The sequence below is a fragment of the Stenotrophomonas sp. 10N36 genome (assembly GCF_056395005.1).
The window spans coordinates 1-55,755 of the sequence record NZ_JBFTIS010000009.1 but is presented as its reverse complement, the minus strand read 5'-3'; the positions used below and the strand labels follow the sequence as shown (position 1 = coordinate 55,755).

51 protein-coding genes and 1 tRNA gene (1 of these 52 only partly in view) are annotated in these 55,755 nt (G+C 67.9%); 31 read left to right on the top strand and 21 right to left on the bottom strand.

The genetic code is table 11. The annotated features are described in order from the left end of the window. The 3 genes in view from AC1DCJ_RS10810 to AC1DCJ_RS10800 are tightly spaced (at most 57 nt apart) and all read right to left on the bottom strand, a layout consistent with a single transcriptional unit that may run on beyond the window. On the bottom strand, positions 1–2,134 hold the 5' portion of the coding sequence (locus AC1DCJ_RS10810) for a secretin and TonB N-terminal domain-containing protein (RefSeq protein WP_478070921.1). 659 nt of this gene lie to the left of the window's left edge; the window shows 2,134 of its 2,793 coding nt (coding positions 1–2,134); the start codon lies at positions 2,132–2,134; the stop codon falls past the left edge of the window. A gap of 57 nt (positions 2,135–2,191) precedes the next feature. Continuing rightward, on the bottom strand, positions 2,192–3,169 hold the full coding sequence (locus AC1DCJ_RS10805; RefSeq protein WP_478070920.1) for a FecR domain-containing protein: 978 nt from the start codon (positions 3,167–3,169) through the stop codon (positions 2,192–2,194). Next, positions 3,159–3,653, bottom strand: coding sequence for a sigma-70 family RNA polymerase sigma factor (locus AC1DCJ_RS10800; RefSeq protein ID WP_478070919.1), 495 nt, complete (start codon positions 3,651–3,653; stop codon positions 3,159–3,161). The genes AC1DCJ_RS10805 and AC1DCJ_RS10800 overlap by 11 nt, the downstream gene beginning before the upstream one ends. A 183-nt stretch (positions 3,654–3,836) precedes the next feature. On the opposite strand from AC1DCJ_RS10800, the gene clpB reads away from it, so the two are divergent. From clpB to AC1DCJ_RS10785, 3 genes are all read left to right on the top strand, one after another. Then, positions 3,837–6,422: an ATP-dependent chaperone ClpB gene (gene clpB, locus AC1DCJ_RS10795; RefSeq protein WP_313423078.1), complete on the top strand. Its 2,586-nt coding sequence runs from the start codon at positions 3,837–3,839 to the stop codon at positions 6,420–6,422. A gap of 119 nt (positions 6,423–6,541) precedes the next feature. Then, positions 6,542–7,837: an O-acetylhomoserine aminocarboxypropyltransferase/cysteine synthase family protein gene (locus tag AC1DCJ_RS10790; RefSeq protein ID WP_478070918.1), complete on the top strand. Its 1,296-nt coding sequence runs from the start codon at positions 6,542–6,544 to the stop codon at positions 7,835–7,837. A gap of 239 nt (positions 7,838–8,076) precedes the next feature. Then, complete coding sequence (locus AC1DCJ_RS10785) at positions 8,077–8,958, top strand: AraC family transcriptional regulator (RefSeq protein WP_448136368.1); 882 nt, start codon at positions 8,077–8,079, stop codon at positions 8,956–8,958. A 77-nt stretch (positions 8,959–9,035) separates the two neighbouring features. On the opposite strand, the gene ybaL is transcribed toward AC1DCJ_RS10785, so the two are convergent. Beyond that, positions 9,036–10,736, bottom strand: coding sequence for a YbaL family putative K(+) efflux transporter (gene ybaL, locus AC1DCJ_RS10780; protein ID WP_137190130.1), 1,701 nt, complete (start codon positions 10,734–10,736; stop codon positions 9,036–9,038). Positions 10,737–11,097: 361 nt separating this feature from the next. After that, a complete protein-coding gene (locus tag AC1DCJ_RS10775; RefSeq protein ID WP_478070917.1) occupies positions 11,098–13,491 on the bottom strand; it encodes a TonB-dependent receptor plug domain-containing protein in 2,394 nt (797 codons plus the stop codon). A gap of 345 nt (positions 13,492–13,836) precedes the next feature. Here AC1DCJ_RS10775 and AC1DCJ_RS10770 point away from each other — a divergent pair, with 345 nt between their 5' ends. After that, positions 13,837–15,693, top strand: coding sequence for an ABC-F family ATP-binding cassette domain-containing protein (locus AC1DCJ_RS10770; protein ID WP_478070916.1), 1,857 nt, complete (start codon positions 13,837–13,839; stop codon positions 15,691–15,693). Positions 15,694–16,026: 333 nt separating this feature from the next. Here the strand turns inward: AC1DCJ_RS10770 and AC1DCJ_RS10765 are convergent, their stop codons facing one another. Further along, the gene (locus AC1DCJ_RS10765; RefSeq protein ID WP_320489802.1) at positions 16,027–16,899 is read right to left on the bottom strand and encodes a LysR family transcriptional regulator; all 873 of its coding nucleotides are present in this window, start codon (positions 16,897–16,899) and stop codon (positions 16,027–16,029) included. Positions 16,900–17,108: 209 nt separating this feature from the next. On the opposite strand from AC1DCJ_RS10765, the gene blaL2 reads away from it, so the two are divergent. Beyond that, positions 17,109–18,005: a L2 family extended-spectrum class A beta-lactamase gene (blaL2, locus tag AC1DCJ_RS10760; RefSeq protein ID WP_478070915.1), complete on the top strand. Its 897-nt coding sequence runs from the start codon at positions 17,109–17,111 to the stop codon at positions 18,003–18,005. A 138-nt stretch (positions 18,006–18,143) separates the two neighbouring features. Here the strand turns inward: blaL2 and ggpS are convergent, their stop codons facing one another. Both ggpS and AC1DCJ_RS10750 read right to left on the bottom strand, forming a co-directional pair. Next, on the bottom strand, positions 18,144–20,375 hold the full coding sequence (ggpS, locus tag AC1DCJ_RS10755; RefSeq protein ID WP_478070981.1) for a glucosylglycerol-phosphate synthase: 2,232 nt from the start codon (positions 20,373–20,375) through the stop codon (positions 18,144–18,146). A 62-nt stretch (positions 20,376–20,437) separates the two neighbouring features. Next, positions 20,438–21,703, bottom strand: a complete 1,266-nt coding sequence (locus tag AC1DCJ_RS10750) for an MFS transporter (RefSeq protein WP_137190126.1) — start codon at positions 21,701–21,703, stop codon at positions 20,438–20,440. Positions 21,704–21,829: 126 nt separating this feature from the next. Here AC1DCJ_RS10750 and AC1DCJ_RS10745 point away from each other — a divergent pair, with 126 nt between their 5' ends. Further along, positions 21,830–22,462: a hypothetical protein gene (locus tag AC1DCJ_RS10745; RefSeq protein ID WP_137190125.1), complete on the top strand. Its 633-nt coding sequence runs from the start codon at positions 21,830–21,832 to the stop codon at positions 22,460–22,462. Between the two features lie 186 nt (positions 22,463–22,648). On the opposite strand, the gene AC1DCJ_RS10740 is transcribed toward AC1DCJ_RS10745, so the two are convergent. Continuing rightward, positions 22,649–23,338 carry a DUF3011 domain-containing protein gene (locus AC1DCJ_RS10740; protein ID WP_478070980.1) on the bottom strand — a complete coding sequence of 230 codons (690 nt, stop codon included), beginning with the start codon at positions 23,336–23,338 and terminating at the stop codon, positions 22,649–22,651. A 445-nt stretch (positions 23,339–23,783) separates the two neighbouring features. Between AC1DCJ_RS10740 and aspS the strand changes: the two genes are divergently transcribed. The 20 genes from aspS (at position 23,784) to AC1DCJ_RS10640 (ending at position 40,673) form a co-directional block, all read left to right on the top strand. Continuing rightward, complete coding sequence (gene aspS / locus AC1DCJ_RS10735; protein WP_038686697.1) at positions 23,784–25,535, top strand: aspartate--tRNA ligase; 1,752 nt, start codon at positions 23,784–23,786, stop codon at positions 25,533–25,535. A gap of 60 nt (positions 25,536–25,595) precedes the next feature. Then, positions 25,596–25,940 (top strand): DNA primase, encoded by a 345-nt coding sequence (locus AC1DCJ_RS10730; protein ID WP_478070914.1) that lies wholly within the window; start codon positions 25,596–25,598, stop codon positions 25,938–25,940. A gap of 20 nt (positions 25,941–25,960) precedes the next feature. Continuing rightward, positions 25,961–26,485 carry a GNAT family N-acetyltransferase gene (locus AC1DCJ_RS10725; RefSeq protein ID WP_141057538.1) on the top strand — a complete coding sequence of 175 codons (525 nt, stop codon included), beginning with the start codon at positions 25,961–25,963 and terminating at the stop codon, positions 26,483–26,485. A 126-nt stretch (positions 26,486–26,611) separates the two neighbouring features. After that, on the top strand, positions 26,612–27,244 hold the full coding sequence (locus AC1DCJ_RS10720; RefSeq protein ID WP_038686702.1) for an esterase/lipase family protein: 633 nt from the start codon (positions 26,612–26,614) through the stop codon (positions 27,242–27,244). Between the two features lie 93 nt (positions 27,245–27,337). After that, on the top strand, positions 27,338–28,069 hold the full coding sequence (locus AC1DCJ_RS10715) for a YebC/PmpR family DNA-binding transcriptional regulator (RefSeq protein ID WP_038686704.1): 732 nt from the start codon (positions 27,338–27,340) through the stop codon (positions 28,067–28,069). A 129-nt stretch (positions 28,070–28,198) separates the two neighbouring features. Beyond that, positions 28,199–28,720, top strand: a complete 522-nt coding sequence (ruvC, locus tag AC1DCJ_RS10710; RefSeq protein ID WP_038686707.1) for a crossover junction endodeoxyribonuclease RuvC — start codon at positions 28,199–28,201, stop codon at positions 28,718–28,720. Between the two features lie 10 nt (positions 28,721–28,730). Beyond that, positions 28,731–29,321, top strand: a complete 591-nt coding sequence (gene ruvA / locus AC1DCJ_RS10705) for a Holliday junction branch migration protein RuvA (protein ID WP_038686709.1) — start codon at positions 28,731–28,733, stop codon at positions 29,319–29,321. A gap of 49 nt (positions 29,322–29,370) precedes the next feature. Then, positions 29,371–31,290: a potassium transporter Kup gene (locus tag AC1DCJ_RS10700; protein ID WP_038686710.1), complete on the top strand. Its 1,920-nt coding sequence runs from the start codon at positions 29,371–29,373 to the stop codon at positions 31,288–31,290. Between the two features lie 570 nt (positions 31,291–31,860). Continuing rightward, positions 31,861–32,901 (top strand): Holliday junction branch migration DNA helicase RuvB, encoded by a 1,041-nt coding sequence (gene ruvB / locus AC1DCJ_RS10695; RefSeq protein WP_038686712.1) that lies wholly within the window; start codon positions 31,861–31,863, stop codon positions 32,899–32,901. Then, a complete protein-coding gene (ybgC, locus tag AC1DCJ_RS10690; protein ID WP_314404912.1) occupies positions 32,891–33,322 on the top strand; it encodes a tol-pal system-associated acyl-CoA thioesterase in 432 nt (143 codons plus the stop codon). Before ruvB ends, ybgC begins: the two co-directional genes overlap by 11 nt. A gap of 10 nt (positions 33,323–33,332) precedes the next feature. Further along, on the top strand, positions 33,333–34,112 hold the full coding sequence (gene tolQ, locus AC1DCJ_RS10685; RefSeq protein WP_137190120.1) for a protein TolQ: 780 nt from the start codon (positions 33,333–33,335) through the stop codon (positions 34,110–34,112). A 24-nt stretch (positions 34,113–34,136) separates the two neighbouring features. Then, the gene (gene tolR / locus AC1DCJ_RS10680; RefSeq protein ID WP_478070913.1) at positions 34,137–34,565 is read left to right on the top strand and encodes a protein TolR; all 429 of its coding nucleotides are present in this window, start codon (positions 34,137–34,139) and stop codon (positions 34,563–34,565) included. Beyond that, a complete protein-coding gene (tolA, locus tag AC1DCJ_RS10675) occupies positions 34,555–35,613 on the top strand; it encodes a cell envelope integrity protein TolA (protein ID WP_313245222.1) in 1,059 nt (352 codons plus the stop codon). The genes tolR and tolA overlap by 11 nt, the downstream gene beginning before the upstream one ends. Before the next feature lie 43 nt (positions 35,614–35,656). Then, positions 35,657–36,025 (top strand): TonB C-terminal domain-containing protein, encoded by a 369-nt coding sequence (locus AC1DCJ_RS10670; protein WP_313245223.1) that lies wholly within the window; start codon positions 35,657–35,659, stop codon positions 36,023–36,025. 156 nt (positions 36,026–36,181) lie between these two features. After that, positions 36,182–37,501 (top strand): Tol-Pal system beta propeller repeat protein TolB, encoded by a 1,320-nt coding sequence (gene tolB, locus AC1DCJ_RS10665; protein WP_313245224.1) that lies wholly within the window; start codon positions 36,182–36,184, stop codon positions 37,499–37,501. 65 nt (positions 37,502–37,566) lie between these two features. Then, a complete protein-coding gene (gene pal / locus AC1DCJ_RS10660) occupies positions 37,567–38,085 on the top strand; it encodes a peptidoglycan-associated lipoprotein Pal (protein WP_038686727.1) in 519 nt (172 codons plus the stop codon). 3 nt (positions 38,086–38,088) lie between these two features. Further along, positions 38,089–38,898 (top strand): tol-pal system protein YbgF, encoded by an 810-nt coding sequence (gene ybgF, locus AC1DCJ_RS10655; RefSeq protein WP_181394053.1) that lies wholly within the window; start codon positions 38,089–38,091, stop codon positions 38,896–38,898. 135 nt (positions 38,899–39,033) lie between these two features. Then, positions 39,034–39,732 carry a 7-carboxy-7-deazaguanine synthase QueE gene (queE, locus tag AC1DCJ_RS10650; protein WP_478070912.1) on the top strand — a complete coding sequence of 233 codons (699 nt, stop codon included), beginning with the start codon at positions 39,034–39,036 and terminating at the stop codon, positions 39,730–39,732. A 125-nt stretch (positions 39,733–39,857) separates the two neighbouring features. Beyond that, complete coding sequence (gene queC / locus AC1DCJ_RS10645; protein ID WP_137190115.1) at positions 39,858–40,523, top strand: 7-cyano-7-deazaguanine synthase QueC; 666 nt, start codon at positions 39,858–39,860, stop codon at positions 40,521–40,523. Between the two features lie 74 nt (positions 40,524–40,597). Beyond that, positions 40,598–40,673, top strand: a tRNA-Lys gene (locus AC1DCJ_RS10640). A gap of 99 nt (positions 40,674–40,772) precedes the next feature. Here the strand turns inward: AC1DCJ_RS10640 and AC1DCJ_RS10635 are convergent. Both AC1DCJ_RS10635 and AC1DCJ_RS10630 read right to left on the bottom strand, forming a co-directional pair. Then, positions 40,773–41,096, bottom strand: a complete 324-nt coding sequence (locus AC1DCJ_RS10635) for a 3-hydroxydecyl-ACP dehydratase (RefSeq protein WP_141057546.1) — start codon at positions 41,094–41,096, stop codon at positions 40,773–40,775. A gap of 55 nt (positions 41,097–41,151) precedes the next feature. Then, the gene (locus AC1DCJ_RS10630; protein WP_478070911.1) at positions 41,152–41,997 is read right to left on the bottom strand and encodes a hypothetical protein; all 846 of its coding nucleotides are present in this window, start codon (positions 41,995–41,997) and stop codon (positions 41,152–41,154) included. A gap of 167 nt (positions 41,998–42,164) precedes the next feature. On the opposite strand from AC1DCJ_RS10630, the gene AC1DCJ_RS10625 reads away from it, so the two are divergent. Together AC1DCJ_RS10625 and AC1DCJ_RS10620 are read left to right on the top strand one after the other, a co-directional pair. Then, positions 42,165–42,689 (top strand): hypothetical protein, encoded by a 525-nt coding sequence (locus AC1DCJ_RS10625; RefSeq protein ID WP_478070910.1) that lies wholly within the window; start codon positions 42,165–42,167, stop codon positions 42,687–42,689. A gap of 121 nt (positions 42,690–42,810) precedes the next feature. Then, the gene (locus AC1DCJ_RS10620; RefSeq protein WP_141057549.1) at positions 42,811–43,701 is read left to right on the top strand and encodes an NAD-dependent epimerase/dehydratase family protein; all 891 of its coding nucleotides are present in this window, start codon (positions 42,811–42,813) and stop codon (positions 43,699–43,701) included. Between the two features lie 10 nt (positions 43,702–43,711). On the opposite strand, the gene AC1DCJ_RS10615 is transcribed toward AC1DCJ_RS10620, so the two are convergent. Then, positions 43,712–45,190: a S41 family peptidase gene (locus tag AC1DCJ_RS10615; RefSeq protein ID WP_478070909.1), complete on the bottom strand. Its 1,479-nt coding sequence runs from the start codon at positions 45,188–45,190 to the stop codon at positions 43,712–43,714. Positions 45,191–45,370: 180 nt separating this feature from the next. On the opposite strand from AC1DCJ_RS10615, the gene AC1DCJ_RS10610 reads away from it, so the two are divergent. Continuing rightward, positions 45,371–45,847, top strand: coding sequence for a ferritin family protein (locus tag AC1DCJ_RS10610; protein WP_478070908.1), 477 nt, complete (start codon positions 45,371–45,373; stop codon positions 45,845–45,847). Between the two features lie 83 nt (positions 45,848–45,930). On the opposite strand, the gene AC1DCJ_RS10605 is transcribed toward AC1DCJ_RS10610, so the two are convergent. After that, the gene (locus AC1DCJ_RS10605; RefSeq protein ID WP_478070907.1) at positions 45,931–46,086 is read right to left on the bottom strand and encodes a hypothetical protein; all 156 of its coding nucleotides are present in this window, start codon (positions 46,084–46,086) and stop codon (positions 45,931–45,933) included. A gap of 225 nt (positions 46,087–46,311) precedes the next feature. Between AC1DCJ_RS10605 and AC1DCJ_RS10600 the strand changes: the two genes are divergently transcribed. Then, positions 46,312–46,980, top strand: coding sequence for an MliC family protein (locus AC1DCJ_RS10600; protein ID WP_141057552.1), 669 nt, complete (start codon positions 46,312–46,314; stop codon positions 46,978–46,980). A gap of 10 nt (positions 46,981–46,990) precedes the next feature. On the opposite strand, the gene AC1DCJ_RS10595 is transcribed toward AC1DCJ_RS10600, so the two are convergent. The 3 genes from AC1DCJ_RS10595 to AC1DCJ_RS10585 form a co-directional block, all read right to left on the bottom strand. Continuing rightward, positions 46,991–47,653 (bottom strand): DUF3011 domain-containing protein, encoded by a 663-nt coding sequence (locus AC1DCJ_RS10595; RefSeq protein ID WP_478070906.1) that lies wholly within the window; start codon positions 47,651–47,653, stop codon positions 46,991–46,993. 114 nt (positions 47,654–47,767) lie between these two features. Next, positions 47,768–48,169 (bottom strand): response regulator, encoded by a 402-nt coding sequence (locus AC1DCJ_RS10590; protein WP_038686749.1) that lies wholly within the window; start codon positions 48,167–48,169, stop codon positions 47,768–47,770. A 75-nt stretch (positions 48,170–48,244) separates the two neighbouring features. Next, positions 48,245–49,015: a lysostaphin resistance A-like protein gene (locus AC1DCJ_RS10585; RefSeq protein WP_478070905.1), complete on the bottom strand. Its 771-nt coding sequence runs from the start codon at positions 49,013–49,015 to the stop codon at positions 48,245–48,247. A 154-nt stretch (positions 49,016–49,169) separates the two neighbouring features. Here AC1DCJ_RS10585 and AC1DCJ_RS10580 point away from each other — a divergent pair, with 154 nt between their 5' ends. Then, positions 49,170–49,463: a TFIIB-type zinc ribbon-containing protein gene (locus AC1DCJ_RS10580; RefSeq protein WP_038686751.1), complete on the top strand. Its 294-nt coding sequence runs from the start codon at positions 49,170–49,172 to the stop codon at positions 49,461–49,463. Between the two features lie 22 nt (positions 49,464–49,485). Here AC1DCJ_RS10580 and AC1DCJ_RS10575 read toward each other — a convergent pair whose 3' ends face one another. The 5 genes from AC1DCJ_RS10575 to recQ form a co-directional block, all read right to left on the bottom strand. Next, entirely contained in the window at positions 49,486–49,998 is a 513-nt protein-coding gene (locus AC1DCJ_RS10575) for a GNAT family N-acetyltransferase (RefSeq protein WP_141057555.1), read from the bottom strand. A gap of 274 nt (positions 49,999–50,272) precedes the next feature. Continuing rightward, the gene (locus tag AC1DCJ_RS10570; RefSeq protein WP_478070904.1) at positions 50,273–51,319 is read right to left on the bottom strand and encodes a copper resistance protein B; all 1,047 of its coding nucleotides are present in this window, start codon (positions 51,317–51,319) and stop codon (positions 50,273–50,275) included. Then, positions 51,316–53,115 (bottom strand): copper resistance system multicopper oxidase, encoded by a 1,800-nt coding sequence (locus AC1DCJ_RS10565; RefSeq protein ID WP_478070903.1) that lies wholly within the window; start codon positions 53,113–53,115, stop codon positions 51,316–51,318. Before AC1DCJ_RS10565 ends, AC1DCJ_RS10570 begins: the two co-directional genes overlap by 4 nt. 104 nt (positions 53,116–53,219) lie before the next feature. Continuing rightward, positions 53,220–53,615 carry a CopL family metal-binding regulatory protein gene (locus tag AC1DCJ_RS10560; RefSeq protein WP_478070902.1) on the bottom strand — a complete coding sequence of 132 codons (396 nt, stop codon included), beginning with the start codon at positions 53,613–53,615 and terminating at the stop codon, positions 53,220–53,222. A gap of 94 nt (positions 53,616–53,709) precedes the next feature. Next, positions 53,710–55,512 carry a DNA helicase RecQ gene (recQ, locus tag AC1DCJ_RS10555; protein ID WP_141057559.1) on the bottom strand — a complete coding sequence of 601 codons (1,803 nt, stop codon included), beginning with the start codon at positions 55,510–55,512 and terminating at the stop codon, positions 53,710–53,712. Between the last annotated feature and the right edge of the window lie 243 nt (positions 55,513–55,755).

The following is a 55,755-nucleotide window of genomic DNA, read 5'->3' as shown; positions in this document are numbered from 1 at the left end:
CCTGAATCACCTGGTCGCGACCGGTGCGGTTGACGTACTTGAACAGCACGTCGAAACCGCCCCACTGCTGCTGCGCACCGAGCATCCATTCGTCGTCGTAAGCCACCTTCAGTTCGTTGAAGCGCACCTGGTTGGTGGCCTGGGTGCCCAGCGTCCATTCGGCGTCCAGGCTGCTGCGCCGCTCGCTGTTGTAGCGCAGGCGGTTGACGCCATCGCGCAGCTGCCAGGTAGCCGCGTTGCGACCGTAATAGCGGTTGGCGCCGGCCAGCAGGCGGGTGTTGCCGGCATCGTGCAGCTGGTAGGCGGCGGCCAGGCGCGGGGCAACGGTGGTCTGGTCCATGTAGCTGTCCGCGTCCACGCGCAGGCCCGGGCGCAGCTGCAGCGCGCCGATCTGGATGTCGTCTTCCAGGTAAGCAGCGCCACTGTCCACGTTGAAGCCGATGTGGCCGGCGGCAAAGCGGGTGCGCTGGCTGAAGTACTGGCCCGGCCACCCGGTAGTGCGGGCCGCACCGGTGTCGGTGAGGCCCAGCGAGCAGGTGGCGGTGTCGGTGACACCGGCGCGGTTGGTGCAGGTGTCGGTGCGGACCGGCACCACATAGGAGCTTGCGTCCTCGAGGCGCTCGAAGGACACGCGCTCGTGCGCCACCTGCAGGCCGGCCGACAGCCGATGGGTCATGCCCAGCCATTGAAACGCATCGGCGTTGGCGTCCACCTTGTACTGCAGCCGCGAACTCTGCTGCTCGATGCTGCCGTACTCGCCCTGCGTGGACGACGCCGTGGTGCCCCACGGTTTGGAAGCCGAGTGCAGCCAGGTATAGAAGTCGTTGGCGTCCGCCTTCCGCGACTGCTCGGTGTCGCTCCAGCTCAGCTGGTGCTGCACGCGGCCCCAGTTGGCCTGCCAGTTTGCCTTTACCTGCGCCTGCAGACCGCCGCTGTCGATGTCCAGCGCGCCGTCGGCGCTATTGGAGCGGAAGTAGTGATTCTCACTGGGCGCGTAGGTCACGCTCGCGTCCAGGTCGAGCCGGTCGCTGGCCTCCCAGACGGCCTTGACGAAGACGTTGTCGCTGGCGCGACGCTGGGTTTCCTTCTGCGCGCCGTAGGTATCGACCAGGTGCGAGGAATAGAAATAGCTGGGAATGGTGGAGCGCTTGCGGGTCACGCTGGCCAACAGGCCGACGGTGTCGGTGACGTAGCCTTCCAGGGTGGCGCGGGTGATTTCCTTCTTGAACTCCGGCTGGCCATCGTTGTAGCTGGAGGCCTTGTTGTAGCTGTCGGCGATGTCGCCGTTGAGGTGGTAACGCGTCCATTCCGAACGGGCCATCTGGGTGGAGACGCTGCCGGACAGCGTGCGGCTCGGGCGGCGCGTGGTGGCATCGACCACGCCGCCGTTGAAGCCGCCATAGGCCGCCGAGATGTTGCTGTCGAGCACCGTGATGTCCTCCAGCAGGCTGGTGTCCAGCGCCAGGGCCTGTGCGCCGCCGGGGACGCTGTCCAACCGGTAGGGCGAAGCGTCGGCGGCCGGGTCGATGTCGTTGTTGAAGCTCACGCCATCCACCAGGAACGCGTTCTGGTAGAACTTGGCGCCGTTGATGCTGATCTCGGCGGGGCTGATCTCGCCCGGGTTGAAACTGCCCAGCTGCGCGTTGTCGAACTGCACCGCCGGGTTGATCTTCAACAGGCTGGTGATGTCGCCATTGCCGGCCGGTTGGGCCTGCACGTAATCCTGGCCGAGCGTCATGCCTTCGCCGAACAGGGATGCGCCCGTGCTCCCCACCCTCAGCGCGGGCATGGTGCCGCCGCGGCTGGTCTGGGCGGGCTGTTCCAGGGTGTAGCTGCCATCGTCGCGCCGCACGGCGCGCAGTCCGGTGCCGGCCAGTAGTGCCGCCAGGCCGTCTTCCAGCGGCAGGTTGGCCGGCACCGAGGGCGCGCGCCGGCCGGCGGTCAGCGCCGGATCGAACGCAAGTGCCACGCCGTGCTGGCTGGCGAAGCTGGACAGCGCCCGGCCCAGGGGCACCACGCGTTGCAGGGCGGGGGAGGTGGACGGCGCATCGGCGGCAGCGGCGTGCAGCATGGGCGTGGACAGCACGGCCAGCGACAGGGCGCTCAGGGTCAGCAGGCGGGAAGATCGGGTCATGGTGGGGGTCTGGAATGCAGGGGTTCTCTGTGTTGCCCCGTGAGATCGAAAAAAGTGTCAGCGTGCCGCCACCAGCACCCACCAGCCGCCCGGGCTGCGCTGCACACGCACGGGGTAGGTTGCCTCCAGCAGGGCCAGGCTGCGTTCGCTGTCATCCAGTGGAAAGGCGCCGGATACCGGCAGCAGCGCTACCTGCGGGTCGCAGCGCAGCACGCCGCGGCGGTGGCGGGCGAGTGCGGCCACCACCTCCGCCAGCGGTCGGGCGTCGGCCACCAGCATGCCCTCGACCCACGCGCTGGCGCTGTCATCCAGAGCGTCGACGGCATGCGCGCCGGCGGCATCGAACCAGGCCTGCTCACCGGCATGCAGTCGCCACGCGTCGCTGGTGCCTGCGTGGATGTCCAGGCTGCCCGCATACAGGGACAGGTGGGTGCGCTGGTCATCAAGGCGGACGTTGAAACGCGTGCCCAGGGCGCGTATATGCCCGTGCGCGGTGAGTACCTGGAAGGGGCGCGCGGGCGACTGCGGATCCGGCGCGGTTTCGACCAGGATCTGGCCGCGTACCAGCTGCAGCTGGCGCTGCAGCGGATCGAACTGCACCTGCAGTCGGGTATCGGTGTCCAGGTGCACGGTGCTGCCATCGGGAAGGATCCGCAGGCGCCGCTGGCCAACCGCGGTGCGTTCGCGCTGCCCGGGTGCGACTGGCATGGCCAGCTGCCAGCCGGCCCAGCCGGCCGGAACCAGGGTCAGCCACAAGCCGATGCGTTTGATCGCCGCACGGCGGCTGCCGGCGCCGCCGCGCGAACGGCCCAGCACCGGCAGCGCCCAACCGGAGGGCACCTGCGCCACCAACGCCTGCAACCGCTGCGCGCGCTGCCACGCGCGCGCATGGTCGGGGTGCTCCGCGCACCACTGCGCGCAGGCATCGCGGGTGTGGGTGCTGTCGTCGTCGTGCAGCCGTAGCAGCCACTCGGCGGCCTGCTCCAGCACGGCGGCCGGTAAAGGCGGGTCGGCCGCGGCCGGGTCAGCCGGCATGCGCAAGGCATCCCACCAGCGCCCGCTTCATGTGCCGCTTCACGGTACTCAGCGACAGCTGCAGGCGCTGCGCGATGGCCTCGTAGCGCAGGCCTTCGAACTGGGCCAGCAGGAACACCTGGCGGGCCGCGGCGGGCAGGGCGTCGAGCATCGCGTCGACCTGCTGAAGCGCTTCGCGCACCAGCGCCTGGTCTTCCAGCGAAGGCAGGACGGGCTCGGGAAACTGCGCCAGATACTCCAGGTACGCCCGCTCCAGCGCCTGCCGCCGGAACCAGTTGGCCGCCAGCCCGCGCGCCACCGTGGTCAGGAACGCGCGCGGCTCGCGCAGGGACGACAGGTCGCGGTCCTGCAGCAGGCGCGCGAAGGTGTCCTGGGTGAGATCGGCCGCGGTTTCCCGGCAGCCCACGCGACCGCCCAGCCAGCCCTGCAGCCAGCGGCGATGGTCCCGGTACAGGGCGCCGACGATCTCGCGTTGTGGGTGCATGGGAATCGCCCGGAAGACCAGGCACGGCGATGCCGGCCACTGGATAAGAATGAGAATGATTCGCAAGTATGGCAATACGGAGGCTGTATTGCCAGCCCGGATTGTCTTGAATCACTGCGCGACAACCGCATATCCGTTACATCTGCCAGCCACGCTGGCCATGACATGAAAGAGGAATTCCCCATGCGGATGGACAAGCTCACCTCGCGTTTCCAGCAGGCGCTGGCAGACGCCCAGTCGCTGGCCGTGGGCCGCGACCACAACATCATCGAACCGGTGCACGTGTTCACCGCGCTGCTGGACCAGCAGGGCGGCAGCACGCGCCCGCTGCTGTCCCAGGCCGGGGTCAACGTGCCGGTGCTGCGCGAGCGCCTCAACGAGGCGATGGATGCGCTGCCCAAGGTGTCCGGGCAGGAAGGCAACCTGTCGATCGGCAATGACCTCAACCGGTTGCTCAACAACACCGACAAGCTGGCCCAGCAGCACGGCGATGCCTTCATCGCCAGCGAGTGGTTCGTGCTGGCGGCGCTGGACGACGGCGGTACGCTGGGCATGGCGCTGCGCGCCGCCGGTGCCGACAAGACCCGCATTGACGCGGCGATCGACAAGATCCGCGGTGGCGAAAGCGTGCAGTCGGAGAATGCCGAAGACCAGCGCCAGGCGCTGGAGAAGTACACCATCGACCTGACCGCGCGTGCCGAGAGCGGCAAGCTGGACCCGGTGATCGGGCGCGACGAGGAAATCCGCCGCACCATCCAGGTGCTGCAGCGCCGGACCAAGAACAACCCGGTGCTGATCGGCGAACCCGGCGTGGGCAAGACCGCGATCGTGGAAGGCCTGGCCCAGCGCATCATCAACGACGAAGTGCCCGAAGGCCTGCGTGGCAAGCGCGTGCTGTCGCTGGACATGGGCGCGTTGATCGCCGGCGCCAAGTTCCGCGGTGAGTTCGAAGAACGCCTCAAGGGCGTGCTCAACGACCTGGCCAAGAGCGAAGGGCAGGTGATCCTGTTCATCGACGAGCTGCACACCATGGTCGGCGCGGGCAAGGCCGATGGCGCGATGGATGCCGGCAACATGCTCAAGCCGGCGCTCGCGCGCGGTGAGCTGCATTGCGTGGGCGCCACCACGCTGGACGAGTACCGCAAGTACATCGAAAAGGACGCCGCGCTGGAGCGCCGCTTCCAGAAGGTGCTGGTGGGCGAGCCCAGCGTGGAAGACACCATCGCCATCCTGCGCGGGCTGAAGGAAAAGTACGCCGTGCACCATGGCGTGGAAATCACCGACCCGGCGATCGTGGCGGCCGCCACGCTGTCGCACCGCTACATCGCCGACCGCCAGCTGCCGGACAAGGCCATCGACCTGATGGACGAGGCCGCCTCGCGCATCCGCATGGAGATCGACTCCAAGCCTGAAGAGCTGGACCGCCTGGAGCGGCGCCTGATCCAGCTGAAGATCCAGCGCGAAATGCTCAAGAAGGAAAAGGACGAGGCCTCGCGCCAGCGCCTGGCCGACCTGGAAAGCGACATCGACGCGCTGGAGCGCGAGTTCTCCGACCTCAATGAAATCTGGAAGTCGGAAAAGGCCACGCTGCAGGGTGCCACCAAGATCAAGGAGCAGATCGAGAACGCCAAGCTGGAGCTGGAGTCTGCCCAGCGCCGCCAGGATTTCGGCCGCATGAGCGAGATCCAGTACGGCCAGTTGCCGCAGCTGGAAAAGCAGCTGGCCGCGGCGCAGGAAGTGGAGACCACCGAGTTCAAGCTGGTGCAGGACCGGGTCACCGCCGAGGAAATCGCCGAAGTGGTGTCGCGCTGGACCGGCATCCCGGTCAACCGGATGCTGGAAGGCGAGCGCGACAAGCTGCTGCGCATGGAGCAGATGCTGCATGAGCGGGTGGTGGGCCAGGAGGAGGCGATCAAGGTCGTGTCCGACGCGGTGCGGCGTTCGCGTGCCGGCTTGTCCGACCCGGATCGCCCCAGCGGTTCGTTCCTGTTCCTTGGCCCCACCGGCGTGGGCAAGACCGAGCTGTGCAAGGCGCTGGCCGAGTTCCTGTTCGACAGCACCGACGCGATGATCCGCATCGACATGAGCGAGTTCATGGAGAAGCACAGCGTGGCCCGCCTGATCGGTGCGCCGCCGGGGTATGTGGGCTACGAAGAAGGCGGCTACCTCACCGAGGCCGTGCGTCGCCGTCCGTATTCGCTGATCCTGCTGGATGAGGTGGAGAAGGCGCACCCGGATGTGTTCAACATCCTGTTGCAGGTGCTCGACGACGGCCGCCTCACCGACGGCCAGGGCCGCACGGTGGACTTCCGCAACACGGTCATCGTGATGACCTCCAACCTGGGCTCGCACCAGATCCAGGACATGAGTGGCGACGACACGCCGGAGGCCTACACGCAGATGAAGGCCGCGGTGATGGGCGTGGTGCAGGCGCATTTCCGCCCGGAGTTCATCAACCGGCTGGACGACATCGTGGTGTTCCATCCGCTGGACAAGGTGCAGATCAAGCAGATCGCCCGCATCCAGATGCAGGGCCTGGAGAAGCGCCTGAGCGAACGCGGGCTGCGCATCGAGGTCAGCGACGCCGCCTTCCAGCTGCTGGGCAACGTCGGCTTCGATCCGGTCTACGGGGCCCGGCCGCTCAAGCGCGCGATCCAGTCGCAGCTGGAGAATCCACTGGCGCAGAAGATCCTGTCCGGCGAGTTCGCCAGTGGCGAGGTGATCCAGGTCGATGCGGCCGAGGGCAAGCTGGTCTTCAACAAAGGCTGAGCCCCGTCCTTGGCCTGCTGATAACCGTTCGTGCTCAGGCCATGCTGCATGACCATCAACCCCCGCTCCGGCGGGGGTTTTTTGTTCGGTATCGTCGGCATTCAACCGGAGGAGGCGCGATGTCTGAGCACGGCAGTCCCGAATGGAAAGCGGAAACCATCGCCGTGCACGGCGGCTACAAACCCGACCCGACGACGCGCGCGGTGGCGGTGCCGATCTACCAGACCGTGGCCTACGCCTTCGATGACACCCAGCACGGTGCGGACCTGTTCGACCTGAAGGTGCCGGGGAACATCTACACCCGCATCATGAACCCCACCACCGACGTGCTGGAGCAGCGCATCGCCGCGCTCGAAGGCGGGATCGGCGCGCTGGCGCTGGCCTCCGGGCAGGCCGCCATCACCTACGCCATCCAGACCATCGCCGAAGCCGGCGACAACATCGTTTCCTCCAGTGCGCTGTATGGCGGCACCTACAACCTGTTCGCGCATACCCTGCCGCAGTTCGGCATCCAGACCCGGTTTGCCGACTACAACGATCCCGAGGCGTTCGCGGCCCTGATCGACGATCGCACCAAGGCCGTCTTCGTCGAGTCGATCGGCAACCCGCGCGGCAACATCACCGATATCGAAGCGGTGGCGAAGATCGCCCACGCGCACGGCGTACCGCTGATCGTGGACAACACCGTGGCCACCCCTTACCTGCAGCGCTCGTTCGACTTCGGCGCGGACATCGTGGTGCACTCGCTGACCAAGTATCTCGGCGGCCATGGCACCAGCCTGGGCGGCGCCATCGTCGATTCGGGCCGCTTCCCCTGGGCCGAGCACAAGGAGCGCTTCCGCCGGCTCAACGAGCCGGACGTGAGCTACCACGGCGTGGTCTACACCGAGGCGCTGGGCCCGGCCGCCTACATCGGGCGCGCACGCGTGGTGCCCCTGCGCAACACCGGTGCGGCGATCTCGCCGTTCAACTCGTTCCTGATCCTGCAGGGCATCGAGACACTGGCGCTGCGCCTGGACCGGATCAACGCCAACGCGCTGACGGTGGCCACGTTCCTGCGCGACCACGCCAAGGTGGACTGGGTGAACTATGCCGCGCTGCCGGACCACCCCGAGCATGCGCGGGTGCAGAAGTACCTGCGCGGCCACGGCTCGGGCGTGCTCACCTTCGGCCTGCCCGGTGGCCGCGCGGCCGGCGCGCGCTTCCTGGACGCGTTGCAGTTGTTCACCCGGCTGGTGAACCTGGGCGATGCGAAGTCGCTGGCCACCCACCCGGCCTCGACCACCCATCGGCAGCTGGATGCGGCCGAACTGGAAAAGGCCGGGGTCAGCGAGGACACCGTGCGGCTGTCCATCGGCATCGAACATATCGACGACCTGCTGGCCGACCTGCAGCAGGCGTTGGCGAAGGCGTAGAGGTGGGGCCCACGGCGGCCGGTGCGGGCCGGCCGCCGTGGGGTTTTTGACGCTGCCGAAGCTGCGTTATAGGCTTGGGGCATGTGCCGGCCTCGCGGGGCGGCGGCGCGGGCTAGACGCGTTGCGCGTGCCGACCAACGGTCGACACCGACGATGACGGGCCTCCAACTGCGCAAGATCGGCCACGCGCCGTGGCGGGCACCGACGCATGCTGGACGTCACCCGACACGGAGCCCGTCATGAGCCGCATTGCCCAGCTACGCCAACGCCACGGCATCGACCGTGTGATCGCCCACCTGCAGCAGTGCCTGCGGAGCGGCGAGCCCTTGCCCGATCTGGATGCGCTGGCCGCCATCGCGCACCAGTCGCCGTTCCATTTCCATCGCCTGTACCGCGCGCTGACCGGCGAAACCCCGGGGCGCACCGTGGCCCGGCTTCGCCTGCTGCGCGCGCTGCAGTTGTTGGCCCACGCCGACAGCCGGGTGACCGAGGTGGCGCTGGAGGTGGGTTTTGAAAGCCCGCAGGCATTGGCCCGGGCCTGCCGGCAGGCCGTGGATGCCACCCCCAGCGCGCTGCGCGAGGATGCGGCGCTGCGCGCGCACTGGCAGCAACGGCTGTCGCTGCCGGCCGGTGACGGCAACGACGACAGTGCCCCGCTGCAGGTGCAGGTGACCGCGCTGGCGCCGTTCGACGTGGTGGTGTTGCGCACGCGCGGCGCCTTCGACGACCTCGACCAGGCGTTCGGGCAGGTGTATGCCTGGGCCGCGGAACAGGGTCTGGCCGAGCACCTGCAGGCGCTGGTGGGCATCGCGCTGAACGACCATCGCGATGTGCCGGCCGATGCGTGCGAGTTCGAGTGCGGCATGGGCTTTGGCCGCGCTTTGGCCGACGTCCCCGCGCCATTGCGCGCGCTGACCCTGGGCGGTGGTGAGTATGCCGTGCTGCGCCATGTGGGCAGCTACGCCGGGTTGGATGCGGCCACCGACGCACTGCTGCGCCAGTGGCTGCCCGACAGCGGGCGCGCACTGCGCGATGCGCCGCTGTACTACCACTACCTGGACGATCCCGAAGACGTGCCCGAGGCGATTTTGCGGGCGGACATCTGCGTGCCGGTGCGCTGATCGGACACACGGCCGGTACGCGCGGCCGGAATGAGCAGCCACCCATGGGGTGGCTCTACCTCCCGCATGGCAGGGCGTTACACCACCGGGATGCTGTGCTTGCCCATGGTCCGGTACGGCGGGGTGGCCATGACCATTTCAGCCAGCGAATAGGCCAGTTCGCGCTCGGCCATCACCGTGCCGTCGGCGCCGTGCTCCAGCAGGTGCTTCACTTCGGCATCGCTGTGCGCGCGGGCCAGCAGGGTCAGGCCCGGGTTGAGCGCGCGCAGCTTGGCCAGGGTTTCACCGGCTTCCAGCGGCTGCGGGATTGCCAGCACCGCGATCTTCGCGCGGTCGGGGTGGGCTTCGGCCAGCACCTTGTCCGAGGCAGCGCTGCCGCGGATGCCGGGCAGGCCGGCCGCGTGGGCTTCGGCCACGTGCTCCTTGTTGTCGTCGATCACCAGCACCGGCACGCCGCGGTCACGCAGTACCTGGGCCAGCGCACTGCCCACGCGGCCGTAGCCGATCACGATGGCATGGTCGTGCAGGTCCAGCGACGGGCCGGGCGGCAAATCGATTTCCACCGCGGTCGGGGTGGTCTCCTGGTGCTTGAGCAGCCAGCGGTCGAGCAGGCCGAACACCACCGGGTTGAGCATGATCGAGATCAGCGCGCCGGCCAGCACCAGCGCCTGGCCGGTGGGCGGCAGGATCTTCAGGGTCACGCCGAGGCCGGCGATGATGAAGGCGAACTCACCGATCTGCGCCAGGCTGGCCGAGATGGTCAGCGCGGTGCCGGTCGGGTGGCCGAACGCGCGTACGATCACGAACGCAGCGGCGGACTTGCCGAACATGATGATCGCCGCGGTGGCCAGCACCTGCCACGGGTGTTCGATCAGGATGGCCGGGTTGAACAACATGCCCACCGAGACGAAGAACAGCACCGCGAACGCATCGCGCAGCGGCAGCGAGTCGTTGGCGGCCTTGTGGCTCAACTCCGATTCGTTGAGCAGCATGCCGGCGAAGAACGCGCCCAGCGCGAAGGACACGCCGAACAGCATCGCCGAGCCGAACGCCACGCCCAGCGCGATGGCCAGCACCGCCAGGGTGAACAGCTCGCGCGAGCCGGTGCTGGCGATGCGCTCCAGGATCCACGGAATCACCCGGCGGCCGACCACCAGCATGACCGCCACGAACAGCCCCAGCTGCACGAACGTCCAGCCGATGCTGGCCAGCACGCTGCCGAGGGTATGGGTTTCATTGGCCGAGTCCGGCCCGAACACACCGGCCAGGACCGGCATCATCACCAGTGCCAGGACGCAGGCCAGGTCCTCGACGATCAGCCAGCCCACCGCGATCTTGCCGCGCTGGGTTTCCAGCAGGCGACGTTCTTCCATCGCGCGCAGCAGCACCACGGTACTGGCGGTGGCCAACGCGAAGCCGAACACCACGCCATGGATGACCGGCCAGCCCATCAGGGCCGCCAACCCCCAGCCGAGCAGGGTGGCCACCAGGATCTGCCCGATCGCGCCGGGAATGGCGATCGCCTTGACCGCCATCAGGTCTTTCAGCGAGAAATGCAGGCCCACCCCGAACATCAGCAGCATCACGCCGATTTCGGCCAGCTGGTTGGCCAGTGCCTGGTCGGCAACGAAGCCGGGGGTGAACGGTCCTACGCAGATGCCCGCAACCAGATAACCGACCAGGGGAGACAAACGCAGCTTGTTGGCCAGCGCGCCGAAGATGAAGGCGAGCCCAAGGCCAACGGCAACGATGTTGATCAGGTCGGTGTCATGGTGCATCGGGGCTCGCAGAAATAGGGGATGTCCCGATTTTCACCGATGCGGTGGTATCGAGCAAACATCGGCGACCGCAATGCTGCTATGTCCCCGTGGTCAGGTGATGTGCTGTCCGGGACAGGCGCGCATGACAGGCATGAATGCGCGGAATCGCCCGGTTGCAGGCCGAAAACGCACATGCCCCGGAAGACCGGGGCATGGCGTATGTGGAAAGGCGTTTGACAGTGCCCCCTGAGTCAGGGGGCGGCCGCGAAGCGGCGGGGGTATGGGGCCGGTGAGCGGGGCCCGCGGTTTGCGCAGCAAACCGTGGGGCGACAGCGCGAATGCGTTGTCGCGTCCACGGCCAGCGGCCGGCACTACCCTGTTACCACTTGTAGCTGATGCGACCGTACACGTAGGCGCCATTGAACCCGTACGGCGAGTAGTTGCTGTACGGCAGCATGCCCCAGGTGGAGTTCTGCAGGTCCACGGTGCGGTCGGGGTACTCGTCCAGCAGGTTGTCCGCGCCCAGGGTGAGGGCCCAGTTCTCGCTCGGCTTGTAGCTCACCGAGGCATCCAGCACCCACGAACCGTCGTAGGTCTGGTCACGCAGCGCGGTGGCCGAGTTGCGCACGGTGAAGCTGCCGTAGCGCGTGGCGGCCAGGTTCAGGTCCCAATGGTCGCTGCGCCAGGTACCGCTCAGGATGGTCTTGTTGCGCGGGTAGCTGTCTTCGATGCGGCCAATTTCGTCGCGGCCGATCAGCGGCTGGGTGATGCCCAGCGTGCCGAACACCGGCGGCGAGGCGATGAACTGCTTCACCTCGGTGTCGTTGTAGCTGTAGGCCGCGGTCAGCTCCAGCGTGCTGGCGCTGAACGGGATCGAGTAGCTGGACACCGCGTCGATACCGCGGGTGCGCGTATCCACGCCGTTGGTGAAGTACGAGAACGCGGTGACCCCGGGCAGCCCCAGCCCGGCCAGCAGCGAATTGGCAGCGGTATTGGTGGTGATGTTGGTGGACAACACGATGCGGTCGTCGATGTCGATCTGGTACGCATCCACCGTCAGGTACAGGCGATCGATCGGCTGCAGTACCAGGCCCACGCTGTAGGAGGTGGAGCTTTCGGCCTTCAGCGGGCTGGCGCCCAACGCCTGTGCGGCGGCACTGGTGGTGGGGAAGGTGCCGCGCTCGACGAAGGAGCCGTTGATGATCGTGCTGGTGACCGCCTGGTAGCTCTGCTGGGCCAGCGACGGGGCGCGGAAGCCGGACGAGGCGGTGGCGCGCAGCGCGATCTTGTCGGTGAACGCATAGCGTGCCGACAGCTTGCCGGAGAACTTGTCGCCGAAGTCCGAGTAATCCTCATAGCGGCCGGTGACGCCCGCCGAGAACTTGTCGGTGAGATCGGCTTCCAGCCCGGCATACACCGCGTAGTTGTGGCGGTCGGCGTCCACCGCGTTGAGCGGGGTGAAGCCGCCGAAGCCCTGCGCGCCGCTGCCGAAATAGGAATTGGCTTCACCGGCCGACTGCTCCCAGTTCTCGCGGCGGTACTCACCGCCGAAGGACAGCGTGACCGGGTAGGCCAGTCCCCAGTCCAGCGACTTGGTCAGGTCGGCGTTGAAGATGTCCTGGGTGTACTTCAGCGCACCGTCGTAGAACGAACGCGGGCTGGTCAGGCCGAGGCTGTAGTTGATGCTGTTGCGGGTGTGGAAATCGATGGTGTTCTCGCCGTGGTTGGCGCTTACATCCCAGGTCCAGCCGCTGTCGGTGTTGCCCTTGACCCCGGCCACCAGCGAGCGGTCCTTGGAGTACTGGTTGATCTGCGGCACGAAGCCGTCCGGGTAGGTCTGGGCCAGCAACGGGCCCTGGCCGCTGTTGGTGCGCGAGCGATAGAACGCGAACGAGGTGATGTCGCGGTTGCTGGCCATCGCCGTGGCGTAGGCCGAGACGTGGTCGCTGAACTGGAAGCTGGCGTTGACCGAGGCGGCGGTGGCGTCCACCCGCGGGTCGCCGACCACGAAGGTGGTCTGGCCGATGTTGGGGAAATTGCCGGTGTTCGGCGCGGTGCCCTGGTAGGGGCCGGCACGGTTGCTCTCGTCCTGCTGCAGGATCTGCCCGGCCACGTGCACGCTGCCGCGGCCGTCGGCAAAGCCGATCCCGGCATCGCCGGAGAGCTGGTACTTGTTGCCGTCGCCGGCCGAGTACTGGCCCGCGTCCAGGGCCAGGCTGCCGCCGGACGACGACCCCTTCAGCACGATGTTGACCACGCCGGCGATCGCGTCCGAGCCGTACTGGGCCGAAGCGCCATCACGCAGCACTTCCACCCGCTCGATCGCCGAGATCGGAATCGCGTTGATGTCCACCGCCGACGAGCCCCGGCCGATGCTTCCGTTGACGTTGATCTGCGCCGAGGTATGCCGGCGCTTGCCGTTCACCAACACCAGCACCTGGTCCGGCGACAGCCCGCGCAGCTGCGCCGGGCGGATGCCGCTGGTGCCGTCGGTAAGGGCCGGGCGCGGGAAGTTCAGTGAGGGCAGGGCTCGCGACAGGGCGGTGGCCAGCTCGGTGGTGCCGGTGGACTGCAGCGCTTCGGGGGTGATGATGTCGATCGGCGACTGCGATTCGGCCACGGTGCGGTCGGCGACCCGGGTGCCGGTGACGATGATGGTGTCCAGCGTGTTGGCGGCGGTGCGCGCAGGGGCATCCTGGGCGCTGGCGGCGAAGCTGGAGACACCGAGCACGACAGCGACGGCGGCGGCGAGCGTACTGGTCTTGCGGTTCATCAGGGCGTGGCTCCGGTAGGGACGATGCGGCACCGGAACGACATCTCGACGGAAGGAAGCGGGTCGGCGAAGGCGGGTGTTGCGGTGCGCAATAAAGGAATTAACGGGATATTCATCGCTTGTCAAATAACCACCATGTTTCCAAAAAACGTTGCAGAAGCAACCATTTACGTGAACTGGCGGGCCCGACATCGGGGTCCCGGGGAAGCGCAGGCAGGGTCGTGGGAGAGAGGAACGAGGCCTGCTGCGCATCCCGGGGCGCGTCAAGTATTCGTTAACGTTAGAATTACGTCGCAGGAAGGGTGCTCACCAGCACATTCCATTCCGTTATATGGACCCCCCAAGATGATTTCCCTTCGTAACTTCGCCTTGCGCCGTGGCGAGCGGCTGCTGTTGTCCAATGTCGACCTGACCCTGCACGCGGGGTACCGCGTTGGCGTGGTCGGCCGCAACGGTGCCGGCAAGTCCAGCCTGTTTGCCGCCGTGAAGGGCGAGCTGGAGGCCGACAAGGGCGATGTCGACCTGCCCGGCAAGGTCCGCATCGCCAGCGTGGCCCAGGAAACCCCGTCGCTGCCCGACCCGGCGCTGCAGTTCGTGCTGGAGGGCGACACCGAGGTGGCCGCGGTCATGCGCGAAGAGGCCGATGCCGCCGCGCGCGAAGACTGGGAGGCGGTGGCCACCGCGCACCAGAAGATGGCCGAGATCGGCGCCTACGACGCCGAAGCCCGTGCCGGCAAGCTGCTGCACGGCCTGGGCTTCCCGGCCGAGACCCACTCGCGGGCGGTGTCCTCGTTCTCCGGCGGCTGGCGCGTGCGCCTGAACCTGGCGCGCGCGCTGATGATGCCCAGCGACTTGCTGCTGCTCGATGAGCCGACCAACCATCTGGATCTGGACGCGGTGTTCTGGCTGGAACAGTGGCTGCTGAAGTACCCGGGCACGCTGCTGCTGATCTCGCATGACCGCGAGTTCCTGGACAACGTGGCCACCCACACCCTGCACCTGCATGGCGGTGGCGCCAAGCTGTACCCGGGCGGCTACACCGATTTCGAGCGCCAGCGCGCCGAGCAGCTGCGCCAGCAGCAGATCGCGCACGACAAGGAACAGGCCGAGCGCGCCCACCTGCAGAGCTTCATCGACCGCTTCAAGGCGCAGGCCAGCAAGGCTGCCCAGGCGCAGAGCCGCATGAAGCGCCTGGCCAAGCTGGCCGGCACCGAGGCGGTGCGCGCCGAGCGCGAGTTCCGCATCGAGTTCTCGCCGCCGGCCAAGCTGCCGTTCTCGCTGATCCGCCTCAACCACGTCGACGCCGGGTACGGCGACGATTCGGTGATCCTGCACAACGTGGGGTTCGGCCTGGAAGCCGGCCAGCGCATCGGCCTGCTGGGTCCCAACGGCGCGGGCAAGACCACGCTGGTGAAGACCCTGGTGGGCGAACTGGCCCCGCTGACCGGTGAGCGCGCCGCGCACCCGGACCTGCGCATCGGCTACTTCGCCCAGCACACGGTGGAGTCGCTGCACGAAGGCCAGTCGCCGATGGAGCACTTCCGCGACCTGGACCGCGATGCGCCGAACCAGGTGTTCCGCGACTTCCTCGGCAAGTGGAATTTCGCCGGTGACCGTGCCTTCGAGCCGGTGGATGGGTTCTCCGGTGGCGAGCGTGCGCGCCTGGCCCTGGCACTGATCGCCTTCCAGCAGCCCAATGTGCTGCTGCTCGACGAACCCACCAACCACCTTGACCTGGAAATGCGCGAAGCGCTGGCCGAGGCGCTGGCCGACTTCGAGGGCGCGATCGTGATGGTGTCGCATGACCGCCATCTGATCGGCTTGGTCTGCGATACCTTCTGGCGCGTGGCCGATGGCGTGGTGGAGCCGTTCGACGGCGACCTGGATGCGTACGCGGCGTGGCTGCGCTCGCGTCCCGCCGCGCAGGGCACCAAGCAGAAGATGGCCGCCGCCGCGCCGGAACCGGTGCCGCCGACCCCGCCGCTGCCGCCGAAGAAGCCGGTCAACCCGCACAAGCTGGCCGCCGCCGAAGCCAAGGTGGGCGAGCTGGAAGCCCTGCTGGCGGATCTGGACCGGCAGCTGGCCGATCTGTCCAACTACGCCGACAGCACCCGCATGGCCGTGCTCGGCCGCGACCGCGAGGCCACCGCCACGCTGCTCAGCAAGGCCGAGCAGACCTGGATGGAACTGCTGGACGCGTAAAACGGCATGCCGACCAACGGTCGGCATCTACCGGGGCGCAAACGCGGTGTCGGCCGGCGTGCGCCTGCGCCGGGCATGCCCCGTACAGCCGGGCTCTGCCCGGCTGCATTTCGGGACGCGCAAACACGGTGCCGGCCGGCGTGCACCTTCGCCGGGCAAGCCCCGTAGAGCCGGGCTCTGCCCGGCTGCTTTTCGGGACGCGTAAATACGGTGCCGGCCGGAATGCGCCGGCGCCGGGCAAGCCGGGCAGAGCCCGGCTCTACGCGGCTGCTTTTCGGAACGCACCTTCACTTGGCAAGCCGGGCAAAGCCCGGCTCTACGTGGCCGCGGGATTCACGCCGCGCCGTCCTGCGCCTCCAGCCATTCCCGGAACCGCCGCGCCGCATCGCTTTCGGCGCGTGAGCGCAAGCGCGTCAGCCAATATCGCCCAAGATCCAAGGTCTGTGCGAACGGCTGGACCAATCGCCCCTGCGCCAGATCCTGCTCGAACATCTTCAACGGCAGCAGCGCCACGCCCGCACCGGACGCCGCTGCACTGGCCAACGTCAGCGACGAATCGAACACCGGGCCGCGCGCCTCCAGCTCGGCCACACCGGCCGCCTGCAGCCAGCGCGGCCATTCGTCACTGCGGTACGACCGCAGCAACGCCACGTTGGCCAGGTCGCGCGGATCGCGCAAGGTGCGCGCCAGGGCCGGCGCGCACAGCGGTGCGAACGGGGCGTCCAGCACCGGCGTGCTCACCTGGCCCTGCCAGTCGCCGTCGCCGAACCGGATCGCCAGGTCCAGGCCTTCGCCGGCCAGGTCGATGCGGTTGTTGTGGGTCTGCACGCGCAGCTCGATATCGGCATGGCGCGCGGAAAAATCGGCCAGCCGCGGCAGCAGCCAGCCGGTGGCGAACGTGCCCACCACGCCCACCCCGAGCACGTCGCGGAAATGTCCCCCCACGAACCGGTCCAGGCTCACCGCGATGCGGTCGAAGGCCTCGTTGAGCACCGGGTACAGCCGCGCGCCTTCATCGGTAAGCGCCACCCCGCGCGGCAGGCGATTGAACAACGACACCCCGAGCCGGTCTTCCAGCGCCCGGATCTGGTGGCTGAGCGCGGCCTGGCTGACACACAGCTCCAGCGCGGCGCGGGTGAAGTTCTGGTGGCGGGCGGCGGCCTCGAAGGCGCGCAGGGCATTGAGCGGCAACTGGGGGCGAAGCATGCAGGGAAGCCGTGAGCTGGAATGATGGGATCATCGCATTCCTGCGGCGCGTATGCCGCTTGGCACGAGGATAGTAGCGGGTTTCCAGTGGCGCCATCCTTTGCCGCCATCGACACGTATTAGTTCAAATTATGTCTTCCGCTGAAAATGGTTGCTGGTGGGCCAGCTGGGGCACTGGCAATACTCTGCCTTTGCCACGGAGGATCCGCATGCTCGCTCGACGTCATTTCCTGCAATGGACCGGCGCTGCCGCCCTCTCGGCGCTGGCTGCCAGTACGTTTGCGAAGACCCCGGCCGTGGCGGCAGCGCCCCGGTCCACCGCCCGCGATTTCGCCACGCTTGAAGCGGCCAGTGGCGGTCGCCTCGGGGTCACGCTGCTGAACACCGGCAGCGGCCAGCGTATCGGCCACCGCCAGGACGAGCGCTTCCCGATGTGCAGCACGTTCAAGTTCGCGCTGTGCGCGACCGTGCTGCGGTTGGCAGACCAGGGAAAACTCTCGCTGGACCGGCGCCTTGCCATGACCACGCAGGACCTGCTGTCGCATGCCCCGGTGACCGCCCGCCACGTGGGCAAGGACGTCACCGTGCGCGACCTGTGCCGCGCCACCATGGTCACCAGCGACAACCCGGCCGCCAACCTGCTCCTGCGTGTGGTGGGCGGCCCGGCCGGCGTGACCGCGTTTCTGCGCGCCAGCGGTGATGACGTGACCCGCAACGACCGTTACGAGCCGGAGGTGAACCGCTTCGCCCCCGGCGATCCGCGCGATACCACCAGCCCGGCCGCGATGGCCGCCAGCCTGCAGCGGCTGGTGCTGGGCGAGCTGTTGCAGCCGGCCTCGCGCCAGCAACTGGCCGACTGGCTGATCGACAACGAAACCGGCGATGCGCGCCTGCGCGCCGGCCTGTCCAAGGCATGGCGGGTAGGCGACAAGACCGGCAGCAACGGCGAAGACACCACCAACGACATCGCCATCCTCTGGCCACTGACCGGCGGCGCACCGTGGGTGCTCACCAGCTACCTGCAAGGCGCCCGCCTTGATGATGCCGGCCGCAACGACGTACTGCGCCAGGTAGCCGTCATCGCCGAACAGCACATCCCCCGGTAGAGCCGACCGTTGGTCGGCTGCATCCTCCCGGGTAGAGCCGACCGTTGGTCGGCTGCATCCCCCCGGTAGAGCCGACCGTTGGTCGGCTGCATCCAATGCCGGATTCAATGGCCGCCGGGCAGAGCCCGGCTCTACACCTCAACCGCGCACCGCCTCCAGGAACTCGCGCCCCCAACGGTCCACGTCGTAATACTCCACGCTGCCGAACAGCTGCCGCATGCGCCCGGTGGCTTCTTCTTCGGGCATGGACAACGCCTGCAGCAGCCCTGCGGTCAGGTCGGCCGGATCGTGCGGGTTGGTCAGCACCGCGCCCTTCAACTCCGCTGCCGCACCGGCGAACTCGCTCAGCACCAGCACACCGCTGCTGCCTTCGATGCCATGGGTGGCCACGAACTCCTTGGCCACCAGATTCAGGCCATCGCGCAACGGGGTGATCCACATCACCTGCGCCGCCGCGTAGTGCGCCACCACCTCCTCGAACGGCAGTGCCTGCGCGAAGAACCGCACCGGCGTCCAGTCGAGCCGCGAGAAACGTCCGTTGATGCGTCCCACCGCCTGTTCGATCTGATTCTGCAGGGTGCGGTACACGGTCATCTCGCGCGCGGCTGGCACGCACACCATCAACAAGGTGACCTTGCCCTGGCGTTCGGGATGCTGCTCCAGCAGGCGTTCGAAGGCCTCCAGCTTGGCCAGCGTGCCCTTGGTGTAGTCCAGCCGCTCCACCGACAGCACCAGCTTGCGTGCCCCGATCTCGCGGCGCAGCTTGAAGATGTCATTGCGCACATCGCTGCGCGCGAGCACGTTATGGATGCGGCGCAGGTCGGTGCCCACCGGGTGCGCGCCCAGCGCGATTTCACGGTCGCCCACGCGCAGGCGCGTGGTCATGGTGTCCAGCCCCACCGCGCAGCCATAGGTGAGGAAGCGCGGGGCACAGCTCTCCCACGCCAGACGCTCGGCCGGCACGGCGCCGCGCACCACGTCCACGAAGTTCTCCACCTGGCGCGGAATATGGAAGCCGATGTAGTCGCACGACAGCAGGCTGCCAATGATCTCGCGCCGCCACGGCACCACGTTGAACACATCCGCCGACGGGAAGTAGGTGTGGTGGAAGAAGGCGATTTTCAGGTCCGGGCGCAGCTCGCGCAGCGTGGCCGGCACCATCCACAGGTTGTAGTCATGGATCCACACCGTGGCCCCGTGCGCGGCTTCGGCGGCAGTGGCCTCGGCGAACTTGCGGTTGACCTTCAGGAACACCTGCCAGTCGTCCTCGCGGAACTTCGCGCGTTCCCAGAACACATGCAGCATCGGCCAGAACGCTTCCTTGGAGAAGCGCTTGTAGAAGATGTCCACTTCCTGCCGGCTCAACGGCACCCGCGCGGCGGTGAGGGTGGGGTAGCGCTCGGCGTCCACCGCCAGGTGGGTCTGGAACGGGCCGCGCTTGGGATCGTCGATGCCCCACGCCACCCAGGAGCCCTTCTGGCCGCCTTCGAAGAAGCTCAGCAGCGAGGGAATGATGCCGTTGGGCGAGCGCGGCGGGCGCTGCACCAGCACGCCGTTTTCCATTACTTCGTCGAAGGGCAGGCGGTGGTAGACCATCACCAGGTCGGCGCCGGCGGCGCGGGCCTGCTTGGGCGGGTACAGGTAGCGGTCATCGTCGGCGAGCAGCGCGAAGTGCTCGATCGCCTCCAGGATGCCGCCACACCCCGGCGCCTGCGCATGGAAGGTGTTGTCCAGCGTGGCGGTCGCCTCGGTCAGCGCCGGCTCCGAATCGCCCACGCACACGCCGCGGAAGCCGGCGGTGTACATCGACAGGTCATTGAGGGTGTCGCCGGCCACCAAAATGCGCTCGCGCGGCAGTTCGAGCAGGCGTGCCAGCGCGGCCAGGGTGCGGCCCTTGTCGGTGTCCGGCGGCAGGATGTCCAGGTAGCGGTCAGCCGAATACAGCACGTCGCAACCCAGCGCCTGCGCGGCGGCCTGGATCTGCGCGCGCAGCGGCGCCAGCGTCTGGGGATCGCAGAAATACGAGCAGCGCCGTTCCTGCGGCACATCCTGGCGCTGCAGCGCGGTGAACGGGCGCATCGCTGCGGCCACCACGTGTTCGCCGGGCCAGTGCGCATCGATCATCGACTGCAGCGGCTGCAGGGGTTGCAGCGTGTGGCCATCCACCACGGTCGCGCCGACATCGCAGACCACATAGTCCGGGCGCGGGATCGCCGGGTCGGAGAGCAGCGGCATCACCGCTTCCAGGCCGCGGCCGGTGATGAAGATCAGGGCGATGCCGGGGTGTTGGTCAACCAGCCGGTACAACCGGTGGCGCGCGGCGGCATCGCCGGCAAGGAAGGTGCCATCCAGGTCGGTGGCAAGAATCAGCTGCGGGGCCGGCGTGGCCGGCGGTGTACGGGTCGGAGTGGAGAGAGAGGGTGTCGATACAGTCAATGGGCTTCCTTATCGGAATGAGGGGAATAGGGGGTGTCGGGCGGCGCCTCGAGGTCGGTCTCGGGCATCAGCTCGAGTGCCGACGGCGTGGTACGCAGCATCAGCCGGAACCCGACCGGATGCGTGCGCACCCGCTGGAACCGCAGCAGGCGCGCGCCGGTGAACAGCGCCAGCAGCATCAGCACCACGGCGAAATACAGCGGCAGTGCGGCGGGGCCGAAGCGCTGCATGGCCGCACCGGCGAGCGCCGGGCCCAAGGCCGCGCCCACGCCGTGCACCAGCAGCAGGCTGGAACAGCCCGACAGCAGGTGTTCGCGAGGCAGGTAGTCGAGCATGTGCGCCACCGCGAACGGATACAGCGCGAAGGCCAGCCCGCCGTAGCAGAAGAACAGCCCAAACAGCAGGTGGGTCTGCAGCTGGATCATCGGCAGCGATGCCACCACCGCGATGCCGGCGGCGGCCAGGCTCAGCGCCACCAGCCCGCTGCGGCGATCGTGGCCATTGCTGATATGGCCCAGCGGCCACTGCAGCAACGCACCGCCGAGGATCGCGGTGAGCATGAACAGCGCCACGCCATTGCCATCCAGGCCCACCGCGCCGGCATACACCGGCAGCAGGCCCCAGAAGGCGCCCATCGCCAGCCCGGACAGGCCCGCCGCCACGGTGGCCACCGGCGCCATCGCATACAGCCGTCCCAAAGTGAGCCGCGATACCACCGGCACATCCGGTTGACGCAGCCGGGTGGCAGTCACCGGCAACACCGCCGCGCAGATCAGGATCGCGGTCAGCATGAACATCGCCATCGCGCTGGCATCGCCCAGCATCAGCAGCACCTGGCCGAGCGCCAGCGCAGAAAGATTGACCACCATGTACAGCGAGAACGCGCGGCTGCGCCGGGCCGGATCGGGCTCGGCGTTGAGCCAGCTCTCGATCACCGTGTACAGCCCGACCAGCGCGATGCCGGTGGCAATGCGCAGCACGCCCCAGGCGACGGGGTGCAGCCAGAGGGGATGCAGCAGCACGGCGATCGCCGCGAGGGCGGCGAAGAACGCGAACGCACGGATATGCCCGATGCGGCCGATCAGCGAGGGCGCGAAAAAGGTACCGATGAAGAAGCCGGCGAAATACCCGGACATCACCAGCCCCAGCGTGCCGGCACCGAAGCCGGCCTGGCCGCCGCGCACCGCCAGCAGCGTGCCCAGAAGCCCGCTGCCGGTAAGAAGCAGCGCGACGCCGGTGAGCAGGGCGGTCAGCCGCAGCATGCGCGCGGCCTGGGTGGGAAGGCAGTAAACAACACCTGATCTACCGTAACACAGCCACGATGAAGCCCTGGTTGCAGCCACGCCCGCGCGTTTGCACTGCCTGTGCATGCAGGCTAGGGTAGGGCGATGAATGTTCCCAACGTTGTTGCACCGCTCGCCATTGCGTTGTTGCTCGCCGCCTGCGGTGGGCGGCAGGACAGCGTGGCCCACGACGTGGCCAATGCACCGGCCGATGCGTTCCTTGCCGCGGTCGCCGCCCATTGCGGCAAGGCGTACGAAGGCAAGGTGATTGCCAACGAACCGCGCACCGATGCACCCGACCCCTTCGAGGGCAAGCGGCTGGTGATGCACGTGCGCGGGTGCGACGACCCCGCACACGGGCTACGCATTCCGTTCCATGTCGGCGACGATCATTCGCGTACCTGGGTGATCAGCCGCACCGAGACCGGCCTGCGCCTGAAGCACGATCACCGCCACCAGGATGGCAGCCCCGATGCGGTGACGATGTACGGCGGCGACAGCAAGCCACCGGGCACCGCGCAGCGCCAGAGCTTCCCGGTGGACGCCGACTCGGTGGCGATGTTCCGCAAGGCCGACATGCTGCCGTCGGTGCACAACACCTGGGCGATGGACATCGAGCCGGACCAGCGCTTCATCTACGAACTCACCCGCCCGGGCGGTCGCCGCTTCCAGGTCGAGTTCGACCTCAGCAAGCCAGTGGCGCTGCCGCCCGCGCCCTGGGGCAGCAGCACCCCGTAGAGCGGGGCTCTGCCCCGCTGCGGTTCGCGCACCTGCCACGGGTTCATGACGTTGCCGGCCAGCGGCCGGCACTACCGTTTCCTGATCCAGGCCGGGTAGAGCGGGGCTCTGCCCCGCTGCCGTTCGCGCATCTGCCACGGGTTCACGAGGTTGCCGGCCAGCGGCCGGCATTACCCGTTGCTGCGTCTACCGCACCCCGAACCGGGCGCGGCAACCGTTGCTGACCCACAGGCTGCTGTTGGTGTAGCCCCAGCTGCGGCCTTCCACGCAGGCGCTGCCGGACAGCTGCTGCTGCAGCACCGGGCGGCCCTGGCGGGCGTCCCAGGCGCAGGTCTGCTGGCGGTTGCTGTTGCTGCTGCAGGTCACGCTGTAATTGGAGTTGCCGCCGCCGTTACCGCCGCCGCCCCAGCCACCCCGGGCCTCGGCGAACTCGCCGCGGCAACCGCGGTTGACCCAGACCGCGCCATTGCGCACGCCCCAGGTCTGGCCTTCCACGCAGGCCGAGCCCGAGATCTGCCGGACCAGGGTGGCGTTGCGCCAGCCGGTGTTGCAGCTGCGCTCGCGGTTGTCCTGGCTTTCGCAGCGGATGGTGCCGCCGGTGCCGCCGCCGCCGCCGCCCCAGTTGCCGCCGTTGCCACGCCCTTCGACGAACTCGGCGCGGCAACCGCCGGTGACCCACACGGTGCCGTTGCGCGAGCCCCAGGTGCGCCCTTCCTGGCAGGCCGAGCCGGAGATCTGCCGCGACAGCTGGGCACTGCGCCAGCCGGTGTTGCAGACCCGCTCGCGGTTGTTCTGGCTCTCGCAGCGCACCGTGCCGCCGTTGTTGCCCCCGCCGCCGCCGCTGCCGCGCAACGAGGTGGCGATGTCCTGCTTGATCCGCGAGAAGCCCCAGCCCGAATTGACCTGGGCCAGGTAGAAGCGCAGCTGGTCGTCGGGAATGCGGCGGCCATTGGACTGATCGGCGTATTCCTGGGTGATCACCCGCGAGCGGTCGCTGGAGGACAGCTGCGACAGGTTCTCGGGGGCATAGGCGCGGGTACTCATCTGGGCCTGGGCGGCCGGGGCGCTACAGCCCAGCGCCAGGGCCAGGCAGACAACGGTGAGGCGACGGTTCATGGCGACATCCCCTTGCGGTCGTTGGTGCGCGGACTATAGGAACGGGCCGGGTTCACGGCGCGTGATGCCCGCCAGGCGGGCCGTTGGGGGCCGGCCGGGCAGGGGGCGGGCCACGGCCCATTTGCCCCGGCGCAGGCTACGCCGCAGAATAAAGGGCTGTCCGGCGCAACCTGGTGCCGGCATTCTCCTGCGGAGCTTTACCCCCATGCGTACCCACTTCTGTGGCCTGGTCGATGAGACCCTGATTGGCCAAACCGTTACCCTCGCCGGCTGGACCGACGTTGCCCGCAACCAGGGCGGCGTGTGCTTCATCGATCTGCGCGATCATGAAGGCATCGTGCAGGTGACGGTGGAAGTCGACAACGCGGCCGTGTTCGCCGTGGCCGCCAGCCTGGGCTACGAGGACGTGTTGCAGGTGGAAGGCGTGGTGCGCGCGCGTCATGCGGTCAACGACAAGATCCGCACCGGCAAGGTGGAAGTGATCGCCACGGCCATCACCATCCTCAACAAGGCCGAGCCGCTGCCGTTCCACGCCCACGAGAACCCGGGCGAGGAAACCCGCCTGAAGTACCGTTACCTGGACCTGCGCCGCCCGGAAATGCAGCGCATGCAGCGCACCCGCATCAAGCTGGTGCAGGCGCTGCGCCGCCACCTGGACGCCACCGGCTTCCAGGACATCGAAACACCGATCCTGACCAAGGCCACCCCGGAAGGCGCTCGCGACTTCCTGGTGCCCGCGCGCATGCACCCGGGCGAGTTCTACGCCCTGCCGCAGAGCCCGCAGCTGTTCAAGCAGATCCTGATGGTGGCCGGCTTCGACCGCTACTACCAGATCGCGCGCTGCTTCCGCGACGAGGCCCTGCGTGCCGACCGCCAGCTGGAATTCACCCAGCTGGACATGGAGTTCGCCTTCGTGCGCGAGCGCGACGTGCAGGACTTCGTCGAAGACATGATCCGCGCCATCTTCAAGGAAGTGGTGGACGTGGAGCTGGCCGCCAGCTTCCCGCGCCTGACCTGGGCCGAGGCGATGCGTCGCTTCGGGTCGGACAAGCCGGACCTGCGCATCGCGCTGGAGCTGGTGGACGTGGCCGAACTGGTCAAGACCAGTGAGTTCCCGGTGTTCACCGCCGCCGCCAATGATGCCGACGGCCGTGTGGCCGCGCTGCGCATCCCCGGCGGTGCCACGCTGAGCCGCAAGCAGATCGACGAGTACGCCGCGCATGCCGCCAAGTACGGCGCCAAGGGCCTGGCCTACATCAAGATCGGCGACACCGGTGAAGTCAGCTCGCCGATCGCCAAGTTCTTCAGCGAAGAGGCCTTCGCCGCGCTGGTGGCCCACGTGGGCGCCGGCAACGGCGACATCGTGTTCTTCGGCGCCGGTGGCTACAACAAGGTCTCCGACTTCATGGGCGCCCTGCGCCTGAAGGCCGGCAAGGACTTCAACCTGGTTGCCGCCGGCTGGGCACCGCTGTGGGTCACCGATTTCCCGATGTTCGAGTACGACGACGAAGCCCAGCGCTACGTCGCCCTGCATCACCCCTTCACCGCCCCGGCGGTGGACGACATCGCCGACCTGCGCGCCAACGCCAAGACCGCCGTGTCGCGCGGCTATGACATGGTGCTCAACGGCAACGAGATCGGCGGCGGTTCGATCCGTATCCACCGCTCGGACATGCAGAGCACGGTGTTCGACCTGCTGGGCATCGGTGCCGAAGAGGCCGAGGCCAAGTTCGGCTTCCTGCTCGACGCACTGCGCTTCGGCGCGCCGCCGCACGGTGGCATCGCCTTCGGCATCGACCGCATCGCCGCGCTGATGGCCGGCACCGAGTCGATCCGCGACGTCATTCCGTTCCCGAAGACCACCGGCGCGCAGTGCCTGATGACCGGCGCCCCGTCGCCGATCCCAGACGAGCAGCTGGCCGAAGTGCACATCCAGGTTCGCCCGCGCAAGGCCTGACCCGCCAACGTAGTGCCGGGCTCTGCCCGGCACGCCCCACCGAACCCCGGAGATCCTGCAATGAGCGAATTCGCGTTTTCGTTGGAATGGGAAAAGCTGGGCAATGAAGGCACCGACGCCGCCCTGGTGACCGAACGCGCGCGCGTGTTCGGTGGCTGGCTGGTGCGCGTCGGCACCAGCCCCGCCGCGATGGCCCTGACCTTCGTGCATGACGGCGAAGGTCGCTGGGATGGCGAGGACTTCGGCGTGGAAGACTACGAAGAAGACGAAGACGACCTCGACGAGGACGACGACGAGGAAGAGGAAGAAGAAGGCGAAGAGGACGAGGAAGAGTACGAGGACGAGGACGAGGAAGAAGAGGAGGGCGACGAGGAAGAAGACGCTCCCCACGGAGCGCAGGCCTGAGGCCTGCCCGGACGCCCGCCATGTACACCATCCGCCGTGCCACCGTTGACGATGCACCGACCCTGTCGGTGCTGGCCACGCGTACCTTCGTGGAAACCTTCGGCCACCTCTATCCTGCGCAGGACCTGCAGGATTTCCTCGACGAGGCCTACGCGGTCGACCGCCAGCACATCATCCTGGCCCACCCGGACTACGCGGTGTGGCTGCTGGAACGGGACGGCGTGGCCGTTGGCCATGCCGCGGCCGGCCCCTGCGGCCTGCCGCACCCGGACGTGCAGCCGGGCGATCGCGAACTCAAGCGCCTGTACCTGATCAAGGACGAACAGAGCTGCGGCTGGGGCAGCCGGCTGTTGGAAACGGCGCTGGACTGGCTCGAACGCGACGGCCCGCGCACGCTGTGGCTGGGCGTGTGGTCGGAGAACTTCGGCGCGCAGCGTTTTTACGCCCGCTACGGCTTCAACAAGGTGGGTACCTACGAATTCCCGGTCGGCAGCGTGCGCGATCTGGAGTTCATCCTGCGCCGACCGGCCGGCCCGGCGCGCTGAGCACCCGGCCCGTTTCCTTCGCCATCGCACTGGACCGCAACGGCTTCACCCGCCGTTGCACGGTCTATTCGTCTAATGGCCGTGTTTTCTCCCGCAGGTCCCAAGCCAACCGGCTAGGCTGAGTGCATGAATCCCCCTGTTTTATTGCTTCACGGCATCTGGAATGCCCGCGCCTGGGTTGGCCCGCTGGCCTGGCGCCTGCGCGCGCGTGGCTTCAGCGTGGACACCTTCGGCTATTCCAGCGTCTTCGGCGGTCCCGACGTGGCGGTGCCGCAACTGTTGGAACGGCTCAAGGACAGCGGCCCGGTGTCGCTGGTCGGGCATAGCCTGGGCGGGCTGGTGGCGCTGGAAGCGTTGCGCCAGCAGCCGGACCTGCCGGTGTCGCGGGTGGTCTGCCTGGGTTCGCCGTTGCGCGGCAGCGGCACCGCCCGGTCGCTGGCCGAGCATGGCTGGTCGCTGGCGCTCGGCCGCAGCAGCGACCTGCTGCTCGACGGCCTGCCGGCCTGGGAGGGCAGGGCGCAGGTGGGGTTGATTGCCGGCTCGGTCCCGCACGGCCTGGGCAGCTTGCTGGGCGCCATCGGCGAAGCCTCCGATGGCACCGTGGCGCTGGATGAGACCCACCTGCCGGGCCTGGCCGACCATTGCGTGGTTCCGGCCAGCCACAGCGGGCTGGTGTTTTCCCCCGAGGCCGCGCGCCAGACCGCCGCCTTCCTGCGCGATGGCCGCTTCCGGCCCGACCGCGCCGCCCACGCCGCCTGAGCCCGGGCGGCCCCCCGGCCACGACTAACACGGTCGCGGCGGGCGATCAGGTAGAATCCGCGCCCTGTTCCTCATGCAAGCACGGTAATACCCATGGGTAGAGGTCCCTCGATCGAGAACCGCAAAAACGCGTCCGACGCGAAGCGCGGCAAGATTTTCACCAAGATCATCCGCGAGATCGGCGTTGCCGCGCGCGGCGGTGGAGGGGACCCCAACAACAACCCGCGCCTGCGGGTTGCCATGGACAAGGGCCTGGCCTCGAACATGTCCAAGGACGTGATCGAGCGCGCCATCAAAAAGGCCACCGGCGAGCTGGAAGGCGTGGAATACGAAGAAATCCGCTACGAGGGCTATGCCCCCGGTGGCGTGGCCGTGATCGTGGACTGCCTGACCGACAACCGCGTGCGCACCGTGGCCGATGTCCGCCACGCGTTCAGCAAGTGCGGCGGCAACATGGGCACCGAAGGCTCGGTGGCCTTCATGTTCAAGCGCGTGGGCGTGCTGCATTTCGCCGCCGGCGCCGATGAAGAGACCATCACCGAGGCGGCCATCGAGGCCGGCGCGGACGACATCGTGGTGTACCCGGAAGACGGCGCGATCGACGTGTTGACCGCCGCCGACAGCTACCACGCGGTCAAGGACGCCATGGAAGCGGCCAAGCTGACCCCGGACCACGCCGAACTGACCTTCCGCGCCGACAACGACATCAAGGTCGAAGGCGACACCGCCCTGCAGGTCAAGAAGCTGCTGGACATGCTGGAAGACCTGGACGATGTGCAGGACGTGTTCTCCAACGCCGACCTCGGCGCGGACGCCTACGCCTGACCGGACGCGCTGCCGGTCGCCTTTGGCGACCGGTGGGCGGACAATGCGGACCATGATGACTCCCGCCGTTCCCTGCCATCGCCGCCGCACTGCTCCGTTCCGGGTCCTGCCCGGCCGCGTGCGTGCCGCATGACCCGCATCCTCGGCATCGACCCCGGTTCGCAACGCACCGGGGTGGGCATCATTGATGTGGATGCCACCGGCAAGGTCGTGCACGTGCACCACCTGCCGCTGGTGTTGCTGGGCGCCGACGATTTCCCGCAGCGCATGAAGCTGCTGGTGCTGGGCCTGAACGCCCTGGTCGAGGAATACCGCCCCGACGAAGTGGCGATCGAAAAAGTGTTCATGGCGCGCAACCCCGACTCGGCCCTGAAGCTGGGCCAGGCCCGCGGCGCGGCCATCTCGGCGGTGGTCATGCGCGACCTGCCGGTCAGCGAGTACGCGGCCACCGAAATCAAGCTGGCCGTGGTCGGCCGCGGTGGCGCGGAAAAACAACAGGTCCAACACATGGTCGGGCTCATGCTCAACCTGAAAACCAAGCTGCAGGCCGACGCCGCCGATGCGTTGGCCGTGGCCATCACCCACGCCCACGTACGGGCAACGGCGCAGCGCCTGGGCGTCAACGCCCGAATGGCCTGGAGCCGCAAATGAGGAAAGCTGCATGATTGGTCGTCTGCGCGGGATCGTGGCCTACAAGGCGCCGCCGTGGCTGCTCATCGACGTCAATGGCGTCGGTTACGAGCTGGAGGCGCCGATGAGCACCTTCTACGACCTGCCCGAGCTGGGCCGCGAGGTCACCCTGTTCACCCACTACGCGCAGAAGGAAGACAGCGTCTCGCTGTATGGCTTCCTGCGCGAGGGCGAGCGCCGCCTGTTCCGCGACGTGCAGAAGGTCAGCGGGATCGGCGCCAAGATCGCGCTGGCGGTGTTGTCGGGGGTGAGCGTGGACGAGTTCGCGCGCATGCTGCAGGCCGGTGACATCACCGCGCTGACCCGCATTCCTGGCATCGGCAAGAAAACCGCCGAGCGCATGGTGCTGGAGCTGCGCGACCGCGCGGCCAACTTCGGCGGGGGCGGCGCGCCCCTGGCCGGTGCCGCGCCGGCCACCGACCCGGTCTCCGAGGCCACGGTGGCCCTGCAGCAGCTGGGCTACAAGCCGGCCGAGGCCGCGCGCATGGCGCGCGATGCCAACGCCGAGGGCGACGATGTCGCCACCGTCATCCGCAAGGCCCTGCAGGCCGCGCTGCGCTGACCCGCGCGCTGCCTACTTCCTGATACCGACCGCGTCCGCCCGGAGCACCATGTCCACCTCTTCCACCCAGCACGACAACGGCCACGCCGCGCACGGCCACGCGCCGGCGGCCGGCGGCATGGCCCTGATGATCGGCGCCATCGGCGTGGTGTTCGGCGACATCGGCACCAGTCCGCTGTACACGTTGAAGGAAGCGTTCTCGCCGCATTACGGCCTCAACAGCGACCACGACACCGTCCTGGGCGTGCTGTCGCTGGCGTTCTGGGCGCTGAACATCGTGGTCACGCTCAAGTACGTCACCATCATCATGCGCGCCGACAACGAGGGCGAGGGCGGGATCATGGCGCTGATGGCGCTGACCCAGCGCACCCTGCGGCACGGCTCGCGCTCGGCCTACGTGGTGGGCATCCTGGGCATCTTCGGGGCCTCGCTGTTCTTCGGCGACGGGGTGATCACCCCGGCCATCTCCGTGCTGGGTGCGGTCGAAGGCCTGGAGGTCGCCGCGCCGGGGCTGCATGCGTTCATCGTGCCGATCACGGTGGTGGTGCTGCTGGCGGTGTTTGCGGTGCAGCGCTTTGGCACCGAGAAGATCGGCAAACTGTTCGGGCCGATCACCTCGATCTGGTTCATCTCGCTGGCCGCGATCGGCATCTGGAACATCGTCGATGCGCCGGAAGTGCTCAAGGCCTTCAACCCCATGTGGGCGCTGCGCTTCTTCATGGAGCACGGCTGGCACGGCATCTTCATCCTGGGCGCAGTGGTCCTGGCGGTCACCGGTGGCGAGGCGCTGTACGCCGACATGGGCCACTTCGGAGCCAAGCCGATCCGCCATGCGTGGTACTTCTTCGTGCTGCCGTGCCTGGTGCTGAACTACCTGGGGCAGGGCGCGCTGGTGCTCAACAACCCCGAGGCGGTGAAGAACCCGTTCTTCGAGGCCGTGCCCGACTGGGCGCTGTACCCGATGATCATCCTGGCCACCATGGCCGCGGTGATCGCCTCGCAGTCAGTGATCACCGGCGCCTTCTCGGTCTCGCGCCAGGCCATGCAGCTGGGCTACATCCCGCGCATGCGCATCACCCATACCTCGCACGACACCATCGGCCAGATCTACATCCCGGGCATCAACTGGGGCATCGCGGTGATGGTGATCGGGCTGGTGCTGGCCTTCCGCAGCTCGTCCAACCTGGCCGTGGCCTACGGCATCTCGGTGTCGGCGACCATGCTGATCGATACCCTGCTGCTGGCCCTGGTGGCCCGCGCGCTGTGGCCGACCTCGCGCTACTGGATCATCCCGTTGTGCGTGGTGTTCTTCATCATCGACCTGGGCTTTGTGATCGCCAACGGTGCCAAGCTGCTGCAGGGCGCCTGGTTCCCGGTGGTGCTGGGCATCGTGCTGTTCACCATGATGCGCACCTGGCGGCGTGGCCGCGAGCTGCTGCGTGATGAGATCCGCAAGGACGGCATCCGCATCGACACCTTCCTGCCCGGGCTGATGCTGGCCCCGCCGGTACGGGTGCCGGGCACCGCGGTGTTCCTCACCGCCGACCCCACCGTGGCCCCGCACGCGCTGATGCACAACCTCAAGCACAACAAGGTGCTCCACGAGCGCAACGTGTTCCTGCACGTGGTGACCCTGCCGGTGCCATACGCCCCGGAGGGCCAGCGCCTGAAGATCGAGTCGGTGGGCGATGAGTTCTACCGCATCTACGTACGCTTCGGCTTCATGGAAACCCCGGACGTGCCGCTGGCGCTGATGCGCTCGTGCGACCACGGCGGGATCTATTTCGACCCGATGGACACCACCTTCTTCGCCAGCCGCGAGACCATCGTGGCCACCGCCAACCGGGGCATGCCGATCTGGCGCGACAAGCTGTTCGCGCTGATGCACCGCAATGCCGCCCCGGCGACCGGGTTCTTCCGGATTCCAGGCAACCGCCTCGTGGAGCTTGGGGCGCAGGTGGAGATCTGACTGCGTCAGATCTCCACCTGCGGCCCAAGGTTTGCTTCGCAAATCTTGGGACCCGGGCGCATTCCACCTGATCCCCCCGCCTTCGGCGCGCCCCCTTGAAACGCAGTCGCCGTTGGCGCCGGCGTTCCGCGCATTCCACCTGATCCCCCCACCTTCGGTGCGCCCCCTTGAACACCAAGGGGGCTCTCCTCCAGACGCTCGGCGCGAGCTGTGGACGAAGATGTCACGGGGTTGCTTGCCTGGCGGCGCACGGAATCTTGGCGAAGGCGGGGTGGGTCCGGTTGCGGGGGCGTGAGCCGCATGGGTCAGGCGCATGCGCCTGACGGGTAGGGCAGGAGCCTTACCCAGGGCTTGCCGTGTGTGCAGGACAGCACGCACGAGCAAGCGGCGACCGAGCTTACAGGGACGTACTTGCAGCGTCCCCCGCAGCCGGACCCACCCCGCCGTCTCCCAGTACGTCGGCTGCTGCCTTGGCTGTTGCCGGGCAGAGCCCGGCGCTACGCGTGGAGCCGGCCAGCGGCCGGCACTACCGGGGCGCGGATCGCGCCCCTTTTGCCGCATAATTGCCGCATGACAGACGACCGCATCATCGGTGCCGGTGCCACCCGTGAAGACGAGGGCACCGACGCCAGCATCCGCCCCAAGCGCATGGCCGACTACCTGGGCCAGGCGCCGGTGCGCGAGCAGCTGTCGATCTATATCGAAGCGACCAAGGCCCGTGGCGACGCGCTCGACCACGTCCTGATCTTCGGTCCGCCCGGGCTGGGCAAGACCACCCTGAGCCACGTGATCGCCAACGAGCTGGGCGTGGCCCTGCGGGTCACCTCCGGCCCGGTGATCGAAAAGGCCGGCGACCTGGCCGCGCTGCTGACCAACCTGCAGCCGCACGACGTCCTGTTCATCGACGAAATCCACCGCCTCTCGCCCGTGGTCGAGGAAGTGCTGTACCCGGCGATGGAAGATTTCCAGATCGACATCATGATCGGCGAGGGCCCCGCGGCCCGCTCGATCAAGATCGACCTGCCGCCGTTCACCCTGATCGGGGCCACCACCCGTGCCGGGCTGCTGACCGCGCCGCTGCGCGACCGCTTCGGCATCGTGCACCGGCTGGAGTTCTACACCCCGGAAGAGCTGACCAAAATCGTCCGTCGCTCGGCCGCCATCCTCAACATCGACTGCACCGCCGAAGGCGCGGCCGAAATCGCGCGGCGCTCGCGCGGCACCCCGCGTATCGCCAACCGCCTGCTGCGCCGCGTGCGCGACTACGCCCAGGTCAAGGCCGCCGGGCATATCGACCAGGACGTGGCGCAGGCGGCCATGCAGATGCTCAAGGTGGACCCGGAAGGCTTCGACGAGCTGGACCGGCGCATGCTGCGGACCATGGTCGACTACTTCGATGGTGGCCCGGTGGGCATCGAGTCGCTGGCTGCCGCCCTGTCCGAAGAACGCGGCACGCTGGAAGACGTGGTCGAGCCCTACCTGATCCAGCAGGGCTTCCTGATCCGCACCGCGCGCGGCCGCATGTGCACCCACAAGGCCTACCGGCACATGGGGCTCAAGCCGAAAAACCCGCCGGCCGACCTGTTTGCCGAGGCCATCGATGGCAATTGATCCCCGGTTCAGTTGGCCGACACGCATATATTGGGAAGATACCGACGCTGGCGGCGTGGTCTACCACGCACGCTACGTGGCCTTCATGGAGCGGGCACGGACCGAATGGATGCGGGCATTGGGCTTTGGCCAGGAGCGCACGCGCACCGACCATGGCCTGGTATTCGCGGTCCGCGCGATGACCATGGACTTCCTCAGGCCGGCGCGGCTGGACGATGCGCTGGAGGTGACCGCCACGCTGGTGCAGTGCAAGCGCGCCAGCATGGTGTTCGACCAGCGCGTGTGTCGCGGCGATGAAACGCTGCTGACCGCCCAGGTCAGGATCGCGGCATTGGATGCCTCCACTTTCAAACCGCGCGGCATGGACGATGTCCTCCTTGCCGCATTGAAACCCTACGAACTTCAAGTATCCGCACAGTGAGGAACAACGGATGATCGCAATGCTCCTGGCCCTGCAGGCCACGGTGACCGAGGCGCTGCCGCAGGAAGTGACCAGTGCTGCGGCGCAGACGGTTGCGCAGGCCGCGCATGGCGGTGGCATCAATTACCTGGACCTGATGATCAAGGCCAGCCTGCCGGTGAAGATCATCGTGCTGCTGCTGCTGGCCGGGTCGTTCATCAGCTGGGTGATCATCTTCCGCAAGGCGCGCGTGTTCAACGCCGCCAACCGCGAAGCCGACGAGTTCGAAAGCCGCTTCTGGTCCGGCGCCGACCTGGGCAAGCTGTACAGCTCGGCCACCGACCGCAACCGCAAGGTGGGCGGCCTGGAAGCGATCTTCGAAGCCGGCTTCCGCGAGTTCACCCGCCTGCGCGACAAGCGCCGGCTGGACGGTCGCGCACAGCTCGAAGGTGCCCAGCGCGCCATGCGCACCACCTACACCCGCGAAGTGGACCAGATGGAACGCAGCCTGGAGCTGCTGGCCAACATCGGTTCGACCGCCCCGTACGTGGGCCTGGTCGGCACCGTGTTCGGCATCATGGTGACCATGCACGACATGATCAACAGCGGTGAGCAGGCCGGAATCGCCTCGGTGGCCCCGGGCATCTCCGAAGCCCTGTTCGCCACCGCCATCGGCCTGTTCGTGGCCATTCCGGCGGTGTGGGCCTACAACCGCTTCACCACCCGCGTGGAGCGCATGTCGGTCCGTTTTGAAACCTTCGCAGAAGAGTTCAGCTCGATCCTGCAGCGCCAGAGCGCCGGCGACGAGTAAGCGCCCCGCACCAAGGACCCTGCCATGACTGCTGCCATCGGCCGCCGCAAGCGCCGCAAGCTCAAATCCGAAATCAACGTCGTGCCGTACATCGACGTCATGCTGGTGCTGCTGATCATCTTCATGGTCACCGCGCCGCTGCTGACGCTGAGCTTCGAAGTCGACCTGCCCAGCTCCCAGGCCAAGACCCTGGAAAGCAAGCAGGACCCGGTGATCGTGTCGGTGCGCCTGGACGGCCAGCTCAGCCTGAAGCTGCCCGATGCCAAGGAACCGGCCCCGATGGACCCCGGCCAGCTGCAGGCGCAGCTGGGCGCGTTGGCCGCGCAGGACAAGAACCTGCGCGTGATCGTGGCCGCCGACAAGGCCGTGGCCTATGAAAAGGTGGTCGCGGCGATGGACGTGATCAAGCGCGCCAACGTGGAAAAGGTGGGCCTGGCGACCGATGCACGCTGAAGCCCTGCCACCGCAGCGCCAGCCGGAAGAAAAGTGGGGTCTGCCGATCGCGCTGGCGCTTGGCGTGCACCTGCTGCTCGCGCTGGTGTTCATCGGCGCCTGGCTGTGGTCGCCGCAACGCACCACCGAGGCCGCCGCCGGCGACCCGGCGATCGAGGCCAGCCTGCAGTTGTCCGCGTCTGAGGCGGCCGCTGCGCGCCAGGCGCTGCGTGCCTCGGAAAAGCTGCCCGACCTGCCCGAACCGGTCGCCCAGCCCGAGCCCATTCCCGAAGACACCGTGCCGCCGCCGCAGCCGATCGAGGAGCCGCGCCCGCAGGACGCGCCCACCCCGCAGCAGCAACAGGCGCAGGAACGCGTGGCCCAGCCCGACAAGATCGACCAGGACGCGGTGAACGCGCTGGCGATCTCGGCCGAAAAGGCCAAGCAGGAACAGGAAGCCAAGCGCCGCCAGGAACAGATCGATCTGACCGAGCGCCAGCGCCAGGAGCAGGCCGAGCAGAAGCTGCGCCTGGCCAAACAGCAGGAAGAGGCCGAGAAGAAGAAGCTGGCCGAGCAGCAGCAGAAGGCCAACGACACCAAGGCCGAAGCCGAGCGCCAGCAGAAGATCGCCGAGATCCGGCGCAAGCGCGAGCAGGCCGAGAAGGAAGCCAAGCTGGCCGAGCAGAAGCTGCGCCAGGTCGCCGCCGCGCGCGCGGCCAGCGGTACCGCGGCGACCACCGGCGCGACTGGCGTGGCCAAGCCGGCGGCCGGCGCCGGCGGCACCAGCGACGACCTGCAGGCCAAGTACGCCGCCGCGATCCAGCAGAAGGTGCTGGCCTCGTGGACCCGCCCGGACAACGTCCCGTTCGGCCAGCGCTGCAAGATCGTCATCCAGCAGCTGCCCGGTGGCACCGTGAACAGCGCCAAGGTCAGCCCGGACTGCCCGTTCGACGAGGCTGGCCGCCGCTCGATCGAGGCCGCCGTGCTCAATGCCCAGCCGCTGCCGTACCGGGGCTTCGAGACGGTCTTCCAGCGCACCATCAACTTCACCTTCACCGCGCAGGACTGAGCCCGGGCCGTTGGCCCTGGGCCCTGCCTGCGCAGAGCGCCGCATGATGAAGATGCTTCCCTCGATCGCGATGGCCCTGCTGCTGTCCCTGCTGCTGCCGGCGCTGGCCCATGCCGCGCCGGTGCCGGGCCAGGTCAGCCTGCGCACCGCCTATGCGGTGGCGATCCGGGACCGGATCCTCGCGTCCTGGCTGCCCCCGCCCTCGATGACGTCGGGCCAGCACTGCCGGGTGGGCATCACCCAGCTGCCGGGTGGCAGGATCGTGAGCGTCAAGCTGGATGCGGCCTGCCAGTTCGATGCGGCCGGCAAGGCGGCGCTGGAGCGCGCGGTACTGCGCGCCCAGCCGCTGCCGTACAAAGGCTTCGAGGCCGTGTTCGACCGCAGCCTCAACATCGGTTTTACCGCGCCCTGATCCTTCAGCGGCGCTGGCAGGGATGCCGAGCGTTAACACAATGTGAGTTTTGGACCGCGGTGACTCTGCTTTCACGTCCCTTTGGTTCATGATTGCGAAACGGTTCACCGCCATCCTGCTATCCCTCGTTCCGGTTTTCCTTCCCTTGAGTGGTCCATGAAGAAAATGCCTCGTTGGCTTGCCGTTGTTGCGGCCCTGTTGTTGCCCTTTGCTGCCTTGGCGCAGCAGAAGGGGCTGGATATCGACATCATCGGCGGCAATGCGTCCGCAACCCCGATCACCGTGGTCCCGATGCCCTACCAGGGCTCGGCCGGTGCACCGCAGACCGACGTCGCCGCCGTGGTACGCGCCGACCTGGAGCGCTCGGGCCAGTTCCGCACCCTGCCGGAAGCGCAGATCGTGGAAAAGCCGACCCGGGGCAGCGAGATCCAGTTCGCCACCTGGCGCGCGCTGAAGCAGAACTACATCGTGGTGGGCCGGGTCATGGACGCCGGTGCCGGCGCCTACCGGGTCGAGTACGAACTGTATGACGTGCCCAAGGGCGAGCGCCTGCTGGGCCTGGCGATGACCGCCCGTGGCAATGCCATGCGCGACGTCGCCCACCAGATGGCCGACGCCATCTACGAAAAGATCACCGGCGTCCGCGGCGCCTTCTGGACCCGCATCGCCTATGTCACCGCCAGCGGCAAGGGCGATGCCATGCGCTATGCGCTGATGGTGGCCGATTCGGACGGCTTCAACCCGCAGACCATCGTGCGCTCGGCCGAGCCGCTGCTGTCTCCGTCGTGGAGCCCGGATGGCAACCGCCTGGCCTACGTCAGCTTCGAGCGGGGCAATTCGGCGATCTACATCCAGAACATCTCCACCGGCGCCCGCGAACTGGTCACCAGCTTCCGCGGCATCAACAGCGCCCCGTCGTTCTCCCCGGATGGCCGCCGCCTGGCCCTGTCGCTGTCGCGCAGCGGCAACCCGGAGATCTACGTGATGGACCTGGGCAGCAAGCAGCTGACCCAGCTGACCAATCACTTCGCCATCGACACCGAGCCGACCTGGAGCGCCGACGGCGCCAACGTCTACTTCACCTCCGACCGTGGCGGCCGCCCGCAGATCTACCAGGTGCCCTCCAGTGGCGGCAGCGCCTCGCGCGTGACCTTCCAGGGCAACTACAACGCCACGCCGAGCCTGTCCTTCGACGGCAAGAAGCTGGTGGTGGCCCAGGGCAGCGGCAATACCTACAAGATCGCGATGATGGACAGCAGCCTGGGTTCGGCACGCTGGAGCACGCTGTCCCCGGGGTCGCTGGATGAGTCGCCGAGCTTTGCGCCCAACGCGAGCATGGTGCTGTACGCCGCCCGTGAGGGTGGACGCGGCGTGTTGTACGCCGTCTCGGCCGATGCGCGCGTGCGCCAGCGGCTGGTTTTGGCCGACGGTGACGTCCGTGAGCCTTCTTGGTCGCCTTACCGTACAAAGCGCTAACAGAGTGTTAAGATTTCCACCGTATTCATCCCACATCCGGCTTTAGGAGCCTCAAAGGTATCGCCATGAACAAGACCACCCGCGTTCTGCTTGTCTCCCTGTTGTCCGTGGCCGCCCTGGCCGGTTGCTCCAAGAAGGTGAAGGAACAGCCGGCAGCCCCGGTTGATACCGGCTCCTCGACCACCACCCCGAGCGGTCCGTCGACCTCCGGCCTGTACGGCCCGGGCGACCTGGACACCGATTCCTGCCTGCGCCAGCGCGTGGTGTACTTCGACCTGGACAAGGAAGAAGTGAAGCCGGAATTCCAGGCCATCATGGCCTGCCACGCCAAGTACCTGCGTGACCGTCCGTCCTCGCGCATCACCCTGCAGGGCCACACCGACGAGCGCGGTTCGCGCGCGTACAACCAGGCCCTGGGCGAGCGTCGTGGCAACGGCGTCAACTCCGCTCTGCAGGCCAACGGTGGCTCGGCTTCGCAGCTGACCGTCGTGTCCTACGGCGAAGAGCGTCCGGTCTGCACCGAGTCGGGCGAGTCCTGCTGGTCGCAGAACCGTCGCGTCGAGATCGTGTACACGGCTCAGTAATAGATGCGCTTTCGATTTCTATCGATGATCGTTGCGGCAGCCCTCGTGGCTGCCGCACCGGCCAATGCGCAGCGCCAGAGCCTGGCCGACCGCGTTGGCGCGCTTGAGCAGCAGGCCCAGAACAACCAGTCCAACATGGACATGCTCAACCAGCTCACCCAGCTTCGCACCCAGGTGCAGGCCCTGCAGTCGCAGGTGGAGCAGTTGCAGCATGACAACGAGCAGCTGAAGCAGACCGCCAAGGACCAGTACCTGGACCTGGACAGCCGCTTGAACCGACTGGAAGGTGGCGCTCCGCTGCTGCCTGCCGCACCCGCCGCGAGCGCACCTGCGCCCGCCGCTGCAGCACCGAAACCGGCAACGGCCGCTTCCGAGCGGCCGCCCTCCGTGCATGGCGATGCCGGCAGCCTGGCTGCCAGTGGTGAGGAGCGTACGGCTTACAACGTCGCCTTCAATTCGCTCAAGGCCGGCAAGTACGATGACTCGGCGCAGCTGTTCCTGAGCTTCCTGGAGTTGTACCCCAACGGCGTCTACGCCCCCAATGCGCTGTACTGGCTGGGCGAGAGTTACTACGCAACCCGAAATTTCCCGCTGGCTGAGGCGCAGTTCCGCGACCTCATCTCGCGCTACCCGACCCACGACAAGGCGTCGGGCGGCCTGCTCAAGATCGGCCTCTCGCAGTATGGCGAAGGCAAGGTCGACCAGGCCCAGGCAACCCTGGAACAGGTGGTGTCCACCTATCCCGGCAGCGATGCCGCGCGTACCGCGCAGGACCGCCTGCAGTCGATCCGGCTGGGCCAGCAGATCCGCTGAACCGCCGTCCGGGCACCGCCAAGGCCGCCCCGCTATAATGACCCCTCGTAGAGCCGGGCTCTGCCCGGCTGCATGAACCGCCGGGCACGTCCGGCTGTTGTCGTTTCCGATGCCGCATTCCCAAGAATCACCGCCATGACCGTTTCCCTGTCCGCCGCCGCCGCGCTCCCCAGCGAGATCGTGCAGTCGCCCCTCCCGCGCCTGAAGATCACCGAGATCTTCACCTCGCTGCAGGGCGAAGCCGATACCGCCGGCTGGCCGACCGTGTTCGTGCGCCTGACCGGCTGCCCGCTGCGCTGCACCTACTGCGACACCGCTTACGCCTTCCATGGCGGCACCTGGTGGGATATCGATGCGATCGTGGCCGAGGTGCTGGCCCAGGGCGTGCACCACGTCTGCGTGACCGGCGGCGAGCCGCTGGCGCAGAAGCGCTGCCTGGTGCTGCTGGAAAAGCTGTGCGACGCAGGCCTGGACGTGTCGCTGGAAACCTCCGGCGCGCTGGACGTCAGCGCGGTCGACCCGCGCGTATCGCGCGTGGTGGACCTGAAGACCCCCGGCTCCGGTGAAATGGCCCGCAACCGGCTGGAGAACCTGCCGTTGCTGACCCGCCGCGACCAGATCAAGTTCGTGCTGTGCAGCCGCGAGGACTACGAATGGGCGCGCGGCATGGTCGCCGAGCACCGCCTCAACGCGCGCAGCATGGTGCTGTTTTCGCCCAGCAAGGACCAGGTGAGCCCGCGCCAGCTGGCCGACTGGATCGTCGAAGACCGCCTGCCGGTGCGCTTCCAGATGCAGCTGCACAAGCTGCTCTGGAACGACGAACCCGGCCGCTGAGTTCGGCTACCAAGCGGCCGCGGTCCATGCCTGCCTGACGACCGCTCGCCACGCCTCATTTTCCAGTTTTCATCCCGGCGCGGGACAGCGTGCTGGCTCCCGCAACCCACCGGAAACACCCCCTCATGAAAAAAGCAGTCGTCCTCCTGTCCGGCGGCATGGACTCCGCCGCCGTCATCGCCATCGCCCAGGAACAGGGCTTCGCCGTGCATGCGCTCAGCGTGCGCTATGGCCAGCGCCACACCTCTGAACTGGACGCGGCCGCCGCGGTCGCCCAGGCGCTGGGCGTGGTGGCGCACAAGACCGTCAACGTGGATCTGCGCAGCATCGGCGGCTCGGCCCTGACCGATGACATCGACGTACCCGAGGCGGGCGGGGAGGGCATTCCGGTCACCTACGTGCCGGCGCGCAACACCATCATGCTGTCGGTCGCACTGGGCTGGGCTGAAGTGCTGGGCGCCAGCGACATCTTCTGCGGCGTCAACGCCGTGGACTACTCCGGCTACCCCGATTGCCGCCCCGAGTTCATTGCCGCCTTCCAGGCCCTGGCCAACCTGGCCACCAAGGCCGGCGTGGAAGGCGCGGGCATCCAGGTGCACGCGCCGCTGCAGTTCCTGAGCAAGGCCGACATCGTGCGTGAAGGCGTCCGCCTGGGCGTGGACTTCGGCCTGACCGTGTCCTGCTACAACGCCGACGACAGCGGCGCGGCCTGCGGCCACTGCGATGCCTGCCGCCTGCGCGCGCAGGGCTTCACCGATGCCGGCGTGGCAGACCCGACCCGGTACGCCTGAGCGATAAGTGGTTTCGCCTGAGCGCCTTGTGGGTTAGAATGCGCACCCCCGGCAGCGATGCCGGGGCATGCAATGGGCCGTTAGCTCAGTTGGTAGAGCAGAAGACTTTTAATCTTTTGGTCGATGGTTCGAATCCATCACGGCCCACCATCGAATCAGGCACTTAGGCTCAGCCCAAGTGCCTTTTTTGTGCCCGGAAGAGACCCAGCACGCTGCACACCCATCGGAGTGCGGCCGGTGATGTCGCTACTACCAGTTGGATGGCACACCGTCCTCATCGATGACGGCAATGCGGGTGTGGCGCCGGATCCATTCCAGCAGCAAGGCAAGGTCACGCTCGATACTCGCCGGGTGTGCGCTGATTTCCAGCAGGATGCGCTCCTCGTCAAGGAACACCCGCGCGTCGTAACACCAGTCGCCCGTGTTCCTCGGCTCGCGCCCGATCAGCCGGAATTCCCGCTGCCCGACACGCTCGGAGAACGTCACAAGTTGGGCAAGGGTGCAGGTCAGCGCGTCGCGATGCGTTGCGTACCAAGCGGCGTCATCGAACGTGACACTGAACTCCGCTGACATCATCGTGCTCCACTGGACGGGAGGGTAATCGCGCGGCGCGCGCGCCGCCACTGGGTCAGGAGGCGCACAGCGTCCCGCACCCGTCGTCGCTGAACGCCACAATCGCCTGTTGCAGCAGTGCAGCGTCCGCTGCATCCATCCGCTCCCGCGCGTCACTCAAGGCGTCGCTCACCGCTGGGCGCTGCGCTGGCTGCAACATGCGCGCGTAGGGCGCAGCGGTCTCTGCCAACGCGCGCACCAAGGACCGCTTCAGCGCGCTCCCCGCAGGCTGCGCGCGCATTGCCTCCAGGATCTCCAGGTACTGGCGTTGTGCGTTACGGCGCAGCGTGTCGGTACCGCCGGGTCCCAATTCGGCCCGTTGCTCGGGCGTGGCAACGCTGAGCCAGTGGTCCAGCAGCGGTTGAATCCGCGCACCGCAGCGCAGCAGGTACGGCAGCAGCAGGCCCAACTGAGGCTGGAACCGGTCTGCGTTACGGCGGTCAAGGCTGGCTTTCTCGCCGGGGTGAACGAGCACGGCGGCGGGCATCGCGGCCATCCCAAACTGCATCAGCTGGGTGGAGACGGTTTTACCGTATTGGCACGCGTTGACCAGCAGGCCAAGATCAGCGGGCGCGTAGTCCGGCGCCAGGATCTCATGGGCGTTGGTGATGGCCGCCAGCAACTGCATGGCACGTGCACTGTCCATCTGCGTCGGTGCGTTGGCAGCCTCTGCCGCCTGGACCAGGTCCAGGTAGTCACGCACGGCCTCGTACTGCGTCATGAACTGTGGCGGTATGTCCTCGGCCATGGCGGGCGTGGCGGCCAGCAGTGCAAGCAGGGCTGCGCCCAGCGGCAACGCCCTCCGTGCACGTGCACGTCCTGCCCATCGTCGGGCGAATGAAAGAGGGGAGGTGCGGCTCATCCGTGGCGAGCTCCTTGGATCGATTTCGCATGCAGGGTAGGTGAGCCGGGCGCATGCCGGCAAGCAAGCGTGCAACGTAGTGCGCGTTGACGTACGGTGCCAGCTGGAACGCACCCCGCAACCCTCCCTTGCCGCAGCGACACGAACACCCTGCCCAGGACGACGCAATGAACCGTGTGCATGTTTCCCTGCTGTTGATCGGTGTGCTGGTGCCGGGCTTGGCAAGCTGCGCCTCGCCCGCCGGCCGGTATCAGCAGGCGCTGGTCAGGGAACAGCAGGGCGTTCCCTGTTTTGGCGTGCCGGCAATCCGCACGGGCGATGCGCCTGCGAAGATCACCGGGGTGTCGGTGATGGAGGTCGGTTCGGGCGGTGCGGCGATCTGGGAACGTGATTTCCTGCGGGATGGCCAGGCCGAACCCACGCTCGCCCCGGATCAATGCCTGCGCTACGGCGACGGGGGTACGTCGCCACCGCCGCGCCTGCAGCCTGGCAAGCGGTACCAGGTGGAAATGTGGGGCAGCGCACCGGCACAGCGCGGGGCGCCCCAGTCGCGCTGGTTCAACGGCTACTTCTGCGTAGTTGAGGCAGGCGGAGTACCGAAGATCAACGCGGTCCAGCAGGGAAAGGACGGCGCGCTGCGTTGGGACACCTGCGGGTCCACTGCACAGCCGGTAGGCCAGGCCGGGCGCTGAGCGCGCGCAGGTCGCAACGATTCCGACGCCTGGCCGGCCGCAGCCGTGGACGCCCGGGCGCCGACTCTGGCTACAATCAAACCATCCCGGTAGCTCCCGGGCGCTGACCAAGTGCCACACAGTGAAGATTCTCCTGACAGGAAGTTCAGGCCGGGTGGGGCGCGCGATCTTCGGCGCGCTGTCCGCACGGCACGAGGTGGTCGGGGTGGACCGCAGCCCCTTCAACACCACCCGGCACGTGGCCGACATCACCGATATGCGCACGCTGCGCACGGCGCTGGTGGGCGTGGATGCAGTGATCCACTGCGCAGCGCTGCACGCCCCGCACGTGGGGCTGATGCCCGACAGCGAGTTCCATCGCATCAATGTCGAAGGCACCCGCACCCTGGCGATGCTGGCCCGCGATGCCGGGGTGTCGCGCTTCGTGTTTACCAGTACCACCGCGCTGTACGGCCATGCGATCGTGCCGGGCCGCTGCACGTGGATCGACGAGCGCACCCCGCCGCAACCGCGCACGGTCTACCACCGGTCAAAGCTGGCGGCCGAGCACTGGCTGGAGGAGGCCGCCAGCCCCGCGTTCCAGGTGCGGGTGATCCGGATGTCGCGGTGCTTCCCGGAAACCGCCCAGCGCATGCTGCTGTATCGCCTGCACCGTGGCATCGACGTGCGCGATGTGGCCGATGCGCATGCGGCCGCCCTGCGCAACACCGGGCCGATGTTCCAGCGTTACATCGCCAGCGGCGCCACGCCGTTCGGCCCGGAAGACTGCGAACGGCTGGTCAGTGAGCCGCGCGCGGTGCTGGCGCGGCGTTGCCCGCAGTGGCTGGCCGAGTACGACCGCCGCGGCTGGGCGCTGCCGGTGATCGACCGCATCCACGACGCTACTGCGGCCAGCATCGGCCTGGGCTGGCGCAGCCAGCGCGGGCCGGAAGCGGTGCTGGCGCAACTGGCCGAGCACTCCATCGAAGTGCTGCCGCATCCGATGCGCAACGCAGACTGCACGGTGGACTAGCCGCCGCGGGTCAGTGCCGGGCCAGGTCCACGCCCACCGCATCCAGCACCCGCTGCGCGCGGGCGCGGGCCGATTCATTGGCGCGCGTGTCGATGGGCAGGTCCGGCGCAATGCCGGCCACTTCGTCGCTGCCATCGGCGCGCAGGCGCACGCAGTTCGGGATGCGCATCCGCAGCTGCGAGTGCGGCAAGGTGCGCGGTGGCGGTGGACTCATGAAGCCGCAGCCATAGCCGCCGGTGGTGCTTCCGACCACGCGTGCGATGCGGTTGTCCTGCAGCCGTGCGGCGAACATTTCCGCCGAGGAGGCGGTCTTCGCATCGGTGAGCACGTACACCGGCCCGGGCCAGGCGGCCCAGTGCCGGCGCAGGTCCTGCGCCCAGTCCAGGCGGTGGGCAATCAGGAAATCGGGGATCGCGTCCACCGCCGGGGTGGCAAGGGGGCCGCCCGAGCTGCCGGCGGCGACCAGGTGCCGGCAGGGCAGCGCCTGCCAGTCGCGCGGTGACTGCCACACCCACGCCATGTCGCAGGGCGGTGCCTGCGTGGCGCGCAGGGACGCGGCGAAGCGGTCGCGCTGCTGGACCAGCAGCGGGCGTGCAGTGGCGTCGGGATGATGGTGGCGCAGGGCATCGTCGATGCGCTCGTACTGTTCCTGCAGGTAGTCGCGGCCGGCCGCCGACTGGCTGACCCACAGCGGTGCCGACTGCACCGGCGCGCCACTGAACAGGCGCGCGAGCGTGTCGCCGCTGTCGTCGCCGCCCGGGTTGGTGCCCACATCCACCAGCACTGCATCCACGCCCTGCTGCTGGAAGCGCCGCAGCGTCGCGGCGATCTCGGCCACCCACGCGTCATTCAACGTGGCCCGCATGTCGTTCACCGCGTCGGCATGCCGCAGTTGACCCCACAGGCGGTGGCACAGGCCGGGGTAACGCAGCGCATCGAATTCATGCAGGCGCAGCAGGCCCAGGCGGTGGCCATCGGCCAGCGCGATCACCCCGCTGCGCAGCGCCGGGTCAGCCCCAGCGGCTGTGGCGCGGTAGCCGGGGAGGGCCTGCAGCGGCACGCTGTAGTCGTGCCGGCCTTCGTCCAGCACGCCCAGCGCCGCGCAGCCGGTGGACGCATCCAGCGTGCGCGGGTCCACCGCGGCAGGGGCAGGAGAGGACGTGCCGGCTACCTGCCGATCCAGCAGTTTCAGGTGGCCATCGTGAAACCCGGCCAGGAACGTGCGCAGTGCCTGCTCCGCCTGCGCATCGCTGCTGGCGGTGGTGATGGCCTGCTGCGCATCGCGTTCGAGCGCGGGCAGGTCCACGCCGCTCTGCGCGGAGGCCACCCAGGCGAGGTGCGCATAGTCGTCCTGCAGGGTCTGCTTCACTACCGCCAGATCGCCGCGCCAGGCGTCGCGATCAATACCGGGCGCTGCGTGGCTGGCAAACGCCATCGACAGCGCCACGGTCATCAGTGCCCGTGCTTTCGGTATGCGTCCTGCCGACATCGTCATGCTCCCTGCCAAGGCGCTGCGTGCGCCTGCGAACCCCGATCCTAGCCAACCCGGCCCGGTGGCGAAAGCGCGCAGGGGGCGCGGCATAACATCGGCCTCACATCACCGTTCCGCTGCCGGGCGCAGGTTGGAGGCGATGGAAAAGCTGGGGCCGTACTCCAGCGGAGCCGTGTGATGTCGACGCACACCGTGAGCCGCCAACATTACATCCGCCTGCTCAACCGCATCATCGCGGTGGCGCACGATGGCCACGCCCTGCATGCCCGTGCCGTGGCCCGGACCCAGCGCGACGATGCCCCCTTGTGCGCGGTGATGATGCGCATGGCTGGCTCAAGCGCGGCCATCATCGACACGCTTGGCAGGCACGTCCGCCAGGCCGGAGGGCGACCCGCACGGCATGGCACCGTGCTCGGTGACGTGCGCGCAGGCTTCGGCTGGTTGGGCACGGTGCTGGGAGATGCCGGCATTCAGTACGTCAGCCAAGGGCAAGCGTCGCGGGCCAGGCTGATCCGCGTCCTGCAGGCTGCGTTGCACGAAAAAACACTGCCGGGTGATGTACGGCAGGCGCTGGAAGCGATGGAACGTCATGCGCAGCACGACTGGCAGCAACTGCATGGTCGGCTGAACGGTCTTCGCGCGCGCCAGGTGTAGCGCTGCTCCCCAGAAGGTGCCGGGAAGAATCACCGGCAGCATGAGGCTGCGCGTAGCGCGCAGCCCCACTATATGCGCCGCGGTTACTTCTGCTGCGGGTTCTTCGGGGCGTCTTTGTTGCCCTGTTCCTGCTTCTGCTGCTTGGCCAACGTGTCCTTGCGCTCCTGCTCCTTCTGCTGGTCGGTCTGCGCGGCGGCATTTTTCTGGACGTTGTTTTCGTTGTTCTGCATGGTGGACATTGCGGTACTCCAGGACGACGTGATGTCGTGCGATCCACACTGGACGGTGTGCTGTTACGCAGCGGTCGCACTCGCATGAGGGTAGGGTCAGGGTGGCCGTGAGCATTGCCTGGCGTTCATGCGCGGCGCCGTGTTCATGTCCACGAGCGCTCTGTTTGTGCACACCCAACACGCGGCGACGGGCGCACAATAGCGCGTCTTTTGCTGACTGTTGTTGGAGGTGCCATGAACCGATTCGTCCTGCTGGGTGTGGGGGCGCTTGCGCTCGCGGCCTGTTCCAAGCCGGCCCCGTCCGATACCGCCGCGCCGGCGCAACCGCCCGCTGCCGCTACACCTGCCCCGACCCCAAGCGCGCCGGCCGCCGCGACCGATGCCACGTTGCAGCCGCCTTCGTTCGATTGCGCCAAGGCGCAGTCCGAGTCGGAAAAACTGGTGTGCGGTGACGCCCGCCTGGCCGCGCTCGACCGTCAGCTGGCCGCGCTTTACAAGCGCGTGCAGACCAGCCCGGATGAACTGGATATCGCCGCCGAGCAACGGGGCTGGGTCAAAGGGCGTGACGCCTGCTGGCAGGCGGTCGACCGACACCGGTGCCTGATCGAGTCCTACCAGACCCGTATCGTCGAACTGAACATCGGCAGTGGCGGCGTGCCCGCGCCCACGCCGGTGCACTACCAGTGCGACGATGCCAGCAAGCCGGTCAGCGTGGTGTTCTACAACGAACTGGACCCGCAGGCTGCGGTGGTGAGTCTGGGCAAGGACCAGGCCATCGTGTTCCCGGCCCAGGCCGCCAGCGGCAGCCGCTACACCCGCGAAGGCGTGGAGTTCTGGGAACACCAGGGCGAGGCAACGCTGGACTTCTACGGCACCACGCTGAGCTGCAAGGCCGCCGGTTGAACCCGGTGCGCTACCGCACCCGGCGGTAGCGCACTTCGTTCTGGCGGTCGCCCACTTCGGTGGTGACAAAGCCGTCCCGGCTCTGGTTGATGTCGAACACACTGCTGCCCACGTTGAGCTGGCCGCCGTTGACCCAACCGCTGAGGTTCTGCCCGCGCGCCTGGGCGGACATGCGCCCATCGCTGTCGATGCGCATGCGGATGTCGGCGCCGTAGATGGGGTTGTAGCCTTCGAACTCGCCCACCATCCAGCCCGGCACATAGGAGCTGTGGCGCGGCCCCTGGTGGGTGTCGTCGTCGTAGCGGTCGTCCTGCTTGTTGGCGTTGTGCACCAGCGCACCAAGGATGGCCGCGCCGATCAGCACACCGGCGGCCACCTTGGCGTCGTGGTTGTCGCCATGGTCGTCGTCGCGCGAACCGCCGTCGTGTACGCGGAAGGTGGCGCGGCACCCGTCATCCACCCACACCTGGCGGCGGTCGTAGTCCCAGCTTCGGCCTTGGCGGCAATCGGACCCGGACAAGGTGCGCTCCAGGCTGACGTAGCCGGCGCGGGGCAGCGTGCACGACTGGTAGCGGTTGTTGCGGCTTTCGCAGGTCACCACATCATCGGCGCGCGCGTCGGCCATCGACGCGGCAAACAACAGCGGAGCGGTCAGCAACAGGCGGATCTGCATGGTGTCGGTTCCGGTGGCAGGGAAGCTGTGCACCGCTGGCCCGGGCGGGCGCGACAGCGGGCTGTCGAGCCGGACGATGACAGTTGCCGATGAAAACCGGATGAAGACCGCCGATCAGGCGGCCTGGCCGACGTCCTGCTGCTGGAAGCAGGCACGGATGGCGTCCAGCAGTTCGCTCATCGAGTACGGCTTGGGCAGGAAGTGGATGCCCGGGCGCAGCTGCGGCAGTACGTCGGACGGTTCCAGTCCCGACGTCACCAGCACCGGCAGGCTGGGCTGGTACTGCTTGATGCGGTGCGCCGCTTCGATGCCGCTCACCCCGCCCAGGCACACATCGGTGAAGACCAGGTCGAACCGTTCGCCGGCCTGCAGCAGGCCGAGCGCGGCTTCTGCCGAACTCACGGCGGCAACATCACAGGCCTGGCTTTCCAGCACCATGCGGCTGAGTTCGCGGGTTTCTTCGGTGTCTTCGATCAACAACACGCGCGGTGCAACGTGGCGCTTGGACAGCAACATGACGCAAGGTTCCCTGGCAGTGGTTCGGAATGGCGCGCAAGTATGCGGCGGCACCGGGTGAGGGGATCGTGCACGTCAGGCGCGGCGGTATTCCCTGCGTTGCCGCCACCGCCGCAGCGCCAGCAGGCCCAGCACCGCCAGCAGCGCGGCGGACAGCCGCAAGCTGTTGCCCTGCCAGCCGATCGCCGTGGTTTCGCTGACCTGCATGACGTTCCAGGCCATGTTCAAGGAGACATGCAGCACCACCGCGCTCCATACGGTATCGCGGTCCAGGCTGCACAACGCGGCGAACACCAGGCCCCCAATGGACGTCATCGCCAGCACCTGCAGCGCGACGCCACCACCGCCGCCGAACGACCACCAGTGGATCGCACCGAACACCGCCGCCTGCAGCAGCGCCGCCGGCCACCAGGGCCAGCGCAACTGGCGGTGCACGAAGATGAAGCCGACGCCGCGGAAGATCACTTCTTCGGCAAGCGGAAACAGCACCGCCAGCATCAGCAGCGACAGCCAGGTCCAGTCCGTGCCGACACCGCCCAGCCACCACAGCCCGAACCAGCACGGCAGGGTTGCCAGCAGCACCACCGCCGGGCCCTGCCAGCCACTGCCGGCCAGCCCCACGGCGCGTACCAGCGCGTGCCCGGGACGCAGCAGCCAGGCGGCCACCGCCAGCGCCAGCAGCACGCCCAGTCCGTTGTCGACCACCGCGCCCCCGAACGGCATCGGCAGGCCCGGCACTGTCCATCCAGCCCATGCGGCGATGTCGCGCAGGTTGATCGAGGCCACCAAGGTGATGACGATCAGGCTGACGGTCAGCCAGCGGGGGCGCGATGGGCGGGTGTGCATGGCCGATATCCCTGGCGTGAGGTGCGCACAGTGTCGGCAGGTCAGGCCGGTGCCGCCATGGGGCATAGGTCAGGGGGACCTCGGTCATGCGCACGTTGCGCGGCGCTCAGGCACGGCAGGGTAGAGTCGGGGTTTGAACCATGGAGCCGCGACGATGCAATGCCCCGTATGCAAGACCCAGGCGCTGGTGATGTCCGAGCGCCAGGGCATCGAGATCGACTACTGCCCGCAGTGCCGCGGCGTGTGGCTGGATCGCGGTGAACTGGACAAGATCATCGAGCGCTCGACCGATGCCGCCGCGCCGGTGCGTGCCGCTACGCCGCCACCGCCGCCGCAGGCCGTGCAGCATCGCGATACCCGCCACCTGGGCCAGCAGCAGTACGGCGACCAGCACGGCTACCGCAAGAAGAAGAAAGAAGGCTTCCTGTCGGACCTGTTCGATTTCTGAGCCGGGTGCCGGCCCTGTCTGATCAGGGCCGGCGCAGGATGAATTCCAGGTCACGGCTGTCGCCCACCACGAAGTGGTAGGTGCCGACCTGGACGCAGCCGTAGCGCGCATAGAAGCGCTGCGCGCCGAGGTTCTCCGACCACACGCCCACCCACAGGGTGCGGCGTGCGGGGTGATCCAGCCACTGCAGGAACGCCTCCATCAGGCGTGCACCGTGACCACCGGACTGGTGGCTGGCCAGCACATACAAACGCTTGAGTTCGACATCGCCGTCGACGGCATCGGCGTGCGCCAGGGTATTCGCACCGGCGGCCAGATAGCCCACCGCGCGCCCGTCCTCTTCCAGCAGCCATACCACACTGCGCGGATCCTCCAGTTCGCGCCGCTGCGGCGCGGGGCTGTAGTGCTCCTCCAGGAACGCGTACAGGTCCTGCGGCGGGTAGGAATCGCCGAAGGTTTCGGTGTAGGTGGCGATGGCGATCGCCGACACAGCCTGTGCATCGGCCGGGGTAGCGCGACGGATCTGCAGGGACATGGCAGGGGGTGCACGGAAGGGGGTGGCAGCGTACGCCATCCGGGGCGTCCCCGACAAAACCGGGGCGAGGATGGCGGAACCCTGGCCCCCGCGCATCACATCACTATCCGGGAGCGCCGCTGAGCACGGCACCCGGGTGTCGGGCAGGGTGCGCTGCTGTACGCGCGCGCCCTGTGACGCCCCGTTCGGGCCCGTCGGATCCGGCTTGCACCATCCCTGTTGTGTTGTCCCGGGCGCATGCCGCGCCCGGGACTTTTTTACGCAGGCCTTGGCCTCAGAACCAGACGCGTACGCCGGCCACCCAGCGGGTATCGCGCGCACGCTCGCCGGCGGCTTGGTGGTAATCGGCGGTATCCCCGAACAGGCGTTCATGGCTGATGCCGATGTACGGCGCGAAACGCCGGTTGAACTCGTAGCGCAGGCGCAGCCCGGCTTCGACCTTGTTCAAGCCGCTGCCAGTGCCGTGGCGCGGGTCGTCCTTGGCCGCGAGCGTGGCCTCCAGCAACGGCTGCAGGATCAGGCGGTTGGTCAACAGCAGTTCGTACTCGATCTCGGCGCTGGCCATCACCTGGCCCCCTTCGCCCACATAGGCGGTGGCCGAGGTCTCGAACTTGTATGGCGCCAGGCCCTGGATGCCCAGCGCCGCCCAGGTGCGCGAATCGCCGGGGCCAAGGTCCTGTTTGACGCCCACCAGCACATCCCACCACGGTGAGACGCTGCGCCCGTACAGCACTTCGACATCGGCCGCTTCCGTACGCCCGCCGCTGCGCTCGCCTTCGCTGCGCACCCACACCCGGTGGATGTTGCCGCCGACCCAGCCGCTGGCTTCCCACGCCTGGCCGTTGCCGTGCTGGCCATCCCACTGCTCCAGGCGGTTGACCAGCAGCATGCTGTGGATTTCCGGCGCGTGTTCCATCGCACCGTGTTCGATCGGCGGGAACGCGGCGAGGCGGTCGGCGGCGGTGACGGCGGGAATCGGCTCGCGCGGTTCGCTCGGCGCGGCCGTCTTGTGCGCGGCGTGGTCCATGCTGCCGTGGTCCATTTTCGAATGGTCCATCTGGCTGTGATCCATGCTGCCGTGATCCACTTTCGAATGGTCCATCTGGCTGTGATCCATGCTGCCGTGATCCATTTTCGAATGGTCCATCTGGCTATGGTCCATGCTGCCGTGGTCGACCGGCGGATCCGCCGGCATTTCTTTGGTGGCCGCGGGTGCAGCGGCGGTGCCGTGCGCATGCGACTGCGCCCAGGCCGGGGTGGTCAGCGCGATCAGCAGCGCGGCGGTGAGCAGGCGGCGGGTTGGCGTGGGGAAGCGGCTCATTCTTCGATCCTCACTTCGCGCATCATGCCCGCTTCCATGTGGTACAGCAGGTGGCAGTGGTAGGCCCAGCGGCCCAGTGCGTCGGCACGCACGCGGTAGGTGCGGCGGGTGCCCGGGGGCATGTCGATGGTGTGCTTGCGCAGGTGGAACTGGCCGTCGGCATTTTCCAGGTCGCTCCACACCCCGTGCAGATGGATCGGGTGCTGCATCATGGTGTCGTTGACCAGCACGATGCGCATGCGCTCGCCGTAGTTCAGGCGCAGCGGCTCGGCGCTGGCGAACGGGATGCCGTCGAACGACCAGCTGAATTTCTCCATGTGGCCGGTCAGGTGCAGCTCCACCTCGCGGCTGGGTTCGCGGCCGTCCGGGTCGTCGAACAGGCTGCGCATCGCGCCGTAGGTGAGCACGGTGCGGCCGTTGTCGCGCAGGCCGATGCCGGGGTCATCCAGCTTGGGCTCGGTGGCCATGCTCTGCATGTCGATCAACGGGTTGCCTTTCTCGCTGGCCGGATGGCGCGGGGCCTTGTCGCTGCCGCCGTGTGCGGCATGCCCCATGCTGGCACCGCAGCCGCCTTCCATGCCCTTCATGTCGTGGCCCATGCCGGCCATGTCATGGCCCATCCTGCCCATGTCATGGCCCATGTCGCCCATGGTCAGCAGCGGTCGCGGATCGCGGGCGGGAATGGGCGCCTGCAGGCCGTGCCGCACCGCCAGGGTGCCGGCAGCGAAGCCGGTGCGGCCCATGTCCTGGCAGAAAATGGTGAATGCGTCCTGGCCGCTGGGCTCCACGATCACATCGAAGGTTTCCGCCGGCGCAATGCGGAATTCGTCGATGCTGACCGGATGGATGTACTGCCCATCGGCCGCCACCACGGTCATCTTCAGACCGGGGATGCGCACGTCGAAATAGGTCATCGAACCGCCGTTGATGAAGCGCAGCAGCACCTTCTCGCCGCTGCGGAACAGCCCGGTCCAGTTGCCGGCGGGCGCGGTGCCGTTGAGCAGGTAGGTGTAGGTGTGCGCGTTGATGTCGGAGATGTCGGTGGGGGTCATCCGCATCCGGCCCCACATGCCGCGGTCGGCGGTGGCCGCGCCCCAGCCGTCACGGCGCACGTCGCGCAGGAAATCGGGCAGGGTGCGCTTGTAGTAGTTGTCGAACTCGGCCAGCTTTTTCATGCGCCGGAACAGGGCGCCCGGGTCCATGTCGGTCCAGTCCGACAGCATGATCACGTGCTCGCGGTCGAAGCGGTACGGGGCCGGCTGCAACGGATCGATGATCAGCGCGCCGTACAGACCAGCCTGTTCCTGGAACATCGAATGGCTGTGGTACCAGTAGGTGCCGGACTGTTTGAGGGTGAAACGGTACTGGTAGGCCTCGCCCGGGGCGATGCCGTTGAAGCTCAGGCCCGGCACGCCGTCCATGTTGGCCGGCAGCAGGATGCCGTGCCAGTGGATCGAGGTGGGGTGTGCCTGCAGGCGGTTGGCCACGCGCACGCTGACGGTGTCGCCTTCGCGCCAGCGCAGGATCGGGGCGGGCAGGCTGCCGTTGACGGTGATCGCCGGGCGGGTGCGGCCGGTGAAGTTGGCCAGCGATTCGCCGATGCTCAACTGGACGTCGGGCCCGCTGAGCACCTTGGGGGCGGTGGCCACGACCGGCCCGGCAGCAGCGAAAGCGCGGGCGGGCAGGCCGCTGGCCACCAGGCCGGCGACCACGCCACCGGCGGCAGCGCCCTGCACGAACAGGCGGCGCGACGGCATGGGCGGGGCGCCCGGGCCGGGGGGAGGGGAAAAGGACATTGCAACTCCGAATCAAATTCGAAAGGCACGCAGGTGCCATCAAGACGCGTACGCACGGGGGCGCACGGCATCGCTTCGCACAGGCGCTCGCAGTGAGCGCAGGCTCAGCCGATCGGAGGGCGGGTGATGCGGTCCAGGGGCGGCATCGGCAACGCCGCGCGGGTGTGGCCCAGGGGCGCCAGCGCGGGCGGCGGCGGGCTGGGCAGCCACGCGACGGACACGGTCAGGCTGGGCTGCTGCGCACAGCTGCGCAGGCAGTCCTTGATCTTGCAGTGGTCGCCATCGTGCGGCGCCTGCGTGCCAGCGGTGTCGGCAGCGGCGTGGTCGTGATGGGCGGGCATGGCAGGGGCCGGAGCATCGCCGTGGCAGGGCGATGCGGGCTCGACGCTGGTGGCGTGGGCCATGGCCAGGGTCATCGGGCCGGCCATGGCGGCGTTCAGCCCGTTGAGCAACAGGCTGAGCATCAGTACCACGCGCAGGAGCAGGCCACCGGGGGTCATGGGCGTCACCCTAGCGCCAAACCGGGGCGTGCGCACCTGTGGCTGAACGCGGCGTTCAACTCTGGAGGCGTATCCGTGCGGGCGCAGGTGGGCATCAGCCTTCCTCGCGGACGATCTCGACCAGGCGCTCGCCGTAGCGGGCGAGCTTGGTGCCGCCGATGCCGCCGACCTTGCCGAGCGCGTCGATGCTGGTAGGGCGCTGTTCGGCGATGTTGCGCAGGGTGCTGTCGTGGAAGATCACAAACGCCGGTACGTTCTGTTCCTTGGCCAGTTCGGCGCGCAGGCTGCGCAGCGCGTTGAACAGGACCAGGTCTTCGGGCAGCACGGACAGGCCGGTACGCTGGCCGCTGCGGTCGCGCTCGCGGGTCTTGGGGCTTTCACGGCGCATCATGACCTTGCGCTGGCCCTTGAGGACCTCGCGGCTGCCGTCGGTGAGGCGCAGGCCGCCGTAGGCCTCGGTGTCCACTTCGAGCAGGCTGGCGGCCACCAGTTGGCGGAACACGCTGCGCCAGGTGCGGGCGTCGAGGTCCTTGCCGATGCCGTAGGTGCTCAGTTCGCTGTGGCCGAACTGGCGGATCTTGTCGTTCTCGCCGCCGCGCAGGATGTCGATCAGGTGGCCCACGCCGAAGCGCTGGCCGCTGCGGTAGACGCAGCTGAGCGCTTTCTGGGCGGCCACGCTGGCGTCCCAGGCGTCGGGGGGCACCAGGCAGTTGTCGCAGTTGCCGCAGGGCTGGGGGTAGGTTTCGCCGAACCCGGCCAGCAGCACCTGGCGCCGGCACTGCATGGATTCGCAGTAGCCGAGCAAGTGGTCGAGCTTGTTGCGTTCGAGGCTTTTGCGTTCTTCGCCGGCCTCGGACTGTTCGATCATCTGCTTGAGCAGCACCACGTCGCCCAGGCCGTAGCAGAGCCAGGCTTCGGCGGGTTCGCCGTCGCGGCCGGCACGGCCGGTTTCCTGGTAATACCCTTCCATGGACTTGGGCAGGTCGGTGTGGGCGACGAAGCGGACGTCGGGTTTGTCGATGCCCATGCCGAAGGCGATGGTGGCGCACATGACGATGCCATCCTCGCGCAGGAAGCGGCGCTGGTTGGCGGCGCGCACTTCAGCGGGCAGGCCGGCGTGGTAGGGCAGGGCGTTGAGGCCTTCCTTGCAGAGGAATTCGGCGGTTTCCTCGACCTTGCGCCGCGACATGCAGTAGACGATGCCGGCTTCCTGGCGGTGGACTTTGAGGAAGTCGAGCAGCTGGCGCTTGGCGTTGTCTTTCTGGACGACGGTGTAGCGGATGTTGGGCCGGTCGAAGGAGCTGACGAAGTGCTGGGCGCCGGTGAGGTCGAGGCGTTCGGCGATTTCGCGCTGGGTGGGCGGGTCGGCGGTGGCGGTGAGGGCGATGCGCGGGACGTCGGGCCAGCGTTCATGCAGGACGGTAAGCTGGCGATACTCGGGCCGGAAGTCGTGGCCCCACTGGGAGACGCAGTGTGCTTCGTCGATGGCGAACAGGGCGATGCGGCTGCGCGAGAGCAGGGACAGGAAGCGGCCGGTGAGCAGGCGCTCGGGGGCGACATAGAGCATGTCGAGCTCGCCGGCGAGCAGTTCGCGTTCGACCCGGGCGGCGGTGTCGCCATCGAGGGTGGAATTGAGGAATTCGGCGCGCACGCCGAGCTGGCGCAGGGCTTCGACCTGGTCCTGCATGAGGGCGATGAGCGGGGAGATGACGATGCCGGTACCCTCGCGGAGGAGGGAAGGCACCTGGTAGCACAGCGACTTGCCGCCGCCGGTGGGCATCAATACGAGGGCGTCATTGCCGGCAGCGACATGTTCAACGATCGCCTGCTGCGGACCGCGGAAATCGTCGTAACCAAAAATGCGGCTGAGCAGGTCGTGCGCGGGGCTGGAAGGCATCGGACTAGTTTACCCCGCCACGCGGGCCGGCCGTGTCCTCCAACAGCGGATCAGTGGGTAGGGGCTTGCCCACTGGCCTCCCCAAGCCGAATCTCAAGCCAGAGCCAGAGCCAGAGCCGGAGCCGGAGCCGGAGCCGAAGCCCATGGTTTCACTGCCGATGGTTGGCGCGGGGTGGGTGGGTTGGCGGGACACGCCGTAAATCCATCCCTGGAGGCTCGTGGGCGCCATCCATGGCGCCCAAC

Bases quoted from the DNA above. Each gene is read 5' to 3' on its own strand.
- AC1DCJ_RS10805 (WP_478070920.1), bottom strand. From the start codon at position 3,169: ATGCCGGCTGACCCGGCCGCGGCCGACCCGCCTTTACCGGCCGCCGTG.
- AC1DCJ_RS10800 (WP_478070919.1), bottom strand. From the start codon at position 3,653: ATGCACCCACAACGCGAGATCGTCGGCGCCCTGTACCGGGACCATCGC.
- clpB (WP_313423078.1), top strand. From the start codon at position 3,837: ATGCGGATGGACAAGCTCACCTCGCGTTTCCAGCAGGCGCTGGCAGAC.
- AC1DCJ_RS10790 (WP_478070918.1), top strand. From the start codon at position 6,542: ATGTCTGAGCACGGCAGTCCCGAATGGAAAGCGGAAACCATCGCCGTG.
- AC1DCJ_RS10785 (WP_448136368.1), top strand. From the start codon at position 8,077: ATGAGCCGCATTGCCCAGCTACGCCAACGCCACGGCATCGACCGTGTG.
- ybaL (WP_137190130.1), bottom strand. From the start codon at position 10,736: ATGCACCATGACACCGACCTGATCAACATCGTTGCCGTTGGCCTTGGG.
- AC1DCJ_RS10775 (WP_478070917.1), bottom strand. From the start codon at position 13,491: ATGAACCGCAAGACCAGTACGCTCGCCGCCGCCGTCGCTGTCGTGCTC.
- AC1DCJ_RS10770 (WP_478070916.1), top strand. From the start codon at position 13,837: ATGATTTCCCTTCGTAACTTCGCCTTGCGCCGTGGCGAGCGGCTGCTG.
- AC1DCJ_RS10765 (WP_320489802.1), bottom strand. From the start codon at position 16,899: ATGCTTCGCCCCCAGTTGCCGCTCAATGCCCTGCGCGCCTTCGAGGCC.
- blaL2 (WP_478070915.1), top strand. From the start codon at position 17,109: ATGCTCGCTCGACGTCATTTCCTGCAATGGACCGGCGCTGCCGCCCTC.
- AC1DCJ_RS10750 (WP_137190126.1), bottom strand. From the start codon at position 21,703: ATGCTGCGGCTGACCGCCCTGCTCACCGGCGTCGCGCTGCTTCTTACC.
- AC1DCJ_RS10745 (WP_137190125.1), top strand. From the start codon at position 21,830: ATGAATGTTCCCAACGTTGTTGCACCGCTCGCCATTGCGTTGTTGCTC.
- aspS (WP_038686697.1), top strand. From the start codon at position 23,784: ATGCGTACCCACTTCTGTGGCCTGGTCGATGAGACCCTGATTGGCCAA.
- AC1DCJ_RS10730 (WP_478070914.1), top strand. From the start codon at position 25,596: ATGAGCGAATTCGCGTTTTCGTTGGAATGGGAAAAGCTGGGCAATGAA.
- AC1DCJ_RS10725 (WP_141057538.1), top strand. From the start codon at position 25,961: ATGTACACCATCCGCCGTGCCACCGTTGACGATGCACCGACCCTGTCG.
- AC1DCJ_RS10720 (WP_038686702.1), top strand. From the start codon at position 26,612: ATGAATCCCCCTGTTTTATTGCTTCACGGCATCTGGAATGCCCGCGCC.
- AC1DCJ_RS10715 (WP_038686704.1), top strand. From the start codon at position 27,338: ATGGGTAGAGGTCCCTCGATCGAGAACCGCAAAAACGCGTCCGACGCG.
- ruvC (WP_038686707.1), top strand. From the start codon at position 28,199: ATGACCCGCATCCTCGGCATCGACCCCGGTTCGCAACGCACCGGGGTG.
- ruvA (WP_038686709.1), top strand. From the start codon at position 28,731: ATGATTGGTCGTCTGCGCGGGATCGTGGCCTACAAGGCGCCGCCGTGG.
- AC1DCJ_RS10700 (WP_038686710.1), top strand. From the start codon at position 29,371: ATGTCCACCTCTTCCACCCAGCACGACAACGGCCACGCCGCGCACGGC.
- ruvB (WP_038686712.1), top strand. From the start codon at position 31,861: ATGACAGACGACCGCATCATCGGTGCCGGTGCCACCCGTGAAGACGAG.
- ybgC (WP_314404912.1), top strand. From the start codon at position 32,891: ATGGCAATTGATCCCCGGTTCAGTTGGCCGACACGCATATATTGGGAA.
- tolQ (WP_137190120.1), top strand. From the start codon at position 33,333: ATGATCGCAATGCTCCTGGCCCTGCAGGCCACGGTGACCGAGGCGCTG.
- tolR (WP_478070913.1), top strand. From the start codon at position 34,137: ATGACTGCTGCCATCGGCCGCCGCAAGCGCCGCAAGCTCAAATCCGAA.
- tolA (WP_313245222.1), top strand. From the start codon at position 34,555: ATGCACGCTGAAGCCCTGCCACCGCAGCGCCAGCCGGAAGAAAAGTGG.
- AC1DCJ_RS10670 (WP_313245223.1), top strand. From the start codon at position 35,657: ATGATGAAGATGCTTCCCTCGATCGCGATGGCCCTGCTGCTGTCCCTG.
- tolB (WP_313245224.1), top strand. From the start codon at position 36,182: ATGAAGAAAATGCCTCGTTGGCTTGCCGTTGTTGCGGCCCTGTTGTTG.
- pal (WP_038686727.1), top strand. From the start codon at position 37,567: ATGAACAAGACCACCCGCGTTCTGCTTGTCTCCCTGTTGTCCGTGGCC.
- ybgF (WP_181394053.1), top strand. From the start codon at position 38,089: ATGCGCTTTCGATTTCTATCGATGATCGTTGCGGCAGCCCTCGTGGCT.
- queE (WP_478070912.1), top strand. From the start codon at position 39,034: ATGACCGTTTCCCTGTCCGCCGCCGCCGCGCTCCCCAGCGAGATCGTG.
- queC (WP_137190115.1), top strand. From the start codon at position 39,858: ATGAAAAAAGCAGTCGTCCTCCTGTCCGGCGGCATGGACTCCGCCGCC.
- AC1DCJ_RS10635 (WP_141057546.1), bottom strand. From the start codon at position 41,096: ATGTCAGCGGAGTTCAGTGTCACGTTCGATGACGCCGCTTGGTACGCA.
- AC1DCJ_RS10630 (WP_478070911.1), bottom strand. From the start codon at position 41,997: ATGAGCCGCACCTCCCCTCTTTCATTCGCCCGACGATGGGCAGGACGT.
- AC1DCJ_RS10625 (WP_478070910.1), top strand. From the start codon at position 42,165: ATGAACCGTGTGCATGTTTCCCTGCTGTTGATCGGTGTGCTGGTGCCG.
- AC1DCJ_RS10615 (WP_478070909.1), bottom strand. From the start codon at position 45,190: ATGTCGGCAGGACGCATACCGAAAGCACGGGCACTGATGACCGTGGCG.
- AC1DCJ_RS10610 (WP_478070908.1), top strand. From the start codon at position 45,371: ATGTCGACGCACACCGTGAGCCGCCAACATTACATCCGCCTGCTCAAC.
- AC1DCJ_RS10605 (WP_478070907.1), bottom strand. From the start codon at position 46,086: ATGTCCACCATGCAGAACAACGAAAACAACGTCCAGAAAAATGCCGCC.
- AC1DCJ_RS10600 (WP_141057552.1), top strand. From the start codon at position 46,312: ATGAACCGATTCGTCCTGCTGGGTGTGGGGGCGCTTGCGCTCGCGGCC.
- AC1DCJ_RS10595 (WP_478070906.1), bottom strand. From the start codon at position 47,653: ATGCAGATCCGCCTGTTGCTGACCGCTCCGCTGTTGTTTGCCGCGTCG.
- AC1DCJ_RS10590 (WP_038686749.1), bottom strand. From the start codon at position 48,169: ATGTTGCTGTCCAAGCGCCACGTTGCACCGCGCGTGTTGTTGATCGAA.
- AC1DCJ_RS10585 (WP_478070905.1), bottom strand. From the start codon at position 49,015: ATGCACACCCGCCCATCGCGCCCCCGCTGGCTGACCGTCAGCCTGATC.
- AC1DCJ_RS10580 (WP_038686751.1), top strand. From the start codon at position 49,170: ATGCAATGCCCCGTATGCAAGACCCAGGCGCTGGTGATGTCCGAGCGC.
- AC1DCJ_RS10575 (WP_141057555.1), bottom strand. From the start codon at position 49,998: ATGTCCCTGCAGATCCGTCGCGCTACCCCGGCCGATGCACAGGCTGTG.
- AC1DCJ_RS10570 (WP_478070904.1), bottom strand. From the start codon at position 51,319: ATGAGCCGCTTCCCCACGCCAACCCGCCGCCTGCTCACCGCCGCGCTG.
- AC1DCJ_RS10565 (WP_478070903.1), bottom strand. From the start codon at position 53,115: ATGTCCTTTTCCCCTCCCCCCGGCCCGGGCGCCCCGCCCATGCCGTCG.
- AC1DCJ_RS10560 (WP_478070902.1), bottom strand. From the start codon at position 53,615: ATGACCCCCGGTGGCCTGCTCCTGCGCGTGGTACTGATGCTCAGCCTG.
- recQ (WP_141057559.1), bottom strand. From the start codon at position 55,512: ATGCCTTCCAGCCCCGCGCACGACCTGCTCAGCCGCATTTTTGGTTAC.